A 53,759-nucleotide genomic window follows, 5' to 3' on the forward strand; every position below is an offset into this window, starting at 1 on the left:
TCCCGCATGCCGGCCCAGCCACGTCATGGCCGCCGACACCGCCCGCGCACTCTCCCCCGGACCCAGATCCCCATGCGCCAGCAAGGGGCTGGCGACGAACCGCCCGTCGGGCGTCTCGGCGTGCCGGTCCAGCCAGGTCAGCGCCAAGGACACGGCGCGCGCACCGTCCTCGGGCTCGAGGTCGCCGCGCGCCAGCAAGGGGCTGGCGACGAACCGCCCGTCGGGCGTGCCGGCGTGCCGGTTCAGCCAGGTCAGCGCCGCGGAGACGGCCCGCGCGCTCTCCGCGGGACCGAGGTCGCCGCGCGACAGCAGGGGGCGCAGGACGAAGCGCGCCTCGGGGCTGGTGGGGTGGTGGTCGAGCCAGCCCAGGCTCGCGGCTGCCGCGCGCAGGCTGTCCTGGGGTTCGAGGTCGCCGCGGCCCAGCAGCGGGCCCAGGACGAAGTGTCCTTCCGGGACCGCACCGTGGCGGGTGAGCCAGGTGAACGTGCTCGTGACGGCCTGCCGTATCGCCACGGGCGGCAGACCGGTGCGCAGCAGCAGGGGGCCGAGCACATAGCCGGCCTCGCGCCGCCGTTCGTAGCTCTTGAGCCAGGCCAGGGCGGTGGGGACGAGGAGCAGCACGCCGTCGTGCGGGAGGCGGCGCAGGCCGCGGTAGAGGAGGTGACGGGCATCGGTGCCGGTGCCGAAGTCGCCGAGCCAGGGATCGACGACCTGCTGCCAGCACTGCACGGCCGCGACGGACCACGGCGCACCCGAGCAGATGGCGCCCAGCGCGTAACTGCCGGTGCTCGGGTCGCGGCGCATGACCTGCCCGATGGTGTCCGCCTCGTCGGCGAACCAGCCCTCCAGCACCGGCACGACGGCGTTCGCGCGTCCCGCGAGGGACAGGTCGTTGACGAGTCGGCCGACGTTGACGGCGAAGCGGCCGACGGTGCGCGGACCGGTGAGGCAGCTGGCCAGCAGTTCGCGGGTCCGCGCCTCGTCCGGGTCCGTGTCGTTCTCGGGGAGCATGACGGACTCCATGAGCTGGTCGGCGACCACGTCGTGGGCGACCGAGAACTCCCGGTCGTCCTGCTCCAGCCAGCCCAGCGAGATGAGGGTGGCCACGACGTCCTCGGCCCGGGGCGCCGGCCCGTCCGCGTTCGCCAGGGCCGTGCGGGCGGTGGCCGTCACCTCGGGGAGGTCCTGGGGGCAGGCGGCGGCCGCCGCCGCTGCCGCCAGCAGTCCGTACGAGGCACGCGCGGGCGTGAAGTCGTCCGCGCGTGCCGCGACGGTCAGGCCGTCCTCGCTGAGCCGGCTCTCCAGCCAGGCGGACAGCTCTCCCCCGGACCGCAGGCCGGCGGCCTCGGGCAGCGAGATGCCGAGTTTCACGCGGCGTTCGATCTCGCGGGCCACGAGCAGGGCGATGACGGGACGGTGCCCGCAGATCGCCATCATGTGGTCCACGGTCAGTTCGGCAACGGCGGTCGGGGCGAGCTTGCGCAGGGCGTTCTCGGTGACCTGCCGCTGGAACGAGGCGTCCTGGCGCAGTTCCACCTCCTCGAACAGCTCGTGCAGCTGCGCCCGGTTGCTCTTCTGCAGCCAGCCGGGACGGACCGAGGCGAGCAGCGCCACGGTGATGCCGCGGCGGCGCGCCTCCGGGATCAGGCGGTGGCGGATCGCCGCCAGGTCCAGCTGGGACTCGTTGAGGCTCTGGTTGAGGTAGTCGACGACCACCAGGACGGCACCGGACTCCCCGAGGACCTGTTCGGCGACCTCGTCGGTGATGGCCTTGCTCTCGCCGGGCACGACGTGCAGGACGCGCCAGCCCGCGTCCAGCGCCCGCCGTCCGACCTCGATGCCGGTGCGGGTCTTGCCGGTGCCCGCGGCGCCGACCAGCAGCATCCCGCGCTCGGACGATTCCACCAGTCGTTCGAAGAGGTTGTCGGCATCGGCCGGGTGCTGGTCGCCGGGTGACACGTAGGGGAGCTGGTCGCTCGTCAGGTTCCTCTTGAAGTCGCCGAAGCCGTCGATGAGTTCGTGCTGCGAGAGCACGGACCGGAGCCGGCTGCCGGGCTCCTGGCCGGGCAGCGCCACCGGTTCCGCGTGCGGTCGTACTCCGGCGCGCAGCAGCAGCCGGCGGAACTGCGGGTCCTTCAGGGCCGGCGCGACGGGTTCCGCCTCCGCGCTGCCCGTGCCCGCGGCCGGCAGCCGGTGTGCCTGCACCCCGACCAGCAGGCCGGTGTCGTGCGCGAACAGCGCCGTGCCCGACACGCCCTGCCAGGGGTCCTGGCCGTCGGGGCCCTTGGCGGCGGGCGGGGCCGTGGTGATGGTCAGGTCCAGCAGCCGCGACTTCATGTTGGAGCCGAGTTGCACGAAGCCCTTCACCACTCGGCTGTCCCTGCGGCGCAGGTTCCGGAACCTGGCCGAGGCCGGTCGTTGGGCGAAGGCCGGGAAGCCGATTCCCGTGAAGGGCACGCTGCCCACGACGTCCGGCAGTTCCCCGAAGGCGACCGGCGCCACGCGGTCCGGGATCGCCGCGGCCTCCCCTTCCGCCGCGCCGTCGGCCGACGTGGTGGCGTCCAGGGACAGCAGCGCCAGGTCCTGCTCGGTGCCCCGCCACACCGGTGTCGCCGCCAGCTCCGTGTCGCCGCCGCCGAGCAGCACGGTGCAGGCGGGAGGTTCGCTCCCGCCCGCCAGCAGGTGAGCCACGGTCAGGACGAGCTTCGAGCTGATCCGGTAACCGGATCCGTACTGGACGGTGGGCCCGGTCCTGACGACGACTTCGGCCACACGGGTCTTGTCGAACGCGCTCATCCGGGGGTCAGTCCGCGGCGAACAGGTTCGAGACGTCGTCGCCCGTCAGGATCGGGTCTCCGGTGTCCGACTCGGCGCTCAGACTGAGCCGGACCACGTGGGTCTGTGCCGACTTCGCGCCCGCCTTGCCGCCGAGCGACACCACCCAGAACCGCACTCCGGCGTCGGCCTCGGCGGACTTCTCCACCGCGACGTTGACCTCCAGGTCGATGGAGTTGATGCGGAAGCGGACGTCCTGACCGTCGGCATCGATCCGGGCGCGGCCGATCTCGGAGCGCAGCGACTTGAGCAGATCGGCGAGTTCGATGTCCATGTGTCCCCCTGCGACGTCGGTGTCAGAACCGTACCCGCAAACGAAGTGGGAGGTGGCCTTTCCACCGGGGGCGGCCGCAGGGGGCGGCAGTCAGCGAGTGCCCGGTGGGGTCCCGGCGTCCTCCGGGTCCCCGGCGGTGATCGCGCCCACCGGGCAGGCGCGGGCCGCCTCCCGTACCAACGGGCTGCCGCCGCCGTCCTCCCGGCCGGGTCGCAGTGTGCTGTAGCCGTCGTCGTCCTGGGTGAAGACGTCGGGGGCGACCATGGCGCACTGGCCCGCGCCGATGCAGGTGTCCGTGTCGATGCCGATACGCATGTCCGCAGCCTCCTACCAGGCCACGGGGAGTGCCGGCATCCCCTGGATCGTGTCGCCGGGTTTGCAGGGGATCTCCTCGGCCGGGGCGGCCAGCCGGAGCGTGGGCAGCCGGTCGAAGAGGGTCTGCAGGGCGATCTCCAGTTCGGCCCGGGCCAGGTTCTGGCCGAGGCACTGGTGGATGCCGAAGCCGAAGGCGACGTGGTGGCGGGCCGGGCGGTGCCAGTCCAGGGCGTCCGGGTCGGGGTAGACGCTCTCGTCGCGGTTGATGACGGAGGTCGCGAAGACCACTCCGTCACCGGCCCGGATGGTCCGCCCGTCCACCTCGATGTCCTCGGTGGCCACCCGCAGCAGCCCGTCGGCGATCGACAGGACGCGCATCAGCTCCTCCACGGCGCCGGGCAGCAGCGCGGGGTCCGCACGCAGTTCGGCCAGCCGCCCGGGGTTGGTCAGGAGGGTGTAGGTGCCCAGCGAGATCATGTTGGCGGTGGTCTCGTGACCGGCGACCAGCAGGATCAACGCGAACGCGATCAGCTGTTCCCGGTCGACCGCGCCGTCGCCGGGCCCGCGCCGGACCAGGTCGTCCAGCAGGCCGTCGCCCGGTGCCGTCCGCTTGCGGTCGACCAGCTCCCCCAGGTAGGCCTCCAGTCGGTCGCGGGCGTCCTTGGCGTCGGCGGGCAGCGGGCCGCGCAGCAGCCGGCGGGACTGTTCCTCGAAGAAGTCGTGGTCTGCGTAGGGGACCCCGAGCAGGGCGCAGATCACCATCGAGGGCACGGGCAGCGCGAAGGCCGCCACCAGGTCGGCGGGCGGGCCCTGCGCGATCATCGCGTCGAGCCGTTCCTCGACGATCCGCCGGATGCGCGGGCGCAGCGCGGTGGCGCGTTTGAGGGTGAACTCCGGCAGCACCGTCCTGCGCTGGGCGCGGTGCTCGGGGTCGTCCACTCCGAGCAGGGCCGTCCTGCGCTCGCGTACCGCGGCCACGCGCGCCGAGGTGGCGGGGAAGCCGTCGCGAGTGCGGTCGGTCGACAGGCGCTGGTCGGCCAGCAGCCGGCGGGCGGCGGCGTGCCCGGTCACCAGCCAGGCGGGGCGGCCGTCGAAGAGGGTGATCCGGGCCAGCGGCCGGGCGGCCCGCAAGGGGTCGTAGCCGGCGGGCGGCTGGTAGGGGCAGGTCCGGTCCTGGGGGAAGGCGACGGGGTGTGCCGTGCCGGTGGTCGTCGTCGTGTCGGTGTCCGTCATGGAAGACCTCGCAGACGAAGTGTGCGTCGTGATCTTCATTAGATGCCTGGGGCATCTATGAGGCGACGCCAAGTTCGGCCAGATCGGTGGCACGAGCAGACTGGCCGGGTTTCACCGGTCGGGGCCCGCGGGGCCGCCTCCCGTCGGCCGGGTCCGCGTCCCGGGTGGCGCGATGGCGCTCCCCGGCGGCCCCGGCCGTGGCCCGCGGCTGGCCGAGCGGCACGGTGCGGTGGCCGGGGGCCGGACCCGTTCCGTCCGGTTTCCCGCCCGGCCCTGGGGTACGAGGGGCGGGATGCGGTAAGGATGGTCGTGCGCCGGTCGCGGGTGCCCCTCGCTCCGGCCGGCCCGACGACCCGACGAGTACGGATGGATGCACATGCCTCTTGACGGTGAGTACGAACCCAGCCCGGCGCAGTGGGTGCGCGAACAGGTCGAGCTGTACGAGAGCTCGGGCGGCACCGAAGGCACGACCCTGAGGGACACGGGTCTGCCGGTGATCGTGCTGACCACCCGGGGCGCGCGGAGCGGCAAACTGCGCAAGACACCGCTGATGCGCGTCGAACACGAGGGCCGCTACGCCGCGGTCGCCTCCCTCGGCGGGGCTCCCAAGCACCCGGTCTGGTACTTCAACGTGACCGCCGATCCCCGGGTGGAGCTCCAGGACGGCCCGGTGAAGCGGGACATGACGGCCCGTGAGGTCACCGGCGCGGAGAAGGCGGAGTGGTGGGAGCGCGCGGTCGCGGCGTTCCCGCCGTACGCCGACTACCAGAAGAAGACGGACCGGGAGATCCCCGTCTTCGTCCTGGAGCCGTCCGACGCCGGCTGAGCCGGACGTGCCGAAGTTTCCCGGACCGGCGCGCATGGACCGGCGGGTGCGGGGAACACGTCGGTCAGGCCCCGCCGCGTTCCCCCGTCGCGGCGGGGCTTTCCGCCGCCTTGCGCGCGGCCCGGTCGGTGACGTCGAGGAAGACCTGCCCGGCCTCGGGGACCGTGCGTGCGATCGACCTCTTGATCCGCACGGAGACCTCCTCCACCCGTTCGCTGTCCAGGCCCGGCACCAGGTCGACGCGGGCCGCCACCAGGGTCGAGTCGAGGCCGGTCTTCATGGTGAACAGCGCCTCGACACTGTCGATCTCCGGCTGGGCCCGCAGCAGCGCCCTGATCCGGCCGCTGGCCTCCGGGTCGGCGGCCTCGCCGATCAGCTGGTCGCGGGCCTCACGGCCCAGCCGGTAGGCCACGTAGACGAGCAGCGCTCCGATGGCGAGCGAGGCGCAGGCCTCCCACACCACCTGCCCGGTGACCATGTGCAGCGCCATGCCGGTCATGGCGAGGCAGACGCCGAGCACCGCGGTGCCGTCCTCGGCGACGACCGTGCGCAGCGCCGGGTCCCGCATCCCCTGGGCGAGCCCGCCCTGTCCCCGCACCTGGTGCAGGGCCCGCAGCAGGGAACCGCCCTCCGCGAGCAGGGCGACGCCGAGCACGATCAGTCCGGCCACGTAGCCGCTCAGCTTCTCGTCCGCGCCGGTGCGCAGGGCCTCGGCGCCCTGGAAGAAGGAGAAGCAGCCGCCCATGACGAAGATGCCGACGGCCGCGAGGAGGGACCAGAAGAACCGTTCCTTGCCGTAGCCGAAGGGGTGCCGCCGGTCGGCGGGCCGGCGGCTGCGGCGCAGGGCGGCGAGGAGGAAGATCTCGTTCATGCTGTCCGCGACCGAGTGGGCCGCCTCCGACAGCAGCGCTGGCGAACCCGCGACGAACCCGCCGACAGCCTTGGCCGCGGCGATCACCAGGTTGGCCGCCAGGGCCACGAGCACGGTGACGCGTGTCCTGCGGTCGGCCTTCCGGCCCGGCTTCTCTTCCCCGGCTGTCCCACTCACGAAGCCCCGACTGCCCCGGCCGGCCGGACTCACACCCCCGCCTTGCGGGTGGCCGCCAGTGCCGACGGGCGAAAACGGGGAACGCCTACACAGGGACACGCGGACAGCGGAAGGACAGGGTCATGAGCGGTGACGACGGGACGCCGGGCAACAGCGGCTACGGCAGGAAGGCGTTCAAACGGTCCCGGAGCCACTTCGCGGACCGGATCACGGCGGACGGCAGGGACGGCTGGCCGGTGGAGGCCGGCCGCTACCGGCTGGTGGTCAGCCGCGCCTGTCCGTGGGCGAGCCGTGCCCTGGTCTCCCGGCGGCTGCTCGGCCTGGAGGACGCGCTGTCCCTCGCGGTCGCCGACCCCGTCCAGGACGACCGCAGCTGGCGCTTCACGCTGGATCCGGACGGCCGCGACCCGGTCCTCGGCATCCGCTACCTCAGCGAGGCCTACGACCGGCGGGAGACCGGCTATCCGGGCGGGGTGAGCGTGCCCGCGGTCGTGGACGTGCCCAGCGGGGCGCTCGTCACCAACGACTACCAGCAGATCACCCTCGACCTCGCGACCGAGTGGACCTCGCTGCACCGGCCGGGCGCGCCGGACCTGTATCCGCGGGCCCGGCGCGAGGAGATCGACGAGGTGATGGCCGGGGTCTACGAGGACGTCAACAACGGCGTGTACCGGGCGGGCTTCGCCACCGGCCAGGAGGAGTACGAGGCCGCCTGCGCGGGTGTGTTCCGGCGCCTGGAGCAGCTGGTGCCGCGGCTGGAGCGGCAGCGCTATCTGGTCGGCGACACGATCACGGAGGCGGACATCCGGCTGTTCACCACCCTGGTCCGCTTCGACGCCGTCTACCACGGCCATTTCAAGTGCAACCGCTGGAAGCTGGCGGAGCACCCGGTGCTGTGGGCGTACGCCCGCGATCTGTACCAGACGCCGGGGTTCGGGGACACCGTCGACTTCGACCACATCAAGCGCCACTACTACCAGGTGCACACCGGCATCAACCCGACCGGCATCGTGCCCCTGGGCCCGGACCTGGCCGGCTGGCTCACCCCCCACCACCGGCAGGAACTGGGCGGACGTCCCTTCGGCGAGGGCACCCCGCCGGGGCCGGTCCGGGCCGACGAGGAGGTGCCGGCGCGGGGCAGGCCCTGACCCGCGCCGCCACCCGTACGACCATGCAGCGCACACCAGGCAAGGAGATCGCCATGGCGAAGAAAAAGAAGAAGCAGAAGCTCCCGCTCGCCTACAAGCCCGTCGGGTTCGCGCTCGGCTGGCTGGGCGGCACGCTCGCCGGGATGACGTTCCAGAAGACCTGGAAGGTCATCCGGCACGAGGACGACGCGCCCGACGCCCTGGACCCGGACCGCGGCTGGGGCGAGATCCTGCTGGCCGCCGCGATCCAGGGCGCCATCTTCGCCGCGGTGCGCAGCGCCGTGGACCGGACCGGCGCCAAGGCCATCCAGCGCTCGACCGGCACCTGGCCGGTCGCCGGGAAGAGCGGCCGGGACTGACCGCGGGCGGCGCCCGGGACCTGCCCTAGCCCTGCTTGGGCGCGGTCGGCGCGAGGGCGTGGCGGAGGGTGAAGGAGTGCCCGGCCGGGTCGGAGAAGCCCCGCTCCTCGTGTGCGCCGGCCGGGTCCTTCGCCTCCACCGGGCGTCCGCCGAGCCCGACGATCGCGCGCTCGGCCTCGTCCAGGTCCGCCACCACGAAGTCCAGGTGGACCTGGAGGGAGTTCTCCGGGCGCGGCCAGCTCGGCGGGGTGGCGTTCACGTCCCGCCGGAAGGCCATGCGGAAGCCGCCGGGGCCCTCGATCTCGATCCGGTTGGCGCTCACGTCGCTCTCCTCGGCGCCCAGCAGCCCCTTGTAGAACTCGGCGAGCCGCTCGGGTTCGGCGCAGTCGAGCACCACGACGCCCGCGTTGACCAGTGCCATGTCTCCTCCGAAGGATCCCGGGCGCCAGGCGTCGTGCCCCGCGCCCTCTCCCTTGCGGATATCCCGGCCCGGCCGAATCAGTCGGTGGGCAACCAGCGGCCGTCCCGCATGAGTTCGCGGCCCTCCAGCTCGTTGGCCTCGCGCCAGGCCTGGACGCGTCGCGGACGGACGCGGAAGTACAGGTAGGGCGTGGCGAGCCGACGCGGGTCGAAGCCGGTCTTGGCGGCGAACAGCTCGGCGTCCTGCTCGGGCAGGTCGGCGGGCTCCACGGTCTCGACGGTGCCCTCGACCATCACCACGTCCCGGGTGGGTCCGATGCCGATCCGCGCCCGGCCGCTCGCCGCGAGGTTCCGGCCGGTGGGGCTCGCCGCGGGTGTGGCGAACAGCAGGCACGAGCCGTTCCAGTGGAACGACAGGGGGACGAGGTAGGGCACCCCGGACGTGCCGTCGGCCGTGGCCACCCAGGCGTCCTCGTCGTGCTCCAGGCGGTGCAGGGTGTCGTGTCTGCGCTGTTCGGCGGTGCGGGCGGCGGGCGGGGTCATCGGCCTGCGGTCTCCTGACGTGACGTCACGGTCGGTCGGTCGGTGACGATGGTGCCACGGCGGGTCGCCCCGTCGCGCTCGCGTCCCTCCGCGCTGCCGGGTCGCGCCGGGAATGGCACGATCGTTTCGGAGGTTGCAGACCGTGCCATCCGTCCCCTCCCCGAGTTGCGAGGTCTTGATGAACACCATGCGCGCCATCAGCCAGGACGTCCTCGGCGGTCCCGAGGTCCTGAAGGAGATCCAGGCCGAGCGCCCCGAGCCGCGCCCCAACGAGGTGCTGGTCCGGGTGCGGGCGGCCGGGGTGAACCCGACCGACTGGAAGCACCGGGCGACCGGCGGCTTCCTCGGCGAGCCGCCCTTCGTCCTGGGCTGGGACGTGTCGGGCGTGGTGGAGTCGGCGGGGATCGGGGTCGCCGGGTTCGCACCCGGCGACGAGGTGTTCGGCATGCTGTCCTACCCCTTCGGGCACGGTTCCCACGCGGAGTACGTCACCGCCCCCGCGCGCACCTTCACGCACAAGCCGGCCGGGATCGACCACGTCCAGGCGGGCGCCCTGCCCCTGGTGTCGCTGACGGCGTGGCACGCGCTGGTGGAGCAGGCGGACGTGCGGCCGGGGCAGCGGGTGCTGATCCACGCGGCGGCTGGCGGTGTGGGCCATGTGGCGGTGCAGATCGCCAAGGCCCGCGGCGCCCATGTGATCGGCACCGCCAGCGCGGGCAAGCACGAGTTCCTGCGCTCGATCGGAGCGGACGAGACCGTGGACTACCGGGAGACGGACTTCGCCGAGGCCGTGAAGGACGTCGACGTCGTGCTGGACACGATCGGCGGCGACACCTCGCTGCGGTCCCTGCGCGTGCTGCGCCCGGGCGGGGTCGTGGTGTCGATCCTCCCGGTCGGCTCGGACGAGTTCTACGAGGAGGCCGACCGGCTGGGCGTGCGGGCGGTGCGGATGCTGGTCGACGCCGACCGGTCCGGCATGGAGGAGATCGCCCGGCTGGTCGAGTCGGGGAAGCTGCGGGCCACGATCGCCGAGACGTTCCCGCTGGCCGAGGCGGCGCGGGCGCACGCCCTCGGTGAGACCGGCCGCACCACGGGCAAGCTCGTGCTGGTGGTCGACTGATCGTTCGCCCACCCCGCTCCCCCGATCGGCGAGGTGCGTCGGCGCTGCTCTGAGGTGGCGCTGCTCTGAGATTTCGATGACATATGTCAATCGAACATGCTCAGATTCGCTCGATCGGGGTAACTTTCCTAGCGGAGTGGGTAGTTGAGCCCCCGAAAGCAGGCCGGAAAGGCCGCAACAGGCTGGAGGCAAGGTTCGTGCGGCAGGAACCCGCGTCGCCCACCCGGCACCTACGCGTGCACCACCACCGGGGGCACACGGTGCTGGAGTTCCGGGGCGAGATCGACATCGCCTCGGCGGCGGAGATCGCCCCGCACCTGGACCGGGAGACGGTGCGACCGGACGCCCGGGTCGTGCTCGACCTCGGCGGCATCGAGTTCTTCGACTGCTCCGGCCTGCGGCTGCTGTACCGGGCCCGCAGCCGGGTGCTGGACCGGGGCGGGCAGGTGCACCTGGTGTGCACCCACCCGCTGACCCTGCGCATGCTGCGGATCACCGGCCTGGCGCGGCTGCTGCCGCCGTGGCCGACCCTGGACGAGGCCCTCGGCGTCAGCCGGCCGGCCGGGCGTCGAACAGGGCGCTGACCGACTCGCCGTTGTGGATGCGGCGCACCGCCTCGGCCAGCGCCGGGGCGATGGACAGGATCCGCAGCTTGTCCGTGTGGTCGTCCACCGGCACCGGCACCGTGTTGGTGCACACGATCTCCAGCACGTCCGGCTGTTCGCTGAGCCGGCCGAGCGCCCCGGCCGCGAACAGCCCGTGCGTACAGGCCAGGCGGATGGTGCGCGGGCCCGCCTCCCGGAGCCGGTCGAGCAGTTCCAGCACCGTGCTGCCCTTGGCGATCTCGTCGTCCAGCACGATGACGTCCCGCCCCGCCACGTCGCCGATCACCGCGCTGATGCTGACCCGGTCGTCGGCGTACCGCTGCTTCGCGCCCGCCGCGACCTGGGCGCCGAGCATCCGGGCGAACGCCGCGGCCTCCTTGGCGTTGCCCAGGTCCGGCGAGACGACGGTCGCCCGGGACAGGTCGTACTGCCGGAAGTGGGCGGCCAGCTCCCGCAGTGCGTGCAGGTGGTCGACCGGGACCGAGAAGAAGCCGTGCACCTGGGGCGAGTGCAGGGTCATGGCCAGGACCCGGCTCGCGCCCGCCGCCACCAGCAGGTCGGCCACCAGGCGACCGCCGAGCGAGATGCGCGGGGCGTCCTTCTTGTCGGAGCGGGCGTAGGAGTAGTGCGGCATGACCACGGTGATCCGGCCGGCCGACGCCCCGCGGGCCGCGTCGCACATCAGGAGCAGCTCGACGAGGTGCTCCTGGACGGGCTTGACCAGCGGCTGGACGAGGAACACGTCCCGCTCCCGGCAGTTGGCCATCAGCTGCACTTCCAGGCAGTCGTTGGCGAACCGGCTGACCCGGGTGGGGCTGAGCGGCACACCCAGCTGGGCGCACACCTCCTCGGCCAGGTCGGGGTGGGCGCTACCGCTGAACACGGCGATGTCTCGCACGGACCGCTCCTCGGGTGATCCTGTCCGGCCGGGATCCTCAGCTTACGGAAATCCTGTTGCGCCGCTCCCGGGGCCCCGGGCCATCATGGCGCCGTCCGTGCTCCCCGCTCCCCCTCAGGTCAGGAACCCGCACATGCGCCGACTCCTCGGAACCCCCCAGCGCCCCTTCCGGCCCACGGCTTTCGAGGACTCCTCCACGCATGCGCACCCTGAACATCGGCATCCTGGCCCACGTCGACGCGGGTAAGACCAGTCTCACCGAACGGCTCCTGTTCGACCACGGCGCCATCGGCCGGCTCGGCAGCGTCGACGCCGGCGACACCCGTACCGACGACGGCGGCATCGAGCGCCGCCGCGGCATCACCATCCGCTCCGCCGTCGCCGCCTTCACCGTCGGCGACACACAGGTCAACCTGATCGACACCCCGGGGCACTCCGACTTCGTCGCGGAGGTCGAGCGCGCCCTGGAGGTGCTCGACGGCGCGGTACTGCTGCTGTCCGCCGTCGAGGGCGTGCAGGCACGCACCCGCGTCCTGATGCGCACCCTGCGGCGGCTGCGGCTGCCCACGCTCGTGTTCGTCAACAAGATCGACCGGGCCGGTGCGCGCACCGACGGCCTGCTCGACGACGTCCGGCGCCTGCTGACCCCGCACGTCGCGCCGCTGACCGCGGTGACGGACGCCGGTACCCCGCGTGCCCGGGTCACCCGCCGCCCGCCCGACGGACGGACGGCGGAGGCGCTCGCCGAGGTCGACCCGGACGTACTGGCCGCGCTGGTCGACGGTCCCGAGCCGACCGGGGCCGAGTTGGCCGCCGCCCTTGCCGCACGTACCGCCGACGGCTCGTTCCACCCGCTGTACCACGGCTCCGCGCTCGGCGGCCAGGGCGTCGCGGAGCTGGTCGAGGGGCTGACCCGCCTGGTCCCGGCCGCCGCGCCGGACACGTCCGGCGGCACGGAACCGCGCGGCACGGTCTTCGCCGTGCGCCCGGGGCCCGCCGGTGAGCGCACGGCGTACCTCAGGCTGTACGACGGCGAGGTGCGCCCGCGCCGGCGGCTCACCTTCCTGCGGCGCGAGTCCGACGGGCGGACCACCGAGGTCTGCGGCCGGGTGACCCGCCTCGACGTGGTCGGCGGCGACGCCACGCTCACCGCCGGGAACATCGCCGCGCTCACCGTCCCCGGGGGCCTGCGCGTCGGCGACCGGCTCGGCGGACTGTCCGAGCGCGCACCGCAGTTCGCGCCGCCGACCCTGCAGACCCTGGTCCGGGCGGTGCGCCCGGAGCAGGCGGCGCCGCTGCGCTCGGCCCTGCTGGCGCTGGCCGACCAGGACCCGCTGCTGCACGCCCGCCCGGCGGCGTCCGGCGCCACCGCGCTGCTCCTGTACGGCGAGGTCCAGATGGAGGTGCTGGCGGCGACGCTGGCCGAGGACTTCGGCATCGAGGCGGAGTTCGAGCCGGGCCGCGTCCGGTTCCTGGAGCGTCCGAGCGGTACCGGTGAGGCGGCAGAGGAGATGCCGTGGCTCGACCACACCCGCTACTGGGCGACGATCGGCCTGCGCGTCGAGCCGGGTCCGCGCGGCTCGGGCGGGCACTTCACCCACGAGACGGAACTCGGCGCGCTGCCCCGCGCCTTCCACCAGGCCGTCGAGGAGACCGTGCACGCCACGCTGCTGTCCGGGCTCACCGGGGCGGCGGTCACCGACTACCGGGTCACGCTGATCCGCTCCGGCTTCAGCTCGCCGGTCAGTACGGCCGCCGACTTCCGGGGGCTGACGCCGATCGTGCTGCGCCGTGCCCTCGCCCGGGCGGGCACCGTGCTGTACGAGCCGTACCTGGCCTTCGAGGCGGAGGTCCCGGCGGACGCGCTGGCCGCCGTGACGGCCCTGCTGGCCTCGCTGGGCGCGGACTTCACCGGTACGACCGGCGGCGACCCGGCCTGGACGGTCACCGGCGAGCTGCCGGCCCGCCGGGTGCGGGAGGCCGAGCTGCGGCTGCCGGGGCTGACCCGCGGGGAGGCGGTGTGGTCGTCGCACCCCGCCGCGGACCGTCCGCTGAGGCCCCGAAACGGCGGGTCTGGCAAGGGAGTTGACGGGCATCCGGGTGAGTAGGAAGGAGGGCCGTCGCCATGACAACTCCCGTCAGGAAGCCCACGACCCCCGTCGACAGGCCCGCGCGGCGCATGCCCGGCTGGGCGAAGGCGCTGACCGCGCTGGTGCTGGTGCTCGTCGTGCTGTTCGCGGGGCTGCGGCTGAGTGTCGTACCGGGCCTGAAGGACCTGTTCGGGTCCGACACCCAGGACCGTTCGGGCCCGGCGCTGCTGAAGTCCGTCCAGGACATCAGCCGGTACGACGCCGCGTCGGGCAACTTCCAGGTCGTCGTCGACCTGGAGAAGGACGCCAGGTTCCTGCCCGACGCGATCCGCGGCACCCGCACCCTGTACGTCGGGGCGGGAACCGTCGACGCCTTCGTCGACCTCGGGAAGGTGGGCGAGGACGACGTGACGGTCGACGAGGGGCGCACCTCGGCCACGCTGCGGCTGCCGCACGCGGCGCTGGGCGAGCCGGCGCTCGACCCCGACCGTTCCTACGCGGTCTCCAAGCAGCGCGGGCTGCTCGACCGGCTCGGCGACCTGTTCTCGGACAACCCGAACGGTGAGCAGGCCGTGCAGAAGCTCGCCGCCCGGCACATCGGCGACGCGGCGAAGGACAGCGAGCTGCAGGCGCGGGCCGAGAGCAACACCACCGCCATGCTCCGGGGGCTGCTGACCTCCCTCGGCTTCGACGAGGTGCGGGTGACGTACGGGACCTGAGGTCCGGCCGCGGACACCGCCGCGCTCACCCGGAGAGGATCCCGGGCAGGGCCAGCGCCCCGAGCACGGCGGTGCCCAGCAGCAGCCAGGCCACGTAGTCGCCGATGTGCCCGGACTGCAGCCGCCGCAGGGGCAGCGTCCGGTCCGGGACGGCCAGCAGCCCGGGCCGGGCGACGGCGACGGAGGCCAGGGCCACGGCCAGCGCGGTCGACTGGAGTCCCAGGCCGACGCCCACGGGCGTCCAGTGCACCGAGGTGTGCACCAGCCCGGCGGTGGTGGCCTCGCTCATGGCACGGGCCACCGCGTTGCCGAAGGCGGGGACCGCACCGGCGGCGAGGGCACCGGCGAGCAGCAGCGCGGGGACCGCCGTCATGGTGTCGGGCACCCGGCTGAGCCGCTGCCGGGTCTCGGGCTCCTCCCCCGAGCCGGTCGTCTCGTAGGCGTCGGCGCCGCTCGCACCGCCCGCGTCCTCGGGCGTCGGACCGAGGCCCAGGAACACCCGGGCCGCGACCCGCAGCACGGCGGCCGCGGTCACGGCACTCGCCAGCACGTAGAGCGCGGTGAGCGGTCCGCCCACCGCCTCCTCGGCGACGGACTTGCCGAGCGCGGTGCCGAACGGCGGCAGTCCCGCCAGGCCCAGCGCACCGGCGACGACCATCACGCCGACGCTTCGCAGCGGGCGGGCGCGGCCGTGCAGGACGTGTTCGTCGACGCTGCCGTACCGGTCGAGGAGGATGCCGACGCAGGCGAACAGCGCGGCCTTCACCCCGGCGTGCCCGACGACGTACAGGGCGACCCCGTCGTCGCCCTCGGGCGTGAGGGTGCCGATGCCGAGCAGGAACAGGCCGGTGTGCGCGATCGTCGAGTACGCCAGCAGCCGCTTGATGTGCCGCTGGTGCCAGCACATGACCGCGCCGAGCGCCGCGGTCAGCGCGCCCAGCACCGTCAGCACCCGCGCCAGGTCGGCGGCGGGCAGTCCGCCCGGGCCGGAGAAGACGGTGTCGTAGACGCGCCAGACGCCGAAGACGCCCAGCTCGACCATGACGCCGGAGAGGAGCATGCACACCGGGGTGGGGGCGACCGCGTGCGCGTCCGGCAGCCAGAACTGGAAGGGGACGGCGGCCGCCTTGACCAGCAGCCCGGTCAGGACCAGGACGAAACCGGCCAGCACCAGCGCGTCGGGCGGGCCGTGGGCGTCCAGCGCGCCGCCGATCTCCGTCAGGGCCAGCTCGCCGGTGCGGGCGTAGAGCAGGGCGATGCCCATGAGCAGGGCGTACGCGCCCAGGGAGTTGACGACGGCGAAGGCCAGCGCGCCCTGGACGGCCCTGGCCTCCTCGACCCGGTGGCCGGTCAGGGCGTAGGCGACCACGCTCATCAGCTCGAACCAGACGAACGCGTTGAACAGGTCGCCCGCGGTCGCGAAGCCGCACATGCCGGCCTGGAAGACCAGCACGAGCGCCGGGAACGCCCCGGCGTGGCCGTGCGGCGGCTCGTCGAAGGAGCGCCACGCGTAGGCGAGGGCGGCCAGGGTCAGCACGGACACCAGCGCGGCCATGCCGAGCCCGGGGCCGTCGCCGGTCAAGGCGATGCCGACGCTGTGGCCGGCCACGGGCTCCCAGCCGCCCACCCACTCGGTCAGCGGCGGGGAGGAGTGCGTCAGCAGCAGGACCGCGAGCGCCGCGGTGCCGGCCGCGACGGCGCAGGCCGTGCTCTGCGCGACGAAGCGGGGCACGAGCCTGCCCCCGGCGGCGAGCAGGGCGGCGCCGAGCAGCGGGACGGCGACGAGGAGGGGCAGCAGGTGGTGCATCAGCCGCGCAGCTCGCTCAGCTCGTCGGGGTCGACCGTGCCGTGCCGCTTGGCGACCTGCACCACCAGGGCCAGCAGGAGCGCGGTGACGGTGGCGCCGACGACGACGTCGGTGAGGGCCAGCGCCTGGACCACGGGGTCGACCACCGGCCGGGAGCCGGGTGCGAGGTCGGAGAAGACCGGCGCGGTGGCGCCGTCGCGGTAGCCGACGGCCAGCAGCAGGACGTAGGTGGCGGCCTGGCACACGGACAGGCAGCCCACCGCGTGGATGAGGTTGCGGCTGGTGGCCAGGCCGTAGCAGCCGGCCAGGAACACCCAGGCGGCGACCAGGTAGGGCAGTACGTGGGTCAGGGCGGTCATGGCGCTCTCACTTCCCGCGCTGTCGGGGGTCGTCGTGGTACTCGCCGTCGTCGTGCTCGCCCTCGTCCACGATCTCCACGGCCTGGTCCAGGAACCCGGCGAGCAGCACGACCACCGCGCAGGCGACCTCCATGCCGATCGCGGCGTTGAGCAGCGGGACGGTGCCGGCGGAGGCGAGGGTGTTGAAGGTGCCGTACGGGAGCAGCGTGTTGGCGAGGAAGGCGGAGCCCGCGAGCAGGGCGGCGAGGCCGGTGACGAGGTAGGCGGACGCGGCGAGCGCGTCGCCCGCCTCGTAGGGGGCGATGGGCCGCACGCGTTCGAGGGCGCGGTAGTCGGCGCCGAGGTAGAGCAGGTGCAGGGCGGTGGCGGCGACGACGCCGCCCTGGAAGCCGCCGCCGGGGCTGACCTGGCCGTGGGCGACGACGTACAGGCCGGTCAGCAGGGCGACGGGCAGGACGAGCAGGGCGTAGCGGCGCACGGGCCGGGAGACGGCGGCGGGTTCGGGGCGGGCCCGGTGCTCGTCGCGGGTCTGGCGCAGCAGGACCACGCTGCCGAGGACCGCGGCGAACAGGATGCTCATCTCGCCGAGCGTGTCGAAGGCCCGCTGGTCGAAGGTGACGGAGGCGACGGTGTTGGCGGTGTGCCGGCTCAGGGACGCCTCGACGGCCTGGTCGCCGTAGGGGTGCCGGTCGCCGCCGAACCGGGGCAGGTCCAGGCAGGCGGCCACCAGGAGCGCGGCGAGACCGGCGCCACCCGTCGCCACCAGCCACAGCCTCATGCGCGGGCTCACGGTCCGCTCCCTCCGCCGCGCCGCCCGTCGGACCCGCCGCCTCCGCCCGCCGCACGCTGCCCGCGCCGGCGCACCTTGCGGACCGTCAGCAGCAGCAGGAGCGGGGTCAGCGCGGAGCCCACCGCCAGCTGCGACAGGGCGACGTCGGGTGCCTGGAGCACGGTGAACAGCACGGCGAGGACGACGCCGAGGACGGCCAGGACGAGGGACTGGCGCACGGGGTCGCGCACCGCCACCGCCGCCGTGGCGGACCCGGCGACCAGCAGCAGCGCGGTGACGATCAGGGCCTCAGTCACGACGGGCCTCCTGCATCCCGCCCGCCAGCGCCCGGGAGGCGACCAGGTTGCCGCCGACCAGCAGTGCCCCGACGACCAGCACCTTGACCAGGGCCCGGCCCGGGCCGGTGGCAAGGCTCACCGCCAGCACGACGGCCGCACCGAGGGCGGCGGCCGTCAGGGTCGGGCCGCGGGCGTGCGGCGGGTCGTCGGCCAGTTCGTCGGCGAGCAGCCGGGCGAAGACGAGGGTGCCCACCGGTCCGAGGACGGCGAGCACCAGCGCGAGGTCGACGTAGGCGGGGCGTGCGTAGCCCTGGGCGAGCAGCAGGAGTGCGGGGCAGGCCAGTGCGGTGGACAGGTTCTGGGCGGCGGCGCGGCGGCGCAGGGGGCCGGTCACCACGCCCCACAGCGTGGCTCCGACACCGGCGGCGAGGACGACGACGGCGGCGAGGATCCAGCCGTTCACCGGCCGGTCACCGCCCGCCGCGCGCCCCGTGCCACGAGCGCCACCACGACCGAGGCGCCCGCGCCCACCGCCGCTTCGAGCAGGTCGACGGTGTTGACGAGAACCAGCCAGAGCGCGGCGAGCGGAACCCACCAGGCGGCCACCTCGGCCGCGGCGAGGAGTGTCCTACGGCTTGGCACACGCCACCTCCACCGGCCGGCCCGGGCCCGCCAGGTCCCGGATGCCCTTTGTGCCGCTCTTGTTGCCGTTGTTCCTGCTTCGCCGCCATCCAAGCACCGCGCGGGGAGCGGCCGACGGCGGCGCGCGGCGGCTCCCCCGGCCGGAGTGCCCCGGCCGGGGGAGGGATAACCGGGCGGCCCGCGCCGGGGGCGGCGCGGTGCGCCGGGCATCCTCGGCGGATCGGCGGGTAACCGCCCTACCACGCGGGGAAGTTGACGACTGGAGGACCGACATGACTCGTGCCGCCTCACGGCCGCGTTCGTGGTCGCGCCCCGGCGCCGCCAAGGCGCGCGACGACGACCGTCCCGAACGGCACACGCTCGCCCTGCCGTTGCGGCTGCTGGCGACGGCGTGCGCATTCGTCTTCATGGTGGCGTTCGCGGTGGTGCTGGCCCGGCTGACCCTGCAGCCCTCCCCCGCGTCCGAGGCCCTGACCCACACCAATCTGCACCCCGGCCGCTCGCTGCGGGCCTATCTGGACCAGCCCGCCCTGCGCGACGCAGTCAAGCAGATCGGCGGCAACATCCTGCTCGGCGTGCCGTTCGGCGTCCTGGTCCCGGTCGTCGCCCCGCGCGCCCGCGGGGTGCTGCGCGTGCTGCTGCTGACGGCCGTGGTGATGCTGCTGGTGGAGTCCGCCCAGGGCGTCCTGGTCACCGGGCGCGCCTTCGACGTCGACGACGTCATCCTCAACACCGCCGGGGCGCTGATCGGTTACCTGCTCCTCGGCCGGCGGATGAGCCGCACGGTGCACGCGCGCGGGGGGCGAGGCGGGGGACGCACCTGAGGGCGGGCCGTCCGGTCCGTACCAAGGTATTGACCCGTCCTTATCTCACTACTTGAATAAAGAGGCGACATCCCAACCCCCCACCTCGGTCGGCGCCTTCGCGCAAGGCGCCGTACGGAAGGGAGAGCCGTGGCCCGCCCACGCCTGCTCCGCAGCTGCCTCCTCGCCGCCGCCCTGTCCGCCGGGCTGGCCGCCTCCCTCGTGACCGGCCCCGCCCAGGCCGGCCCGGAAACCTCCCGGACCTCCGGCGCCGCATCCTCCGCGGCCGCCGCCGTGGCGTTCTCGGACACCTTCGACGGCCCGGCCGGCGCGGCCGTCGACTCCTCGAAGTGGCAGATCGAGACCGGCGACAACGTCAACAACCACGAACGGCAGTACTACACCTCGGGCAACAAGAACGCCGCGCTGGACGGACAGGGCCACCTGGTCATCACCGCCCGCAAGGAGAACCCGGCCAACTACCAGTGCTGGTACGGCACCTGCCAGTACACCTCGGCCCGGCTCAACACCTCCGGGAAGTTCACCGCGCAGTACGGTCACGTCGAGGCACGGATGAAGGTGCCGCGCGGGCAGGGCATGTGGCCCGCGTTCTGGATGCTGGGCACCCCGGTGAACTGGCCGGACTCCGGCGAGATCGACATCATGGAGAACGTCGGCTTCGAGCCCTCCACCGTGCACGGCACCATCCACGGCCCCGGCTACTCCGGCGCGGGCGGCATCGGCGCCGGCTACACCCTGCCGGGCGGGCAGGCCTTCGCGGACGCCTTCCACACCTTCGCCGTCGACTGGGCGCCCGACTCGATCACCTGGTCGGTGGACGGCACCGTCTACCAGCGGCGCACCCCGGCCGACCTGGGCGGGAAGCAGTGGGTGTTCAACCGGCCGTACTTCCTGATCCTGAACCTGGCGGTCGGCGGCTACTGGCCGGGCGACCCGGACGGCTCCACGGTCTTCCCGCAGACCCTCGTCGTCGACCACGTCTCGGTGACGACCGGCGACTCCGCGGCCGGCGGCGCGATCCGGGGCCTGGCCGGCAAGTGCGTGGACGTCGCCGCGGCGAACAGCGCCAACGGCACCCCCGTCCAGCTCTACGACTGCAACGGCACCGCGGCCCAGCAGTGGACGGTGGGCTCCGACGGCACGGTCCGGGCGCTCGGCAAGTGCCTGGACGTCGACGCCGGCGGCACGGCGGACGGCACCGTCGTCCAGCTGTGGGACTGCAACGGCAGCGCCGCCCAGCAGTGGGTCGTCACCGCCGCGCGCGACATCGTCAATCCGCAGGCCGACAAGTGCCTCGACGTCACCGGCAACGACTCGGCCAACGGCACCCGGCTGCAGATCTGGACCTGCACGGGCGGCGCCAACCAGAAGTGGACGGTCGGCTGAGCCGCCGGGCGGGGGCGGCGGCTGCGCCTAGCGCGGCATCCAGGTGAACTTGTCCCCGCCCACCCAGCGCACGACGTCCGGGTCGTCCAGGTCGTGGACCGTGATGCCGAACGCGGCGGCGGCCTCCAGCACGTCGGTGACGGACTTGGCCTCACCGACCACCTGGCCGTCGATCTCCACGATCCGGAACGGGGGCGGGCCCGGCTGCACCCCGAACACGAGGATCCGCGGACTGCCGATGTGCGGGCTGTCGATCTCGGTCATGCCTAGAGGGTAGGCCGCAACGCGCGGGAGCGAGGACCCGGCCGGGACCCGGCCGCCCGTGGTGCGTCTCCCGCCGCTCTGGGGAACCCTGGACATGCGGGTGGACGACGGCCGCGGCCGGACCAGGAGGTGGCGATGGACCCCGTCGAGGCGCTGGAGCGGATCGCCTTCCTGCTGGAGCGGAGCCAGGCGCCAACGTACCGGGTCCGCGCCTTCCGCACCGCGGCGGGGGTGCTCGGCGGGCTGTCGGCCGCCGAGCTGCGCGAGCGGGCGGGGTCGCTGGAGTCGCTCAAGGGGGTCGGTCCCAAGACGGCGCAGGTGGCACGGGAGGCGCTGGACGGCCAGGTGCCCGGCTACCTCGCGAAGCTGGAGAGCGAGGCGGACACCCCGCTCGCCCGGGGCGGTGAAGCGCTGCGGGAACAGCTGCGCGGCGACTGCCATCTGCACTCGGACTGGTCGGACGGCGGCAGTCCGATCGAGGAGATGGGCCGTACGGCGGCGGCCCTCGGGCACGAGTGGGCGGCCCTGACCGACCACTCCCCGCGTCTGACGGTGGCCCGCGGCCTCTCCCCCGCGCGGCTGCGCGAGCAGTTGGACGTGGTGGCGGAGCTGAACGCGACCTGGGCGCCGTTCCGGCTGCTGACCGGCATCGAGTGCGACATCCTCGACGACGGCTCGCTCGACCAGGAGCCGGAGCTGCTGGACCGGCTCGACGTGGTGGTCGTGTCGGTGCACTCCAAGCTGCGGATGGACGCCCGCTCGATGACCCGCCGGATGGTGACCGCCGTCCGCGATCCGCACGCGGACGTGCTCGGACACTGCACCGGGCGGCTGCTGTCCGGGCGGGGGCGGCCGGAGTCGCAGTTCGACGCGGACGAGGTCTTCGCCGCCTGCGCCGAGGCCGGCACGGCCGTGGAGATCAACAGCCGCCCGGAGCGGCTCGACCCGCCGCGGCGGCTGCTGCGCCGGGCGGTGGCGGCCGGTGTGCTGTTCTCCGTCGACACGGACGCGCACGCGCCGGGTCAGCTGGACTGGCAGATCCACGGGTGCGCGCGGGCCGAGGAGTGCGGGGTGCCCCCGGAGCGCGTGGTCACCACCTGGTCGCTGGACGAGCTGCTGGCCTGGACGCGCGAGGGCCGTACACCGTCCGGAGTGACGAGCCGCTGACGTGGTACCCGCCCGCCGATCCACAGTCCGCGGACCACGGACCACGGACCACGAGCCACGGATCACGGGCCACGGACGACAGACCACGGAAGGGACAGTGCATGGAACGGGCGGCCGTGTTCGACGTCGACGGCACCCTCGTCGACACCAATCACCTGCACGTGACGACCTGGTGGGAGGCGTTCCGGCAGGCGGGGCACCGGGTGCCGATGCATGCCGTCCACCGGGCCGTGGGCCTCGCCTCCGGCGATCTCGTCGCACGGCTGCTGGGCGAGGACCGGGACAAGGACCGCGACGCGGAGCTGAGCGCCGCCCACAAGGCACTGTACGGGCAGTACTTCGACCGGCTGCCGGCGCTGCCGGGCGCCGGGGAACTGCTGCGCCGGCTGGCCGGCGACGGCTGGAAGGTGCTGCTGGCCACCTCGGCGGGCGGGGCGGAGCTGGGCGCGCTGCGGCGGGCCATCGACGCGGACGACGCGATCGCCGCCACCGCGAGCGCCGACGACGTGGCCGCGGGCAAACCGGCGCCGGAGCCGGTCGAGCACGCGCTGGACCTGGCGGGGGTGCCGGCCGAGCGGGCCGTCTTCGTCGGCGACACGGTGTGGGACATGCGCGCGGGCAGCCGGGCCGGGGTGCGCTGCGTGGGCGTGCTGTGCGGCGGTCTGCCCCGCGCCGACCTGGAGGAGGCGGGCGCGGAGGCGGTCTACGCCGACCCGGCCCACCTGCTGGCCTCGCTGCGCGGGAGCCCGCTGGCATGAGTCACCGGACGCGACCTCGCCCGCCCCGGCGGGCACCCGGCACCGTATGAGCGCTGTGACACACACCCTCCGGGAGGCACTGAGGGGTCGGCGACCCGTGGCCGCGGTGTGGTGGGAGGTGTGCGCCGTCGGGCGGGCCGTCCGGGCGGCCTGGCGGGGGCCGGGGCGGGAACGCGACCTCGTCGTGCAGTCGCTGAAGGCCGCGGGCGCGGCGCTGATCGCCTGGACCGTGGCGGGCGTGTGGCTGGACGATCCGATGGCGTTGATGGCGCCCTGGGTGGCGCTGGTCCTCGTGCAGGCCACCGTCTACAGCTCGGTGCGGCAGGCCGGGCAGCAGTTCGCGGCGATCTGCGTCGGCGCGCTGGGGGCGTCGGCGGCACAGGCGCTCACGGAGGACAACACGGGGGCGCTGGTGCTGTCCCTGCCGGTGCTGATGCTGGCGGCGAACTGGTCCCGCTTCGGCCGGCAGGGCATCTACGCGGCCACCACCGCGGTGTTCGTCCTGGCCTCCGGTACGACGGTGTCGGCCGCCGCGGTCGGTCACCGGGTGGGCCAGGCGGCGCTCGGGGCGGTCATCGGCGTGGCGGTCAACGCCCTGGTGCTGCCGCCGATCCATCTGCGGGACGTACGGGAGAACCTCGCGGCGCTGGCCCGGGAGTCGGGCGACCTCCTGCACTCCGTCGCCGCCGACCTGCGGGAGACCCAGTGGGACGCGCAGAGCGCGGCCGACTGGACCCGGCAGGCCGGGTGGCTGGAGCGGCGGCTGGACGCGCTGTACTCCGCCCGGTCGTGGAGCCGGGAGAGCCTGCGCCTGACCTCGGGGCCGCTGCGCCGGCTGCACCGCGGGCCCGCGGTGGTGCCCCCGGAGGACGAGGACCGGCGGTGGAGCCGGGTCACCGGGAACCTCACCGCGCTGACCCGGACCCTGGCGGTGGCGGCCGACGAGCAGCGGACGCCCGCACCGCCCGAGGGGCCGGTCCTCGACCTGTACGCGCGCCTGCTGCGGCTGATCGGCGACGCCTGCCACGCCGAGGCCGGCCGGCTGGTGGGTGACCGGGCCGAGGCCGCTCCTGGGGCGGCCACCGAGGCGACGATGGAGGAACTCCACCGGCGGCTGCAGGAGGGGCTGCGGGAGCACGCCGGACAGGGTGCCGCGCGGACCGCGGTGCTCGGCACCCTGCTGCTCCAGGCGGAGAACCTGTGGGCCGAGGTCGTACCCGAGCCCCGCGAGTCCAGCGACTCCAGCGAGTCCGCCGAGTCCTTCGAGCAGTGACGCAGATCACCCCAAACCACGACAGACGGTGGAACACCGGCCGGTCGTTCGCCGTTGAACAGACCGTGGGTACGGACGGGACAGTGTCCCCGGGCCTCACCTATCGCCCACAGGGACGATCGTTCGGCTGAAGCCCTGTGGAGCCCTTCGCCGAGAGGCGACCGCCGTCCGTATCCACCTCGTACCGCCCCGATCGTGATTCCCCCGTCGCGGTCGGGGCTTCTCCTTGCGTGCTCTTCCCGGGCGCTGGGTACCCGGTGCTCTCCGCACGGGCGAACGGCCGAGAGGAGCACACGGTGAGCAGCGCAACGGGCAGCAGGATCGTGGTCACGGGTGCCACGGGCAACGTGGGCACCAGCGTGGTGCGGCTCCTGACCCAGGATCCGGAGGTGGGGTCCGTGCTGGGGCTGGCCCGGCGGATCCCCGGCTGGTCGCCCGCGAAGACCGAGTGGGCGGCGGTCGACCTGGCCTCCGAGCAGTCCGACCTGACCGGTCACTTCGCCGGGGCCGACGCCGTCGTCCATCTGGCCTGGGCCTTCCAGCCGACGCACGACCCGGCGACGACCTGGCGCACGAACGTGCTCGGCTCCATCCGGGTCTTCGAGGCGGTGGCCGCGGCCGGGGTGCCGGCGCTGGTGCACGCCTCGTCGGTCGGCGCGTACTCGCCAGGGCCGAAGAACCACGCGGTGGACGAGTCCTGGCCCACGCACGGCTGGCCGGACGCCGCGTACTGCCGGGAGAAGGCCTATCTGGAACGGACGCTGGACACCTTCGAACGCGACCACCCGGGGATCCGGGTGGTGCGGATGCGGCCGGCCTTCCTCTTCAAGCGGGAGTCGGCCAGCGAGCAGCGCCGGATCTTCGGCGGCCGGTTCCTGCCGGGTCCGGCGGCACGTCCTGAGCTGCTGCCGTTCCTGCCCGACGTCCCCGGTCTGCGGGTGCAGGCCCTGCACACGGACGACGCCGCCCACGCCTACCGGCTGGCGGTGCGTTCGCAGGACGCCCGGGGCGCCTTCAACCTCGCGGCCGAACCGCCGGTCGACGCCGAGCTGCTGGGCGAGCTGATCGGGGTGCGTCCGGTCCGGCTGCCGCGCACCGCGGCCCGCTCGGCGGTCGCCGCCGCGTGGGGGATGCGGCTGCTGCCGGCCTCACCGCATCTGTTCGACGCGGTGCTGCGGCTGCCGCTCATGGACTGCACCCGGGCACGGGTGGAGCTGGGCTGGCGCGCGACGCGCACGGCCACGGAGGTGCTGGAGGAGTTCCTGCGCGGACTGCGGCAGGGGGCCGGGGCGGACACCGAGCCGATGCGCGGGCGCAAGGTGGGCTGAGCCGCGCGGACCGGGCCTCATCAGCGGGCCTCAGCCGCCTCAGCCGCCTCAGCCGGAGGACTCGTCGGGCACCGGGTGCTCGGGGTGCACGGCACCCGAGTGCGGCGCGCCCTGCCGGCCCGTGCCGGCCTCGTCGGTGTCGGGCACGTCGGTCACCGGCCCGGTCTCCGCGTCACCGGCGGTCTCCGCGTCCTCCTCGGCTCCTTCGTCGTCCCGGCCCTGCCGGTGCTCGCGCTGCTCGCGGGTGGGCGAGGCGGCCTCCCACGGGTCGTCGTGGTCGCCGGCCTGCTGGTCCGGCATGTCGCGCGGCACGGGGGCGTCGTTCTCCCCCGGCCCTTCGTGGCGGTGGTCGGACACGGGGCGCTCCTTCGTCCGAGTCGTCCGGCGGTCTTCGGAGCGGTGCCGGGTACCTCCGCGGCGCCCGGCGAAACCTTGGTGCGGCCGACACCTCAGTGCGGCGCCCGCTCCTCCAGCGCCGTGCGCCAGGCGGGGACCGGGTACTGAGGAGCCGGCTCGGGGCGCCTGCCGCCGCGTGCGAAGAAGTCGGCCAGGGGCAGGATCGCGGCGCCGACCGTGACGGCGTCCGGACCGAGCCGCCCCAGGTCGACGGTCACCTTCCGGGCGGGGTGGCGCAGCGCGTACGACACCGCGTGGCGGCGTACGGCGGGCAGGAAGCGGGTGCCCAGCTGGAGGCCGGCCCAGCCGCCGATGAGGATGCGCTCGGGCTGGAAGAGGTTGATCAGGTCGGACAGGCCGGCGCCCAGGTACTCGGCGGTCTCCTCCAGGACGGCCAGCGCGACCGGGTCGGCCGCCCCGCCCTCGGCCGGGTAGGCGGCGGCGAGCATCGCCGTGAGGGCGGTCTCCTCGTCGGTGCCCTCCGGCACCCGGCCGTCCTCCTCCCGCCAGCGGGCCAGCAGCGACTCGGCACCCGCGTACGCCTCCAGGCAGCCGAGCGCTCCGCAGCGGCAGCGGCGGCCCCGGACCCGGACCGTCAGGTGCCCCCACTCGACCGCCCGGCCCTGCTCGGCCTCGGGGGTGACGAGGCTGGCGCCGACCCCGGAGCCGAAGAGGACCACGACCGCGTTGCGGGCGCCGCGTCCGGCGCCGAACCACATCTCGGCCTGGCCGAGGGTCTTGGCGCCGTTGTCGATGAGGTAGGGGACGGTGTCGGGCAGCGGGGAGCCGGCCCGCAGCAGGGCCTCCAGCGGGACCGAGTCCCAGCCGATGGTCTGGCCGTGCACCACGGCCCCGCGGTCGGCGGTGTGCTCCACGATGCCGGGGACGCCGATCCCGGCCCCGAGCAGCCGCTCGGGCGGCAGCCCGGCCGCGGCCAGCACCTCGGCGACGCCCTCGCGGATGTGTCCGACGATGACGTCGACGTCGTAGCGCTGCGGGGCCAGCGGGCGTTCGGCGCGGGCGAGTTCGGTGAGCGTGAGGTCGAACAGCTCGACCCGCACCCGGGTCTCGCCGACGTCCACGCCGATCATGTGGCCGCTGGCGGGGGCCACGCGCAGCAGGGTGCGGGGGCGGCCGCCGTCGGAGTCGACGCTGCCGGCCTCCTCCACCAGTCCGTCGGCGACCAGGTCGGCGACCACGTTGCTGACCGAGCCGGAGCTGAGTCCGGTCGCCGGGCCCAGCTCGAAGCGGCTGAGCGGTCCGTCGAAGTAGAGCCGTTGCAGTACGGCCGTACGGTTGGCCCTCCTGAGGTCGCGCACCGTGCGTCCGTTCCGCCCCGCCATGTGGTTCCTCCCGTACTGTGCCCGGTCTGCAAGATACCTCCGCGGTACGAGCGTACGCGACTTCCCTTGATACTTAATTCATGCTATGAACTCGCCTCCCCGAAATCCGGTGGCGGCCGGCCTCGAAGGCTATCTACGCTAGGCGAAAACCTAGAGCCCCTAGGTTGACCCGTTGAACCCAGAATCCTTCGATCAAGGGGAGGCTTCCCATGCGAGCACTCGACGAGCAGGACGTCCGCGGCTCCTTCATCAACTGCTCGAAGGGCGAGGCCAAACGGCTGGCCGTCCCCCGCGACCTGGCCGAGCGCCCCTGGGGCGACCTCGACTTCCTCGGCTGGCGGGATCCCGGGGCGCCCGACCGCAGCTACCTGGTCGCCGACCTCGACGGGCGGCTCACCGGTGTGGCGCTGCGCTTCCAGCCGGCCAGGAGCGGCTATTTCCAGCGCAGCATGTGCGCGCTGTGCCTGACCACCCACCCCCGGGGCGGCGTGTCGCTGATGACGGCGCGCAAGGCCGGAGCGGCCGGCCGCGAGGGCAACTCGGTCGGCCTGTACATGTGCACCGACCTGGCCTGTTCCCTGTATCTGCGGGGCAAGAAGGTGTCCGAGAGCGGCGCCCGCTTCGAGGAGAGCCTCACCCTGGAGGAGCAGGTCGCCCGGACGCTGGGCAATCTGTCCGCGTTCGTGGCCAAGGTGACCGGCTGACCCGTCCGGCGGCGCCCGGCGCGTGAGAGGGGCCCGGCCGCCCGCGTCCGGTTACCGTCCTGATCGGACACGTTCGAGGCGCCTGCGGAAGGGAACAGCCCGAGGATGCGGGATGTGCTTGAGGCCGCGAGGACGGCTCTGCGGCGGGTGAAGTGGCTGCGCGACCCCATGGTCGTGCAGGCCCTGCGCTCGGCCGCCGCGGCTTCGATCGCCTATGTCATCGCGGTCCGGCTGACCCCCGACAAGTCGGCGGCCCCGCTGACCGCCCCCCTGACCGCGCTGCTGGTCGTCCAGGTCACCCTGTACGCCACGCTGAAGATGAGCTTCCGCCGGGTGAACGCGGTGGTCGCCGGTGTCCTGGTCGCCATCGCCTTCAGCCAGCTGGTCGGGCTGAGCTGGTGGAGCCTGGGCCTGATCATCCTGGCGGCGCTCGGGGTCGGGCACCTGGTGCGCGCCGAGGAGTTCACCGCCGAGGTGGCGATCAGCGCGATGCTGGTGCTCGGCGTGACCTCGCACGGGAGCCTGGCCTGGGCCCGGGTGGTGGAGACGCTGATCGGAGCGATCGTCGGGCTCGTCTTCAACCTGGTCCTCGCGCCACCGGTGTGGGTGGAACAGGCCGGGGAGTCGGTCGTGGGGCTGGCCCGGCAGGTGCGTCAACTGATGCTGCGCATGGGCGAGGAGGCGGCCGGCAGCACGCCGTTCCACGAGGCGGCGGCCCGGCTGCACGAGGCCCGCCGGCTCGACCACGACATCGGCGAGGTGGACGAGGACCTGCGGCAGGCCGAGGACAGCCTGCGGTTCAACCCCCGGGTGCGGGAGGGGCTGCTGCACCGGGTGGTGCTGCGCACCGGGCTGGACACCCTGGAGATCTGCACGGTGGTGATGCGGGTCCTCGCGCGCAGCCTCACCGACCTCGCCAAGGAGCGGGAGCCGGAGCCCCTGTTCGCGCCGGAGACGGGTGCCGCGGTCCAGCAGTTGCTGTCCGAGATCGCCGACGCCGTGGTGAGCTTCTCGGTGCTGGTCACCAGCAATGCGAGTGAGAACGCCGAGTCCGCGGAGGAGCGCCTGTCCGCGGAGCTGCGGCAGGCCGCGGCGACCCGGGACCGACTGGCCGACCTGCTGCTCGAAGAGGTCCGGCGCGACGAGCGGCAGTGGGAGCTGCGGGGCGCGGTGCTGGCCGAGGTCAACCGCATCATCGACGAGATGGACACCGAGCACCGCTCCCGCCGGCTCCTGGAGGAGCTGGACCGGCACACCCGCGAGCAGCGCGAGCGCATGCCGCGGCTGACCCGGCTGCGGGACCGGGTGCGGGGCGTGCTGCGCGGGCGGAACCGCGGCACCGCCGCGCGGCGTTCCCCTTGAAGGACGGCGAACGGCGCGCGGCCGACGACGGCGCGCGAACGGCGATGGAGGGGGCGTTCGGATGAGCGACACCAGCGTGCGGATCGACGGGAACCGGCTGACGCTGCCGGGCGGGGCGACGGTCCGCTTCATACGGACCCTGCGGCTGCCGGAGACGGGCACCCATCCGCTGCCGCCCGGACTCGGCGAGTTCCCGGTCCGCCGGGTCTCCGACTACGCCGACCGGGTGCCCGAGGCGTGGCGGGCGCGCGGCGGCGTGATGCTGCCGGTGTACCTGCGGGAGGCCATGTGGCTGAGTTTCGCGGGCACGCGGGAGCCCGCCGCGCTCCAGGTGGGGGCGGGCAAGGTGTGCGCGGTCTCCGGCAGGCCCTGGAGCGACCGGCTGTCCCGGGATCCGCAGAACTACCTGGTCCTGCCCCGCCAGCCCTGGCTGGACGGCATCAACTCCGGGACCGGCACGGTCCGTCAGTTCGTGGCGGTGCCGCTCGGCATGGGGGCGACGGTCGAGGGCCAGGTCACCGGCGAGGAGGTCTGGGGCGGCGTCCAGCTCCAGGCGTTCACCCTCGAGGACACCGAGCTGACCCGCTGGCGCGAGGAGGAGCGGCGCCGCCAGGAGTCGGCCCGAGCCCGTGTCGGCGGGGCCGCGGCGCCCGCGTCGGCCCCGGCCGCCCCGGGAGCGGCGCCGGGCTACGGCGGTGCGCCCCGGCCGCGGTCGGCGCCCGCGATGGGGCTCGGCGTCGGCGGTTCCATGCGCCAGGAGGTGTACCGCGACCAGCGGCCGCTGTCGGACTGGGCCGAACGGCCCGCGGGCCGGGTCTTCGTGCACCTGGTGACCCCGCCCGAGTGGCACCGCATCACCGGCGAGGCGCCGCCGCCGTCGCCGGTGGACCGGGCCGCCTACACCCGGGCCGGTCTGCCCTGGTACGACTACTACGACCAGGACGCCCACGATCTCGCGCCCACCGGACCGCTCCAGGACGTCAAGCCGGTCGGGGACTGGATCGGCGACGACCACGAGCCCTGGCAGCCGCCCGCGCCCCACCAGGTCCACCCGCTGGGGGACGCACCGGGCAAGCCGGTGCAGGACGGGGACTGGTAGGGGCGCGACCGCCTCACCCCGGGGAGCCGTTCACCTCACCCGTCGCCGTCCGTGCGCTGCCGCTGCAGGGCCCGGGGGCAGGAAGCCCTGCCCGCCTGGGCCAGCAGCACGTGCACCCGCTCGGTGAGCTGCGCGATCTCGTCGGCGGGTGCGTGGAACGGCAGGCGTACGTCGCCGTGGTCACGGACCCGTTCGATGCGCAGGGTCAGTCCGTGCCGGTCGACGGCGAGCGGCCGCACCCGGACCGCTCCGTGCAGGCTCTCCGGGTCGACGAGCCGGGTCAGCCGCTGCACGGCGTCGCCGTGGCAGTCGGCGAGGTGCGTCAGCAGCCGCGCCTCGGCCAGGGCCAGCGGGTCGGGCGCGGCCGCGGTGAACTCGTCGACGTCGACCACGACGGCGCCCGAGGGCCGGCGCAGCACCACCCGGGTGGGCCGGAAGGCCAAGTGCCCGTCCGCCACGGCGAACCAGCCGGCGAGCCAGAGCCGGGCCCTGATCCGGCCCCGCACCGGGACGGGCGCCACGTCGGCGAACTCCAGCACCGCGGACGGCTCTCCGCGGGGCGCGCACACCGCCGCCGCGAGCAGGGCGCTGTCCTCGGGCACGTGCAGGAGCACCCGGCCGTCGTCGGTCACGCTGTGCGCGCCGACGAACTCCTCCCGGCCGCCCTCCGCGGTCACCGCGCAGGACCAGGCGGCGGCGAGTACCGAGCGGGCCTGCTCCGCCGCGGCCGGCGCGGCCGTCCAGGCGTGGCTGTCACCCATCCCAACCTCCGTTCGGCAATTCATTAGGTAAGGCTCACCTAACCTATCGGAGATCGGGGAGTGCGCCAACCACGACACCGGTCCGGTCCGGCCCGGGACGCGATCCGGCGCCGCGGCCTCAGGGCGCGATGGCTCCCAGCAGCGCCCGGGCGCACAGGTCCCGCACCTGCTCGCGGGCGGGCTCCGGATCCCGCAGCCACTCCAGGCAGACCGCGGTGGTGAAGGCCAGCCAGCCGCGCACCGCGAGGCGTACGTCGCCGCGCTCCTCGAAGGCCGGGCCGAACTCCGGGTCGGCGGCCAGGGCGGCGAGGATCTGCCGTTCCTGGGCGGCGAGCGCCTGCTGGTAGACGCGGCGCACCGCGCGGTCACCGGCCGCGTCGGCGCGGTGGAAGGCGCGGTAGCCGTGCGCGTGGGCCCGCACGTACTCCAGGTAGGCGTCGAGGCCCGCGGCGAGCTGTTCGCGGACCGGGACGCCGGGCACGGCCGCCGTCATCCGCAGCATGCGCGCGCTCTCGCGCTCGACGACCGCCGCGAAGAAGTCCCGTTTGTTCGGGAAGTAGTGGTAGAGGAGCCCGCGGGAGACCCCGGCGATCTCGGCGACCTGCTCGATCCAGACCTCGTCGTACGGGCTCTCCGAGAACAGTCGCGCGCCCACCGAGAGCAGCTGCTCCCGGCGCTCGCCCGTGCTGAGCCGGCGGCGGGTGCGTTCGCCCTGGTTCGCGACCATGCCCGCACCTTACTTGACGCCGGTTCAACAACGGTACGAGACTGGGGCGCGTTATTGAACCCATGTACAACACGCCCGCCTCGGCACGTGCAACACGCCGCTGCGTCAAGGGAGATCGCGTCATGGCCCAGACAGCGAGGGAACCGGCCCGGGACGGACTGCCGAAGGGCTTCCGCAGCGCCGAGCTGGGCTGGCCCGAACTGCACCGCATCCCGCACCCGCCGTACCGGCTGCCCCTGCTCGGTGACGTGGTGGGCGCGAGCCGGCGCACCCCGATGCAGGACTCGCTGCGCTACGCGCGGAAGCTGGGGCCGATATTCCGGCGGCGGGCCTTCGGCAAGGAGTTCGTGTTCGTGTGGGGCGCCTCCCTCGCCGCCGACCTGGCGGACGAGACGCGGTTCGCCAAGCACGTGGGCCTGGGCGTGGCCAATCTGCGGCCGGTGGCCGGGGACGGACTGTTCACGGCGTACAACCACGAGCCCAACTGGCAGCTCGCGCACGACGTGCTGGCGCCCGGGTTCAGCCGTGAGGCCATGGCCGGGTACCACGTGATGATGCTGGACGTGGCCGCGCGGCTGACCGACCACTGGGACCTGGCCGAGGCGTCGGGCCGGACGGTGGACGTGCCCGGCGACATGACCAAGCTGACGCTGGAGACCATCGCGCGCACCGGATTCGGCCACGACTTCGGCTCCTTCGAACACGCCCGTCTCCATCCCTTCGTCACCGCCATGGTGGGCACCCTCGGTTACGCGCAGCGCCTCAACACCGTGCCCGCCCCGCTCGCCCCGTGGCTGTTGCGCGACGCGAGCCGCCGCAACGCCGCCGACATCGCGTACCTGAACCGCACCGTCGACGACCTCGTGCGCGCACGCCGGGCGGCCGGAAGCGGGGACGGCGACCTGCTCGACCGGATGTTGCAGACGGCCCACCCGGAGACCGGTGAGCGGCTGTCGCCGGAGAACGTCCGCCGCCAGGTCATCACCTTCCTCGTCGCCGGACACGAGACCACCTCGGGCGCGCTCTCCTTCGCCCTGCACTACCTGGCGCGCCACCCCGAGGTCGCGGACCGGGCCCGCGCCGAGGTGGACCGGGTGTGGGGCGACACCAAGGCGCCGGGCTACGAGCAGGTGGCCAGGCTGCGCTACGTGCGCCGGGTGCTCGACGAGTCGCTGCGGCTGTGGCCGACCGCGCCGGGCTTCGCGCGGGAGGCGCGCGAGGACACGGTGCTGGGCGGCAGGTATCCGATGCGGCGCGGGGCCTGGGCACTGGTGCTCACGGGCATGCTGCACCGCGATCCCGAGGTGTGGGGCCCGGACGCCGAGCGGTTCGACCCGGACCGCTTCGAGGCGAAGGCCGTGCGGTCGCGCGCCCCGCACACGTTCAAGCCGTTCGGCACCGGGGCGCGGGCGTGCATCGGGCGGCAGTTCGCGCTGCACGAGGCGACGCTGGTCCTGGGGCTGCTGCTGCGCCGCTACGAACTGCGGCCCGAGCCCGGCTACCAACTCCGGGTGACCGAGCGGCTGACGCTGATGCCGGAGGGGCTGCGCCTGCACCTGAAGCGGCGGAGCGCAGCCGCGCCGGGGCGCGCTCCCCGCAGCGACGCCGCCGGGGCGGCCGAGGACTCGGGGCAGGCCGCGGGCGCCGGGCAGGCCGCGGGCGCCGCCGTCTCAGCGTCCCGCTGTCCAGTGCACCGGGCGGCTGACTGAGTCCGGCAGCCCGGTGCCGGGGCCGCCCCTGGCCGCGTTGACCTGCGGCTGGGTCAGGAAGAAGGCACCCGTCAGATCCGCGTCGGTCAGGTCGGCGTCGCGCAGGTCCGCGCCGATCAGGTCGGCGCCCCGCAGGTCCGCGCCGGTGAGGTCGGCGGCGATGAGGTAGGCCCCGCGCAGGTCGGCCCCGGCGAGGTCGGCGCCCCTGAGGCGGGCGCCCATCAGGTCGGCGTTGCGGCGGTTCTTCCCGCGGCCGCGGGTGCCGGCCCGGACCAGCTCGCTGGTGCGCAGCAGGAGCACGTTGACCCGCTGCCGGTGCGCGGCCACGTCGAGGTCGGCCAGCTCCTGCGGGGACCCCCCGGCGAGGCGTTCGGTGTCGGCGAGGGCGTCGCGCAGCTCGGCGTGGACCGGGCGGGCGGCGGGCAGGGTGAGCGCCTCGGTCAGATACCGGAGCAGCTCGTGCAGTTGGCGGACGACCGGGAAGACGTCGAACATGCGGCGGGTCCGCTCCGGCGGGCCGGTGCGCCAGTCACGGCCGCCGAAGGTGACCTGCGAGACCCGCTGCCCGGCGCCGAAGCAGTCGTAGACCGTGCAGCCGGTGTATCCGCGCTCCCGCAGCGTCGCGTGGATGCCGCAGCGGTGGTCGGTGCCGAGGTTGGCGCAGGGCGTGCCGGCGGCCTTGTCGGTCGGGAAGTCCGCCGAGCGGGCGAACGGCAGGGCCACGCAGCACAGGCCGAAGCAGCTCGCGCAGTCGCCGCGCAGTTCCGCCGGGGCCGGGGCGTCCGTCCGGTCCGCGGTGTGTTCTCGCATGTCGTCGAGGATACGGGCCGCCGCCGCGCGGCTCGGCGGGCGGCCCCGCGCGGCCGGTCAGGTCTCCAGCGCGGACACGTCCAGCCGGGCCAGCCGCTCCGGGTCGGCCAGCACGTACAGGCCCGTGATGAGGCCGTCGGCGACGGTGATGTAGGTGACCGAGACCGGGCGGCCCTCGGACATGGCGACGGTGCCGACCGCGTCGTTGACCAGGACGACCCGGGCGAGCGGGGCGAGGTGGCGGAAGTGGAACGCCCCGGTGGCGACCGTCCGGGCGCCGCGCGCCACCTTGGACGCCCCCGCGCCCCGGGCGAGCGCACCGGCGTCGGCCCGCAGCACGACGTCCGGGTGGAGTAGGGACACCAGTGCCTCGAAGTCACCGGCGCGGCTCGCGGCCAGGAACGCCTCCACCGCCCGGCGCTGCCGGCCGAGGTCCGGTTCGGCGGCGGGGGTGGCGTCGCGCACCCGGCGCCGGGCCCGGCTGGCGAGCTGTCGGGTCGCGGCCGGGGTGCGCTCGACGATCGGCGCGATGTCGTCGAAGGGCACGGCGAACATGTCGTGCAGGACGAACGCCAGCCGCTCGGCCGGTTCCAGGGCCCCCAGCACCACCAGCAGGGCGATGCCCACCGAGTCGGTGTGCAGGGCCTCCGCCTCCGGGTCGGCCCGGGGCAGGGTGCGCACCACGGGGTCCGGCACGAAGGTGTCGAAGCCCTCGGTCATGGGCTCCTCGCGCCGCGCGGTGCGGGAGCGCAGCAGGTCCAGGCAGATCCGGCCGGTCACCGTGGTGAGCCAGGCGCCGAGGTTGTCGATGCCGTCCCCGCCGGAGCGGTCGAGCCGCAGCCAGGCCTCCTGCACGGCGTCCTCCGCCTCGGCCAGTGAACCGAGCATGCGGTAGGCCACCGCCTCCAGCTGCCCGCGGTGCTCCTCGAACCGCTCCGCCAGCCGCTCCTGCACCCGCGCGTCCCGAACACCCTGCATGTCCTGCATGTCCTGATCCCCCCGCTCGTCCCGCTCCCCCGCCATCTCGCTACCGCCCGAAGACTTCGAAGGTCACCGCCGGCTTTCCGCCGAACCGCTCCCCGGCCGCCCGGGCGAAGCCGGTGAGGAATCCGCGCACGTACGTCTCCGGGTCCTCCTCGGTCAGCACCTCGATGTACGTGCGGTGTTCGAGCAGCGAGCGCACCGCGCGCTCCAGGCCCGGGGTGGCGTCCACCGCGTGGGTGGGCGAGGAGGAACCGGCGACCGCGACCCAGCGCACGCCGTTCCAGGGTTCGAGGCCCTGCTCGGTCAGCTCCGGGAAGATCCACCGGTTGCCCGCGTCGGCCGCCGCGTCGAGCGTGGCGCGGCCGACGGCGACGTGGTCCGGGGTGTTCCAGGCGACGCCGCCCCAGGTGTCCCGGTGGTTGAGGGTGATGACCAGCTCGGGCCGGTGCCTGCGGATGGCGGCGGCGATGTCCCGGCGCAGCGCCGGCCCGTACTCGATCACGCCGTCCCGGTGGTCGAGGAACTCCACCTCGCTCACCCCGACGACGGCCGCGCTCGCCCGCTGCTCCCGCTCGCGCAGCGGGCCGCACTCGGCGGGCGCCAGGGTGTCGATGCCCGCCTCGCCCCGGGTGGCGAGCACGTAGGCGACCTCACGGCCCTCGTCGGTCCAGGCGGCGATCGCCGCCGAGCAGCCGTACTCCAGGTCGTCCGGGTGGGCGACGACGGCAAGGGCGCGCCGCCAGTCGCCGGGCATGGGCTCCAGTTGCGTGATCGTCGGCTCCGTCATGCCCGCACACTAACCCGGGCCGCCGGCATCCCACCGGGAATTCGGCGCGGACCGCTCAGGCCTCGTCGCGGGCCAGCGCGAGCAGCCGGTCCAGGACGCGGGGGCCGCCGGCCCGTACGCCGTCGTGCTCGAACTCGTCGGTGACCCAGGTGCGCAGGCCCCGGATCGCGCGGGCGGTCGTCAGCGCGTGGGCGGTGTCGACGTACATGTCGTCGTGGTAGACGGCCGCGGCGGCCGGCACCTCGTTGACGGCGAGGCGGGCGGGGTCGTACAGCGGTGTCCAGTCGGTGCGGGCCGCGAGCAGGTCGGCGGTCTCGCGCAGCGGGCGCAGCGCCGGGTCGCAGTCGAACATCCAGGGGTGGATCGACTCGCCGGTGAACAGCAGCGGTTCGTCGCCCGCGAGGGCCTTGGCGGCGTCGAAGCGCGGGAACTCGGCGCGGACGCGCTCGGCGGACCAGGCGGTGGGCCGGGCGTCCTGGCCGTAGATGACCTCGTGGATGAGGGCGTACAGCGGGTTGGCCGCGAAGGACAGCAGGCCCTGCGCCTGTTCCTGGAAGGCGTCGGAGAGTTCGTGTCCGTTCGGGGTGCGGACGAAGGCGTCCTCCAGCAGGAAGTGCAGCCGGTGGCTGCCCTCGCTGCCGCCCAGCATGATGCCGAGGGACTGGAAGGCCTCCACGGTGAGGCGGTAGCCGTTCGGCAGGACCACGTCGTGGGTCAGCAGGTGGTCGGCGATGCGGCGGGCGCGCTCGACGTCCTGCGGGTAGCGGGCGTAGTGCGCGACGACCTTGCGCTCGATGCGCGGGTAGGCGGCCCGGTAGACGTCGTCCGCGTGGGCGTCGAGGGAGGGCAGACCGCCGGTGATCAGGGCGGCGCTGAGGCCCTCGGGGGCCAGCGACAGGTAGGCGACGGTGCAGAAGCCGCCGAAGCTCTGGCCGAGGACGGTCCAGGGGGCGCCGCCGGTGACCTGGGGGCGGATGGCCTCGCAGTCGCGGACGATGGCGTCGGCGCGGAAGTGGGTGAGGTAGTCGGCCTGCTCGGCGGGGCCGCCGCGCAGCGGCAGCGTCTGGCGGTTGGCCGGGGTGGAGGCGCCGGTACCGCGCTGGTCCAGGAGCAGCACGCGGTACTCCTTCAGGGCCCGGCCGAGCCAGGCGGGACGGCCGATGAAACGGTTCGCCCCGAAGCCGGGTCCGCCCTGGAGGTAGACCAGCCAGGGCAGGTCCTGGTCGGCCTTGTCGCTCGCGACGGCCTCGCGGGCGTACAGCTCGATCGTCTCCCCGGTGGGGTCGGCGTGGTCGAGGGGCACGGTGAAACGGCGGTCGGTGAGGACGACGCCTGGCTGGCGGTAGCTGACGCTCAAGGGGTCTCCCGGGGCGGACGGACGTGACGGTCGATTCTTTCGGCCGTGTCCCAGTTCAGCACACCGTCCTGCGGCCACCGACCCCCGGGATCATGACATCGTGCTGAACGGCCGGTCAGCGGGCGGCGAGGCTGGAGCGCCGCACCACCAGTTCCGGCTGGAGGACGACCCGCCGGTGCGGGTGGGCGCGGTCAGTGTTTTCCAGCTCGGTCTCCTCCAGGAGCAGTTCGGCGGCCATGGCGCCCATGGTGACGGCGGGCTGGCGCACGGAGGTGAGCGGGACGGCCGCGGCGGCGGCGAACTCGATGTCGTCGTAGCCCACGATCGCGAGGTCGTCGGGGACGCCGACCCCGGCGGCGTACATGGCCTGCAGCACGCCGAGGGCGAGCAGGTCGTTGGCGCAGAAGACGGCGGTCGGCCGCTCGGCGAGGCCCAGCAGGCGGGCGCCGGCGTCGCGGCCCGCGGCGACGTCGAGGCGCTCGGTGGGCAGTTCGCGCAGCGCCTCGGGGCCGAGCCCGGCCTCGGCGAGCGCGGCGAGGGCGCCGGTGCGGCGGTCGCGGACCTGGTTGAGGCCGGGCGGGCCGCTGACGTAGGCGATGGAGCGGTGTCCGGCGTAGACGAGGTGGCGCACGGCCAGCTCGCCGCCCGCGACGTCGTCGACGGAGACCGAGCACTCGGTGGTGCCCTCGGCGACCCGGTCGACCAGCACGAAGGGGATGTTGTGGCGCCGGAAGCCCTCGATGTTGCGGCCGGTGGCGTCGGCGGGGGTGAGCAGGACGCCCCGGACCCGCTGCTCGGCGAAGAGCGAGAGGTACTCGGCCTCCTCGGCCGGGTTCTGCGCGCTGTTGCAGACCATCACGCCGAGCCCGGCCTCCCGGGCGGCCCGCTCGGCACCGCGGGCGACGTCGACGAAGAAGGGGTTGCCCATGTCCAGGACGAGGAGCCCCATGATGCGGCTGCGGCCGGCGCGCAGCTGGCGCGCGGACTCGCTGCGGACGTAGCCCAGCCGGTCGATCGCGGACAGCACCCGCGCGCGGGTCTCGGTCGCGACGGTGTCGGGGCGGTTGATGACGTTGGAGACCGTGCCCACGGAAACTCCGGCGGCGCGGGCGACGTCCTTGATACCCACGGAATGGGCCATCGGGCAGGGACCTCCGAGGTCGGGCTGGGGGTGGGGGCGGCCGCGGGACCTTCACACAGTACCCGGGCCGCCCTGGTACGGCCTGCGTCAGGCGAGGTGGAACACCTCGGTGAGGGGTTTCATCGCCTCGTCGGGGCGGTCCCCGTCGAGGGACTCGAACAGCGGGCCCATCTCCGCCTGCCAGCGGGCGTTGACCTCGGTGGCCTCCATGCCCGCCCGGGCGGCGGCGAAGTCCTCGGTCTCCAGGTAGCCGACGAGCAGGCCGTCGTCGCGCAGGAAGAGCGAGTAGTTGTGCCAGCCGGTGGCGGAGAGCGCCTCGCACATCTGAGGCCACACGGCGGCGTGGCGTTCGCGGTACTCCGCGACGCGGTCCTTTCGGACCTTGAGCAGGAAACAGACGCGCTGCATGGACTGCCGCTCCCGTACGTTCGGTGACTAGAAGTCGAACTGGTCGACGTTGTCGGCGGTGAACACGGTCGGCTTGCCGAGGTCGATCACACCGTCCTTGCCGATGGTGTACTCGCCCATGGCGCCGGCCTTGAAGGTCTCGCCCTCCTTGCCGGTGATCTGCCCGGAGGCGAGGGCGACGGCGGTGCGCGCGGCCAGTTCGCCGAGCTTGGCCGGGTCCCACAGCTCGAACGCCTCGACGGTGCCGTTCTTGACGTACTTGCGCATGTCGTTGGGGGTGCCGAGGCCGGTCAGCTTGACCTTGCCCTTGTACTTGGAGCCGGACAGGTACTGGGCGGCGGCCTTGATGCCGACGGTGGTCGGGGAGATGATCCCCTTCAGGTTCGGGTGCTCCTGGAGCAGGCCCTGGGTCTGCTGGAAGGACTTCTGGGCGTCGTCGTCGCCGTAGGCGACCTTGACCAGCTTGATGTCCTTGTACTTCGGGTCCTTCAGCTCGTCCTTCATGATCTCGATCCAGGCGTTCTGGTTCGTCGCGGTCTGCGCGGCGGACAGGATCGCGATCTCGCCCTTGTTGCCGATCTGCTCGGCCAGCTGCTGCACCTGGGTGCGGCCGATGTCGTCGGCGGAGGCCTGGGAGATGAAGGCGTTGCGGCACTCGGGGTTGGTGTCCGAGTCGTAGGTGACGACCTTGATGTCGTTCTTCATCGCCTGCTTGAGCGCGGTGCACAGGGCGCCGGGGTCCTGCGCGGAGACGGCGATGGCGTCGACCTGCTGCTGGGTGAGGGTGTTGACGTAGGAGACCTGGCCGGCGGTGTCGGTGCCGCTGGAGGTGCCGACCTCCTTGTAGCTGGAGCCCAGCTCCTTCAGGGCCTTCTCGCCGCCCTTGTCGGCGACGGTGAAGTAGGGGTTGTTGACCTGCTTGGGCAGGAAGCCGACGGTCAGTCCCTTCTTCGTCTCGGCGTTCGGGTCGGCCTTGCCCGCCGTGGCGGCCTTGGCGCCCTCGTCCTTGACGTCCTCCTTCGTGGTGCCGCCGCAGGCGGTGGCCGCCAGGGCGAGGGAGGTGACCGCGGCCAGGGCCGCGCAGGTACGGCGGATCGACGACTTGCGCATGGTGGGTTCCTTACGAGGGTGGACGGAGCCGGTGACGGGGTCAGGAGGTGGGGGCGGGTGCCTTGGACGGGGGTGTCGGCGCCGCCCTGCGTCCGGCCCTCGCGAGGGACATCTGCCGGGCGAGCCGGGGGCCGAGCACGGAGAGCACGAGCAGGACGCCGGTGACGACGATCTGCGACTGGGCGGAGACGTCCTTGAGGCTCATCACGTTCTGCAGCGCGCCGAGCAGGAACACGCCCGCGACCGCCCCGCCGAGGGTGCCCTTGCCGCCGTCGAAGTCGATGCCGCCCAGCAGCACGGCGGCGACGACGGAGAGTTCCAGGCCGGTGGCGTTGTCGTAGCGGGCGCTGGCGTAGTGCAGGGCCCAGAAGACGCCGGTGAGGGCCGACATCAGGCCGGTCAGCGTGAACAGGATCAGCTTCTGCCGCTTGACCCGGATGCCGGCGAAGCGCGCGGCCTCCTCGCTGGCCCCGATGGCGAACAGCGAGCGGCCGAACGGCATGGCGTGCAGGGCCACCACGGCGACGGCCAGCAGCACCAGGAACGGCAGGAAGGCGTACGGGACGAAGGTGCCGTCGATGCGTCCGGCCGCGAAGTCCAGGTACTGCGAGGGGAAGTCGGTCACCGCGTCGGAGCCGAGCACGATCTGCGCGATGCCCCGGTAAGCGGCCATGGTGCCGATGGTGACGGCGAGGGAGGGCAGCCCGAGCCGGGTCACCAGCAGGCCGTTGACCAGGCCGCAGACCACGCCGAGCAGCAGGCAGATCGGGATGATCGTCTCGATGGTCATGCCCTGGTTCCACAGGGCGCCCATCACCGCGCCGGACAGGCCCGCGGTGGAGGCGACGGACAGGTCGATCTCGCCGGAGACGACCAGCAGGGTCATCGGCAGGGCGATGAGCGCGATCGGCAGGGTGTTGCCGATCAGGAAGGACAGGTTCAGGGCGTTGCCGAAGCCGTCGACGAAGCCGAAGGAGAGCAGCAGGACGACCACGAGGAGGGCGCCGACGACGGTGTCCCAGCGGATGGCGCGCGTGAGAGAACTGTCAGCCATGGCGGGCGTTCCTCTTCTTCAGGGCGTTGGCCACGCGCAGCGCGACGATCCGGTCGACGGCGATGGCGAGGATGAGCAGGATGCCGTTGATGGCCAGCACCCACACGGAGCTGACGCCGAGGGCGGGCAGCACGCTGTTGATGGAGGTCAGCAGCAGTGCGCCGAGTGCGGCGCCGTAGACGCTGCCGGAGCCGCCGGTGAAGACGACGCCGCCGACGACCACGGCGCTGACGACGGTCAGTTCGTAGCCGTTGCCGGTGCCTGAGTCGACGTTGCCGAAGCGGGCTAGGTACAGGGCACCGGCGAGTCCGGCGAGGGCGCCGCAGAAGGTGTAGGCGGCGAGGATCCGCTTGCGGACGGGGATGCCGGCCAGCCGGGCGGCCTCGGGGTTGGAGCCGAGCGCGTACAGCTCGCGGCCGCTGCCGAAGTGCTTGAGGTAGTACGCCGTGGCGACGAGCACCGCCAGGGCGATCATGGCCAGCCAGGGCACGGCGGAGATGCCGCCGGAGCCGAAGTCGACGAATCCGCCGGGCAGGTCGGCCGCGGTGATCTGCCGGGAGCCGACCCAGATGGAGTCGATGCCGCGGATGATGTAGAGGGTGCCCAGGGTGACGACCAGGGCGGGCACCTGGCCGAGGCTGACCAGCAGGCCGTTGAGGAGGCCGAAGCCGACGCCCATGAGCACCGCGAGCAGCACCGCCACGACGGGGTTGCCGCCGCCCTGGAGGTAGGTGCCGGCGGCGAAGGCGCTGATGCCGAGGGTGGAGCCGACGGACAGGTCGACGTTGCGGGTGATGACCACCAGGGACTGCCCGGTGGCGACCAGGACCAGGATGGTCGCGTTCAGCAGCAGGTCCTTGATGCCCTGTTCGGACAGGAACTCGCTGTTGCCGGCCTGGGTGAGGGCGATCATCACCAGGAAGACCAGCAGGATGGCCAGTTCGCGCATCTTGAAGATGCGGTCCACCAGCCGGGTGGCACCGGCCCCCGGCACCTCGGCCGGGGGGGCCTTCTCGGGTGCGGTGACCGTCATGCGGCGGCCCTCCCCGTGGCTGCGGCCATCACGGTCTCCTCGGTGGCGTCGGTGCGGGGTATCTCTGCGGTCAGGCGTCCCTCGTGCATCACCAGGACGCGGTCGGCCATGCCGAGGACCTCGGGCAGGTCGGAGGAGATCATCAGGACGGCCACGCCGTCGGCGGCGAGCTGCGAGAGGAGCCGGTGCACCTCGGCCTTGGTGCCGACGTCGATGCCGCGGGTGGGTTCGTCGACGATCAGCACCTTGGGGCCGGTGGCCAGCCACTTGGCGAGGACGACCTTCTGCTGGTTGCCGCCCGAGAGGGTGGCGACGGTGTCGGCGATGCGGGCGTACTTGACCTGGAGCTTGACGGCCCAGTCGAGGGAGCGGCTGCGTTCGGCGCCGCGGTCCATGAGCCCGCCCTTCACGGTCGTGCGCAGGCCGGTGAGGCCGATGTTGCGTTCGATGGACATGTCCATCACCAGGCCCTGGGCACGGCGGTCCTCGGGCACGAGGGCGAGACCGGCGGCCATCGCGGTGGAGGGGGCGCCGTTGACGAGCGGCTTGCCGTCCACCTCGACCTCCCCGGCGTCCCAGCGGTCGACGCCGAAGACGGCGCGGGCGACCTCGGTGCGTCCGGCGCCGACCAGTCCGGCCAGCGCGACGATCTCACCGCGCCGCACCTCGAAGGAGACGTCGGTGAAGACGCCCTCGCGGGTCAGCCTGCGCACGCTGAGGGCCGTCTCGCCGGGGGTGACTTCCTGCTTGGGGTACAGCTCGTCGAGGTCGCGGCCGACCATGCGGCGCACCAGGTCGTCCTCGGTCATGCCCTCCAGGGGCTCGCTGGCGATCCAGGCGCCGTCGCGCAGGGTGGTGACCCGCTTGCAGATGCGGAAGATCTCCTCCAGGCGGTGGGAGATGAACAGCACCGCGGCGCCCTGGTCGCGCAGGGTGCGCACCACGCCGAAGAGCCGGGCCACCTCGCTGCCGGTGAGGGCGGCGGTCGGCTCGTCCATGATCAGGACACGGGCGTCGAAGGAGAGCGCCTTGGCGATCTCGACGATCTGCTGGTCCGCGATGGACAGGCCGCGCGCGGGCCGGTCGGGGTCGAGTTCGACGCCGAGGCGCAGCATCAGTTCGGCGGTGGCGGCGCGGGTGGCCTTGTGGTCGATGCGGCCGAGGGCGCGCCGCGGCCGGCGGCCCATGAAGATGTTCTCGGCGATCGACAGATCGGGGAAGAGGGTGGGCTCCTGGTAGATCACGGCGATGCCGGCGTCGCGGGCGTCGCCGGGGCCGTGGAAGACGACCGGCGCGCCGTCGAGCAGCACCTGGCCGGCGTCCGGCCGGTGCACTCCGGCCAGCGTTTTGATGAGGGTCGACTTCCCGGCGCCGTTCTCGCCGGCGAGGGCGTGCACCTCGCCGGGGAACAGCTCCAGGGAGACGTCCCTGAGCGCACGGACCGCGCCGAAGGACTTGGAGACGTCCCTGAGCGCCAGAACCGGGGCCGTACCCGTGTCGGACGGGTGGGTCATTGGGGGCTCCTCGACGACGCCGGCGGGACGGCCCTCACGGCGTCGTGAAAGGTTTCAACTAGGTTGCCGGGGACGTTAGGCAGCGAGGGTATGTCACGTCAATGGTTCCGGGTCGAAAAACTTTCGATAGCCGAAGGTCACGACGGAGTCACGAACAGCCGGACTGGCCGGAAGGGTTGACACCCCTCCTGGCGGCTCATAGCTTCACGTTCTGAATCGTTTCATAGATGGCCGTGCTCACCGCAGGCCACGACCCGATGCCACAGGAGCCCCGAAGTGACCGAGCTCGCCGCGGTGAAGGCCGCGCTCAAGACCCAGGCCGTCGAGACGCCGTCGTGGGCGTACGGCAACTCGGGCACCCGCTTCAAGGTGTTCGCCCAGGCCGGTGTCCCGCGCGACCCGTTCGAGAAACTGGACGACGCGGCGAAGGTGCACGAGTTCACCGGCGTGGCCCCGACGGTGGCCCTGCACATCCCGTGGGACCGGGTCGACGACTACGCCGCGCTGGCCGCGCACGCCGAGAAGCGGGGTGTACGGATCGGCGCGATCAATTCCAACACCTTCCAGGACGACGCCTACAAGCTGGGCAGCGTCTGCCACCCGGACCCGGCGGTGCGCCGCAAGGCCGTCGACCACCTGCTGGAGTGCGTCGACATCATGGACGCCACCGGGTCGCACGACCTGAAGCTGTGGTTCGCCGACGGCACCAACTACCCCGGCCAGGACGACGTCCGCTCCCGTCAGGACCGGCTGGCCGAGGGCCTGGCCGAGGTGTACGAGCGGCTCGGCGAGGGGCAGCGGATGCTCCTGGAGTACAAGCTCTTCGAGCCGGCGTTCTACACGACGGACGTGCCGGACTGGGGCACGGCGTACGCGCACTGCCTGAAGCTGGGTGAGAAGGCGCAGGTCGTGGTCGACACGGGGCACCACGCGCCGGGCACGAACATCGAGTTCATCGTGGCGACGCTGCTGCGGGAGGGGAAGCTCGGCGGGTTCGACTTCAACTCGCGTTTCTACGCCGACGACGACCTGATGGTGGGCGCCGCCGACCCGTTCCAGCTGTTCCGCATCATGTACGAGGTGGTGCGCGGGGACGGGTTCACCTCCGACGTCGCGTTCATGCTCGACCAGTGCCACAACATCGAGGCGAAGATCCCGGCCATCATCCGGTCGGTGATGAACGTGCAGGAGGCGACGGCGAAGGCGCTGCTGGTCGACGGTCCGGCACTGGCCGCTGCGCAGGCCGCGGGGGACGTGCTGGAGGCCAACGCGGTGTTGATGGACGCGTACAACACGGATGTGCGGCCGCTTCTTCGGGAGGTGCGGGAGGAAATGGGCCTGGAGCCCGAACCCCTCAAGGCGTATCGCTCCTGCGGGTGGGCGGAGAAGGTTGTCGCCGAGCGGGTCGGTGGGCAGCAGGCCGGGTGGGGGGCGTAGGCGTCTGCCGGGTTTCCGTTGTTCGCGGGCTGCGGGTCGTTCGTGGTTGATCGCGCAGTTCCCCGCGCCCCTGAAGGGGCGCACTTCCTCCCCTCCGATCGAAAAGGCACCGTCATGACATCTCACCCTGAAGCCGCCGCCCTCCTCGCCCGTTCGCATCGGCTCGGTGCCGATCCGCGCAACACCAACTACGCCGGTGGCAACGCCTCCGCCAAGGGCACCGGAACCGACCCCGTCACCGGGGGGGAGGTGGAGCTGATGTGGGTCAAGGGGTCCGGCGGGGACCTCGGGACGCTCACCGAGGCGGGGCTCGCCGTGCTGCGGCTGGACCGGATGCGGGCGCTCAAGGGCGTCTACCCGGGCGTCGAGCGCGAGGACGAGATGGTCGCCGCGTTCGACTACTGCCTGCACGGCAAGGGCGGCGCCGCGCCCTCGATCGACACGGCGATGCACGGGCTGGTCGAGGCCGCCCACGTGGACCATCTGCACCCGGACTCCGGGATCGCGCTGGCCTGCGCGGCGGACGGCGAGAAGCTGACCGCCGAGTGCTTCGGCGACACCGTGGTGTGGGTGCCGTGGCGGCGGCCCGGTTTCCAGCTCGGGCTGGACATCGCGGCCGTGAAGGAGGCCAACCCGCAGGCGATCGGCTGTGTGCTCGGCGGGCACGGCATCACCGCGTGGGGCGACACCTCCGAGGAGTGCGAGCGCAACTCGCTGCACATCATCCGCACCGCCGAGGCCTTCCTGGCCGGGCGCGGCAAGGCCGAGCCGTTCGGCCCGGTGATCGAGGGGTATGCGGCGCTGCCCGAGGCCGACCGGCGGGAGCGGGCGGCCGCACTGGCGCCGTACGTGCGCGGTCTGGCCTCCCAGGACCGGCCGCAGGTCGGGCACTTCACCGACGCGGACGTGGTCCTCGACTTCCTCGCGCGGGCCGAGCACCCCCGGCTCGCCGCGCTCGGCACCTCCTGCCCGGACCACTTCCTGCGCACGAAGGTGCGTCCGCTGGTCCTCGACGTGGCGCCCTCTGCGCCGCTGGACGAGGCCGTCGCCCGGCTCAAGGAGCTGCACGCGGCCTACCGCGAGGAGTACGCCGCCTACTACGAGCGGCACGCCGAGCCCGGCTCCCCCGCCATGCGCGGCGCCGACCCGGCGATCGTGCTGGTGCCGGGTGTGGGCATGTTCAGCTTCGGCAAGGACAAGCAGACCGCCCGGGTGGCCGGCGAGTTCTACGTCAACGCGATCAACGTGATGCGCGGGGCGGAGGCGGTGTCGACGTACGCGCCGATCGAGGAGTCGGAGAAGTTCCGGATCGAGTACTGGGCGCTGGAGGAGGCCAAGCTCCGGCGGATGCCGAAGCCGAAGCCGCTGGCCACCCGGGTCGCCCTGGTCACGGGTGCGGGCAGCGGGATCGGGAAGGCGATCGCGCGCCGGCTGGTCAACGAGGGCGCCTGTGTGGTCGTGGCCGACCTGAACGCCGAGAACGCGGCCGCGGTCGCCGCGGAGCTGGGCGGGGACGACAAGGCCGTCGCCGTGACCGTCGACGTCACCTCCGAGGAACAGATCGCCGGGGCGTTCGAGGCGGCCGTGCTCGCCTTCGGCGGGGTGGACCTGGTGGTCAACAACGCGGGCATCTCCATTTCCAAGCCGCTGCTGGAGACCTCCGCGAAGGACTGGGACCTCCAGCACGACATCATGGCCCGCGGCTCCTTCCTCGTCTCGCGCGAGGCCGCCCGGGTGATGACCGCGCAGGAACTGGGCGGCGACATCGTGTACATCGCCTCGAAGAACGCCGTGTTCGCCGGCCCCAACAACATCGCCTACTCCGCCACCAAGGCCGACCAGGCCCACCAGGTGCGCCTCCTCGCCGCCGAGCTGGGCGAGCACGGCATCCGGGTCAACGGCGTCAACCCGGACGGTGTGGTGCGCGGTTCCGGCATCTTCGCGGGCGGCTGGGGTGCCCAGCGCGCGGCGGTGTACGGGGTGCCGGAGGAGAAGCTGGGCGAGTTCTACGCGCAGCGGACGCTGCTCAAGCGGGAGGTGCTGCCCGAGCACGTCGCGAACGCCGTGTTCGCGCTGACCGGCGGCGACCTGACCCACACCACCGGCCTGCACGTCCCGGTCGACGCCGGCGTCGCTGCCGCGTTCCTGCGGTGAGCGGCGCCGTCGACGCCAAGGCGTACGCCGCGGTCGACCTCGGCGCGTCCAGCGGGCGCGTCATGGTCGGCCGCGTGGGCGCCGACCGGCTGGACCTGACCGAGGCGCACCGCTTCCCCAACCGGCCGGTCCGTACGCCCGACGGACTGCGCTGGGACGTCCTCGCGCTGTACGCCGGTGTGCTGGACGGGCTGCGGGCGGCGGGTCCGGTGGACTCGGTCGGCGTGGACAGCTGGGCCGTCGACCACGGCCTGCTGGACGCGGACGGGGCGCTGCTCGGCAACCCCGTGCACTACCGCGACGCCCGCACCGAGGGGGTCGCGGAGCGGGTGTGGGCCACGCTGCCCGCCGCGGAGCTGTACGCGGCCACGGGGTTGCAGTACGCGCCCTTCAACACCCTGTACCAGCTGCTCGCCGCCCGGGGCACGGCCCAGTTCGCGGCGGCCCGGCGGCTGTTGCTGATCCCGGACCTGCTGACGTACTGGCTGACCGGGGAGCAGGGCACGGAGCTGACCAACGCCTCCACCACCCAGCTGATCGACCCCCGCACCCGGGACTGGTCGCGGGAGGTGGCGGACCGGCTGGGGATCGACCTCGGCCTGTTCGCGCCGCTGCGCCGGCCCGGGGACGCGGCGGGGCTGCTGCGCCCCGAGGTGCTGGAGGAGACGGGGCTGGCCGGACCGGTACCGGTGACGGCGGTCGGTTCGCACGACACCGCCTCCGCGGTGGCCGCCGTACCGGCCTCGGACGAGCGGTTCGCCTACATCTGCACCGGCACCTGGTCGCTGGCCGGCCTCGAACTGCCCGCCCCGGTGCTGACGGAGGAGAGCCGGGCCGCCAACTTCACCAATGAACTCGGCCTGGACGGCACCGTCCGCTACCTGCGCAACATCATGGGTCTGTGGCTGCTCCAGGAGTGCGTACGGGCCTGGGGCGAGCCGGATCTGGGTGAGTTGCTGCGCGCGGCGGCGCGGGTACCGGCGCTGCGGTCGGTGGTGGACGCGGGTGACGCGGCGTTCCTGGCGCCGGGGCGGATGCCGGAGCGGATCGCCGAGGCGTGCCGCGCCTCGGGGCAGCCGGTGCCCCGGACACCCGCCGAGGTGACCCGGTGCATCCTGGACTCGCTGGCGCTGGCCCACCGCGCGGCCGTCGAGGAGGCGCAGCGGCTCGCCGGGCATCCGGTCGACGTCGTGCACGTGGTCGGCGGCGGCACCCGCAACGCGCTGCTGTGCCAGCTGACCGCCGACGCCTGCGGGCTGCCGGTGGTGGCGGGGCCGACGGAGGCCGCCGCGCTCGGCAACGTCCTGGTGCAGGCCCGCGCCCACGGCCTGGTCGGCGACCTCGCCGGGATGCGCCGGCTGGTGGCCCGTACCCAGCCGCCGGCCCGGTACGAACCGCGCGGCGGCACGGCCCGCTGGCGGGCGGCCGGGGCCCGACTCGCCGACCGCTGAACCGGGTCTCCCGCGTGCCCGGTCGGCCGACTAGCCTGCATCCATCATTCATCCGATGATCGAAACGAGGAGCCGCGATGCGTGTCGCCCTGTTTCTGACCTGCGTCAACGACACGCTCTATCCGGACACCGGCCGTGCCGTGGTGCGGCTGCTCACCAGACTCGGCGTCGAGGTCGACTTCCCGATGGCCCAGACGTGTTGCGGGCAGGCGCACTACAACACCGGGTACCGGCACGAGGCCGAGCCGCTGGCCCGGCACTTCGCCGAGGTGTTCGCGGACTACGACGCGATCGTGACGCCCTCGGGCTCCTGCGGCGCGATGGTGCGGGAGCTGTACCCGCGGATGGGTGAGCGGGCCCGGGCGGAGGGACGCGGGGACACGCTCGCGGCCGTGCTGGCGCCGGTGGTGCCGAAGACGTACGAGCTGACGGAGTTCCTCGTCGACGTGCTCGGGGTGACCGACGTGGGGGCGTACTACCCGCACACGGTGACCTACCACCCGACCTGCCACGGCCTGCGGAGCCTGGGCCTGGGCGACCGGCCGCGGCGGCTGCTGGCGGCGGTGAAGGGGCTGGAGCTGGTGGAGCTGCCGGGCGCCGAGGAGTGCTGCGGGTTCGGCGGCACCTTCGCCGTGAAGAACTCGGACGTGTCGGCGGCGATGGGCGCGGACAAGGTGCGCAACGCCGAGTCGACCGGCGCGGACGTGCTGTGCGCGGCCGACAACTCCTGTCTGATGCACATCGGCGGCACCATGACGCGGCTGCGCACGGGCATGCGTCCGGTGCACATCGCGGAGATCCTGGCGAGCACCGAGGAGGCGGTGGCGGTATGAGCGGGACGTTCGTCGGAATGCCGGCCTTTCCGCGGGCGGCGCGGGAGGCGGTGGGCAACACGACGCTGCGCGGCAATCTGCGCCACGCCACCCACACCATCCGGGACAAGCGGGCCCGCGCGGTCGCCGAACTGGACGACTGGGCGGCGCTGCGCGAGGCCGGGAAGCAGATCAAGGACCACACCCTGCGCCATCTGGACCGGTACCTGGTGCAGGTGGAGGAGGCGGTCACCGCGGCCGGCGGGACGGTGCACTGGGCCGCCGACGCCGACGAGGCCAACGACATCGTCGCCCGCCTGGTCGAGGAGACCGGCGAGTCGGAGGTCGTCAAGGTCAAGTCGATGGCGACACAGGAGATCGGCCTCAACGAGGCGCTCCAGGCCCGGGGCATCCACGCCTACGAGACCGATCTCGCCGAGTTGATCGTGCAGTTGGGCAAGGACCGGCCCTCGCACATCCTGGTGCCCGCCATCCACCGCAACCGCGGCGAGATCCGCGACATCTTCCGCTCCGAGATGGGCGAGTGGGGCCGTCCCGCGCCCGAGAACCTGACGGACACGCCCGCCGAACTCGCGGAGGCGGCCCGGCTGCACCTGCGGGAGAAGTTCCTGCGGGCGAAGGTCGGCATCTCCGGCGCCAACTTCGTGGTCGCCGAGACCGGCACGCTGGTGGTCGTGGAGTCGGAGGGCAACGGGCGGATGTGCCTGACCCTGCCGGAGACACTGATCTCGGTCGTCGGCATCGAGAAGATCGTGCCGCGGTGGCAGGACCTGGAGGTGTTCCTGCAGACCCTCCCCCGCTCCTCGACGGCCGAGCGCATGAACCCGTACACGTCCATGTGGACCGGCACCACCGACGAGGACGGCCCGCGCACCTTCCACCTGGTCCTGCTGGACAACGGCCGCACCGACACCCTCGCCGACGAGGTCGGCCGCCAGGCGCTGCGCTGCATCCGCTGCTCGGCCTGCCTGAACGTGTGCCCGGTGTACGAGCGGGCGGGCGGGCACGCCTACGGCTCCGTGTACCCGGGCCCGATCGGCGCGATCCTCAGCCCGCAACTGCGGGGCACCGGCAGCGAGATCGACGCCTCGCTGCCGTACGCGTCCTCGCTGTGCGGCGCCTGTTACGAGGTGTGCCCGGTCGCCATCGACATCCCCGAGGTGCTGGTGCACCTGCGGGAGCGGGTGGTGCAGGGCGGGCCGGCCGTCCGCGGCGGCAACCGGGTGGTGCTGAGGCCCGCCAAGGGGCATGCCGCCGAGCGGGCGGCGATGCGGGCGGCGCAGTGGGCGTTCACGCGTCCGGGCGCGCTGCGGACCGGGCAGCGGCTGGCCTCGCGCACCCGCCGTCTGCATCCGCGCACGCTGCCCGGTCCCGGCCGGGCGTGGAGCGGCACCCGGGACCTGCCGGCGGTGCCCGCGGAGCCGTTCCGGGACTGGTGGCAGCGCACGCACGGCGGGAAGGGCGGAGCGAAGTGAGCAGCAGGGAACGCATCCTGGGCCGGGTGCGGCGGGCGCTTGCGGACGTGCCGGCCGACGCGCGGCCCTACGAGGAGGCTGTCGCGCGGGAGTATCTGCGCGAGCACGGGCAGCGGTCCGTCGGGGAGACGGTGGACCTGCTCGCCGAGAACCTGGCGGACTACCGGGCGATCGTGCACCGCACGGACGAGGAGGAACTGCCGCTGCTCATCATGCGGCTGCTCGCCCAGCGCGGCCCACAGTACGTCCTGGTGCCGCCGAGCCTGCCGCCCGAGTGGATGTCGGCCGCCGATCCGACGCGGGTGCACGACCGGGCGGTGAGCACGCCGCACGAGCTGGACCGGGTGGAGAGCGTCGTGACCGGCTGCGCCGTGGCCGTCGCCGAGACCGGCACGATCGTCCTGGACGGCTCCCCCGACCAGGGGCGGCGGCGCATCACCCTGATCCCGGACCACCACATCTGCGTCGTGCGGGTGCCCGACCAGGTCGTGTCCTCGGTGCCCGAGGCGCTCGAACGCCTCGACCCGGCCCGCCCGTTGACGTGGATCTCCGGTCCGTCCGCGACCAGTGACATCGAGTTGGACCGCGTCGAGGGGGTGCACGGCCCGCGCACCCTGGAGGTGGTGCTGCTGAGCGGCTCGTAGCGCTGCCGGGGTGTCGCTGAATACACCCCCCGATACGGGCTCTGCACCCAGTGTGGTCGGGCCCCGCGCTCCGTAGCGTCTTCCACGAGGCACCGCACAGGGCGTGCCACACGGAAGGTGATCACGATGTTTCGCTCCGGCACACGAGGCAATCACGACCCGGGCCCCGCCTCGGAGGCGCTCCGGCTCGTCAAGGTCACCCGGACGTACGGTGCGGCAGGGAACGCCGTGACCGCCCTGGACGGGGTGACGCTGAGCCTGGGACGCGGCACGTTCACCGCGGTGATGGGGCCGTCCGGTTCCGGCAAGTCCACGCTGCTGCAGTGCGCGGCGGGTCTCGACCGGCCGGACAGCGGCATCGTCTGCGTGGACGGCAAGGAGCTGACGGGTGGCGGTGAGGCGGAACTGACCAAGTTCCGGCGCGGCCGGGTCGGGTTCGTCTTCCAGCAGTACAACCTGCTGGAGACGTTGACCGTCGCCCAGAACACGGTGCTGCCCCTCAAGCTGGCCGGGCGGCGGGTCGACCGGAAGAGGGCGCGGGAGGTCCTGGCGTCGGTCGGTCTAGGGGACCGGCTCGGCCACCGCCCCGCCCAGCTCTCCGGCGGCCAGTGCCAGCGGGTGGCGATCGCGCGGGCGCTGGTCACCGAACCACGGGTGATCTTCGCGGACGAGCCGACGGGCGCCCTGGACACGCGCAGTGCCCGGCAGGTGCTGCTGCTACTCCGGGAAGCGGTGCGGGTGCACGGGCGGACCGTGGTGATGGTGACGCACGACCCGGTCGCGGCCTCGTACGCCGACTCGGTGGTCTTCCTCGCCGACGGCCGACTGGCGGGGCGCATGGACGCACCGACCCCGGACGCGGTCGCGGAGCGCCTCGCGCACCTGGGCGACGACGTGCCGGCGGGGGTGTGAGCGATGTTCGTACTGGCTCTCCGGTCGATCCGGCGCCGTCCCGGGCGGTTCCTGGCGACGCTGCTGTCCGCCTTCCTGGGGGCGGCGGTCATCATGACGTTCAACTCGATGCACGACACGGCCGCGCAGGACGGCGTCGACCCGGTGAGTTCCGAGACGCTGGGCACGGCGGCGGGGGTCGTCGGCGGCTACGGGAGTCTGCTGGTGTTCTTCGCGGTGGCCTCGACGCTGACGGTCAACGTGCGTCAGCGCACCGCCGAGCTGGAGCTGCTGCGCTGCTCGGGGGCGACCCCGGCACAGATCAAGCGGATGGTCGTGGGTGAGGCGGTGGCCGTGGCGCTGGCGGGCGCGGCGCTGGCGATCGGCCCGGCGATGCTCGGCGGACGGGTGCTGCTGGACCTGTTCCAGGACAGCGGCCAGGTGGCGCGGTCGGTGGAGTACGCCTTCGGCCCCGTCGCGCTGGGGAGCGGTGTGGCCCTCACCCTGCTGGCGTCCGCGGGCGCCGCGTTCCTGGCCGTACGGCGGCTGAGCCGGGGCCGCCGGGAGCGGGCCGGGGCGAAGCGGTTCCTGGCCTGTGCGGCGCTGGTCACCGGGGCCGCGGGGACCTGCTCCACCTTCCTGTTCTCCGCGACGGACGAGGCGCTGATGGCGGCGCCGGCCAACGGGACCATCCTGCTGTCCGCCGGTTTCGCGCTGCTGTCGCCGCGGCTGTTGAAGGGCGTACTGAACCGGCTGCCGCTGAGCGGTGCCAGCGGCTGGCTGGCCGTGCGCAACCTGCGCGAGCGCACGGCCCATCTGGCCGGGATCCTCGTGTCGCTGATCATGTTCACCGCCGTGTCGACGGCGACGGTCACGATGCAGGCGGTGGAGAGCGACGCGGTGAAGGCCTCCGGGCTGGTCAAGTCGGTCGACGCCAAGAACCTGGAGACGCTGAACCTCACGGTGGTCGGCATCATCGCGGTGTTCGTCTGCGTGATGCTGGTCAACTCGCTGTACGCGGCGACGACGTACCGTGCGCGGGAGTTCGGCCAGCAGCGGCTGGCCGGGGCGACGCCGCGGCAGGTGATGGGCGTGGTGGCCGCCGAGGGCGTGATCCTCACGGTCACGGGGGTGTTCTTCGGCACGGTGGCCGCGCTGGCCGGTGTGGTGCCGTTCACGGTGGTGCGCACCGACGCGGTGCTGCCGGACCAGTTCCTCGGGGTGTGGCTCGCGATGGTCTCGGTCGCGGCGGCGGTGACGCTGGGG

General features: G+C 73.5%; 53 protein-coding genes and 1 pseudogene. 25 read left to right on the forward strand and 29 right to left on the reverse strand.

Annotated features, from left to right (window positions below):
• From K7854_RS30330 to K7854_RS30345, 4 genes and pseudogenes are all read right to left on the reverse strand, one after another.
• A pseudogene (locus tag K7854_RS30330) lies at positions 1–2,796 on the reverse strand (trypsin-like peptidase domain-containing protein); the annotation flags it as partial.
• A 7-nt stretch (positions 2,797–2,803) separates the two neighbouring features.
• The gene (locus K7854_RS30335; RefSeq protein ID WP_226029745.1) at positions 2,804–3,109 is read right to left on the reverse strand and encodes a trypco2 family protein; all 306 of its coding nucleotides are present in this window, start codon (positions 3,107–3,109) and stop codon (positions 2,804–2,806) included.
• A gap of 90 nt (positions 3,110–3,199) precedes the next feature.
• Positions 3,200–3,424 carry a ferredoxin gene (locus K7854_RS30340; RefSeq protein WP_226029746.1) on the reverse strand — a complete coding sequence of 75 codons (225 nt, stop codon included), beginning with the start codon at positions 3,422–3,424 and terminating at the stop codon, positions 3,200–3,202.
• A gap of 12 nt (positions 3,425–3,436) precedes the next feature.
• Complete coding sequence (locus tag K7854_RS30345) at positions 3,437–4,657, reverse strand: cytochrome P450 (protein ID WP_226029747.1); 1,221 nt, start codon at positions 4,655–4,657, stop codon at positions 3,437–3,439.
• Positions 4,658–5,033: 376 nt separating this feature from the next.
• On the opposite strand from K7854_RS30345, the gene K7854_RS30350 reads away from it, so the two are divergent.
• On the forward strand, positions 5,034–5,483 hold the full coding sequence (locus K7854_RS30350) for a nitroreductase family deazaflavin-dependent oxidoreductase (protein ID WP_226029748.1): 450 nt from the start codon (positions 5,034–5,036) through the stop codon (positions 5,481–5,483).
• A 64-nt stretch (positions 5,484–5,547) separates the two neighbouring features.
• Here K7854_RS30350 and K7854_RS30355 read toward each other — a convergent pair whose 3' ends face one another.
• Entirely contained in the window at positions 5,548–6,531 is a 984-nt protein-coding gene (locus K7854_RS30355) for a cation diffusion facilitator family transporter (protein WP_226029749.1), read from the reverse strand.
• Positions 6,532–6,653: 122 nt separating this feature from the next.
• Here K7854_RS30355 and K7854_RS30360 point away from each other — a divergent pair, with 122 nt between their 5' ends.
• Together K7854_RS30360 and K7854_RS30365 are read left to right on the forward strand one after the other, a co-directional pair.
• Positions 6,654–7,679, forward strand: a complete 1,026-nt coding sequence (locus K7854_RS30360; protein ID WP_226029750.1) for a glutathione S-transferase family protein — start codon at positions 6,654–6,656, stop codon at positions 7,677–7,679.
• A 53-nt stretch (positions 7,680–7,732) separates the two neighbouring features.
• On the forward strand, positions 7,733–8,038 hold the full coding sequence (locus K7854_RS30365) for a DUF4235 domain-containing protein (RefSeq protein WP_226029795.1): 306 nt from the start codon (positions 7,733–7,735) through the stop codon (positions 8,036–8,038).
• 25 nt (positions 8,039–8,063) lie between these two features.
• Here K7854_RS30365 and K7854_RS30370 read toward each other — a convergent pair whose 3' ends face one another.
• Both K7854_RS30370 and K7854_RS30375 read right to left on the reverse strand, forming a co-directional pair.
• A complete protein-coding gene (locus K7854_RS30370) occupies positions 8,064–8,459 on the reverse strand; it encodes a VOC family protein (RefSeq protein WP_226029751.1) in 396 nt (131 codons plus the stop codon).
• A 77-nt stretch (positions 8,460–8,536) separates the two neighbouring features.
• Complete coding sequence (locus K7854_RS30375; protein ID WP_226029752.1) at positions 8,537–9,001, reverse strand: pyridoxamine 5'-phosphate oxidase family protein; 465 nt, start codon at positions 8,999–9,001, stop codon at positions 8,537–8,539.
• A 178-nt stretch (positions 9,002–9,179) separates the two neighbouring features.
• Between K7854_RS30375 and K7854_RS30380 the strand changes: the two genes are divergently transcribed.
• The gene (locus K7854_RS30380) at positions 9,180–10,121 is read left to right on the forward strand and encodes an NADP-dependent oxidoreductase (RefSeq protein WP_226029753.1); all 942 of its coding nucleotides are present in this window, start codon (positions 9,180–9,182) and stop codon (positions 10,119–10,121) included.
• 197 nt (positions 10,122–10,318) lie between these two features.
• Positions 10,319–10,705 (forward strand): anti-sigma factor antagonist, encoded by a 387-nt coding sequence (locus K7854_RS30385; RefSeq protein WP_226029754.1) that lies wholly within the window; start codon positions 10,319–10,321, stop codon positions 10,703–10,705.
• On the opposite strand, the gene K7854_RS30390 is transcribed toward K7854_RS30385, so the two are convergent.
• The gene (locus K7854_RS30390) at positions 10,671–11,624 is read right to left on the reverse strand and encodes a ribose-phosphate diphosphokinase (RefSeq protein WP_087804963.1); all 954 of its coding nucleotides are present in this window, start codon (positions 11,622–11,624) and stop codon (positions 10,671–10,673) included. The two genes, K7854_RS30385 and K7854_RS30390, sit on opposite strands and share 35 nt — an antisense overlap.
• A 200-nt stretch (positions 11,625–11,824) precedes the next feature.
• Here K7854_RS30390 and otr(A) point away from each other — a divergent pair, with 200 nt between their 5' ends.
• Both otr(A) and K7854_RS30400 read left to right on the forward strand, forming a co-directional pair.
• On the forward strand, positions 11,825–13,732 hold the full coding sequence (otr(A), locus tag K7854_RS30395; RefSeq protein ID WP_226029755.1) for a tetracycline resistance ribosomal protection protein Otr(A): 1,908 nt from the start codon (positions 11,825–11,827) through the stop codon (positions 13,730–13,732).
• A 17-nt stretch (positions 13,733–13,749) separates the two neighbouring features.
• The gene (locus K7854_RS30400; RefSeq protein ID WP_226029756.1) at positions 13,750–14,433 is read left to right on the forward strand and encodes a DUF4230 domain-containing protein; all 684 of its coding nucleotides are present in this window, start codon (positions 13,750–13,752) and stop codon (positions 14,431–14,433) included.
• Between the two features lie 25 nt (positions 14,434–14,458).
• Here the strand turns inward: K7854_RS30400 and K7854_RS30405 are convergent, their stop codons facing one another.
• From K7854_RS30405 to K7854_RS30430, 6 genes are read right to left on the reverse strand one after another with little or no spacing between them, the layout of a single operon-like run.
• Complete coding sequence (locus tag K7854_RS30405) at positions 14,459–16,240, reverse strand: complex I subunit 5 family protein (RefSeq protein ID WP_226029757.1); 1,782 nt, start codon at positions 16,238–16,240, stop codon at positions 14,459–14,461.
• A complete protein-coding gene (locus K7854_RS30410) occupies positions 16,240–16,599 on the reverse strand; it encodes a sodium:proton antiporter (RefSeq protein WP_226029758.1) in 360 nt (119 codons plus the stop codon). Before K7854_RS30410 ends, K7854_RS30405 begins: the two co-directional genes overlap by 1 nt.
• A 7-nt stretch (positions 16,600–16,606) precedes the next feature.
• Positions 16,607–17,389, reverse strand: coding sequence for an MnhB domain-containing protein (locus tag K7854_RS30415; protein ID WP_226029759.1), 783 nt, complete (start codon positions 17,387–17,389; stop codon positions 16,607–16,609).
• The gene (locus K7854_RS30420) at positions 17,386–17,685 is read right to left on the reverse strand and encodes a hydrogenase subunit MbhD domain-containing protein (RefSeq protein WP_226029760.1); all 300 of its coding nucleotides are present in this window, start codon (positions 17,683–17,685) and stop codon (positions 17,386–17,388) included. The genes K7854_RS30415 and K7854_RS30420 overlap by 4 nt, the downstream gene beginning before the upstream one ends.
• Positions 17,678–18,130, reverse strand: coding sequence for an MrpF/PhaF family protein (locus K7854_RS30425; protein ID WP_226029761.1), 453 nt, complete (start codon positions 18,128–18,130; stop codon positions 17,678–17,680). Before K7854_RS30425 ends, K7854_RS30420 begins: the two co-directional genes overlap by 8 nt.
• Positions 18,127–18,309, reverse strand: a complete 183-nt coding sequence (locus K7854_RS30430; protein WP_226029762.1) for a hypothetical protein — start codon at positions 18,307–18,309, stop codon at positions 18,127–18,129. Before K7854_RS30430 ends, K7854_RS30425 begins: the two co-directional genes overlap by 4 nt.
• A 272-nt stretch (positions 18,310–18,581) precedes the next feature.
• Here K7854_RS30430 and K7854_RS30435 point away from each other — a divergent pair, with 272 nt between their 5' ends.
• Both K7854_RS30435 and K7854_RS30440 read left to right on the forward strand, forming a co-directional pair.
• The gene (locus tag K7854_RS30435) at positions 18,582–19,133 is read left to right on the forward strand and encodes a VanZ family protein (RefSeq protein ID WP_226029763.1); all 552 of its coding nucleotides are present in this window, start codon (positions 18,582–18,584) and stop codon (positions 19,131–19,133) included.
• 129 nt (positions 19,134–19,262) lie between these two features.
• Complete coding sequence (locus K7854_RS30440; RefSeq protein WP_226029764.1) at positions 19,263–20,519, forward strand: glycoside hydrolase family 16 protein; 1,257 nt, start codon at positions 19,263–19,265, stop codon at positions 20,517–20,519.
• 27 nt (positions 20,520–20,546) lie between these two features.
• On the opposite strand, the gene K7854_RS30445 is transcribed toward K7854_RS30440, so the two are convergent.
• A complete protein-coding gene (locus tag K7854_RS30445; protein ID WP_226029765.1) occupies positions 20,547–20,783 on the reverse strand; it encodes a hypothetical protein in 237 nt (78 codons plus the stop codon).
• A 135-nt stretch (positions 20,784–20,918) separates the two neighbouring features.
• Here K7854_RS30445 and K7854_RS30450 point away from each other — a divergent pair, with 135 nt between their 5' ends.
• The 4 genes from K7854_RS30450 to K7854_RS30465 all read left to right on the forward strand — a co-directional run bounded on the left by K7854_RS30450 (position 20,919) and on the right by K7854_RS30465 (position 25,309).
• Positions 20,919–21,950, forward strand: a complete 1,032-nt coding sequence (locus K7854_RS30450) for a PHP domain-containing protein (RefSeq protein WP_226029766.1) — start codon at positions 20,919–20,921, stop codon at positions 21,948–21,950.
• Positions 21,951–22,051: 101 nt separating this feature from the next.
• Positions 22,052–22,708 carry an HAD family hydrolase gene (locus K7854_RS30455; protein ID WP_226029767.1) on the forward strand — a complete coding sequence of 219 codons (657 nt, stop codon included), beginning with the start codon at positions 22,052–22,054 and terminating at the stop codon, positions 22,706–22,708.
• A 46-nt stretch (positions 22,709–22,754) separates the two neighbouring features.
• Positions 22,755–23,981 carry an FUSC family protein gene (locus tag K7854_RS30460; RefSeq protein ID WP_226029768.1) on the forward strand — a complete coding sequence of 409 codons (1,227 nt, stop codon included), beginning with the start codon at positions 22,755–22,757 and terminating at the stop codon, positions 23,979–23,981.
• Positions 23,982–24,277: 296 nt separating this feature from the next.
• Positions 24,278–25,309 (forward strand): SDR family oxidoreductase, encoded by a 1,032-nt coding sequence (locus K7854_RS30465; protein WP_226029769.1) that lies wholly within the window; start codon positions 24,278–24,280, stop codon positions 25,307–25,309.
• A 48-nt stretch (positions 25,310–25,357) separates the two neighbouring features.
• On the opposite strand, the gene K7854_RS30470 is transcribed toward K7854_RS30465, so the two are convergent.
• Together K7854_RS30470 and K7854_RS30475 are read right to left on the reverse strand one after the other, a co-directional pair.
• Complete coding sequence (locus K7854_RS30470) at positions 25,358–25,666, reverse strand: hypothetical protein (RefSeq protein WP_226029770.1); 309 nt, start codon at positions 25,664–25,666, stop codon at positions 25,358–25,360.
• A 92-nt stretch (positions 25,667–25,758) separates the two neighbouring features.
• Positions 25,759–27,048, reverse strand: coding sequence for an ROK family transcriptional regulator (locus K7854_RS30475; protein ID WP_226029771.1), 1,290 nt, complete (start codon positions 27,046–27,048; stop codon positions 25,759–25,761).
• 209 nt (positions 27,049–27,257) lie between these two features.
• On the opposite strand from K7854_RS30475, the gene K7854_RS30480 reads away from it, so the two are divergent.
• The 3 genes from K7854_RS30480 (at position 27,258) to K7854_RS30490 (ending at position 30,213) form a co-directional block, all read left to right on the forward strand.
• Positions 27,258–27,752: an FBP domain-containing protein gene (locus K7854_RS30480; RefSeq protein WP_226029772.1), complete on the forward strand. Its 495-nt coding sequence runs from the start codon at positions 27,258–27,260 to the stop codon at positions 27,750–27,752.
• A gap of 105 nt (positions 27,753–27,857) precedes the next feature.
• Entirely contained in the window at positions 27,858–29,114 is a 1,257-nt protein-coding gene (locus tag K7854_RS30485) for an FUSC family protein (RefSeq protein ID WP_226029773.1), read from the forward strand.
• A 61-nt stretch (positions 29,115–29,175) separates the two neighbouring features.
• The gene (locus tag K7854_RS30490; protein ID WP_226029774.1) at positions 29,176–30,213 is read left to right on the forward strand and encodes a hypothetical protein; all 1,038 of its coding nucleotides are present in this window, start codon (positions 29,176–29,178) and stop codon (positions 30,211–30,213) included.
• A 35-nt stretch (positions 30,214–30,248) separates the two neighbouring features.
• Here K7854_RS30490 and K7854_RS30495 read toward each other — a convergent pair whose 3' ends face one another.
• Together K7854_RS30495 and K7854_RS30500 are read right to left on the reverse strand one after the other, a co-directional pair.
• Positions 30,249–30,974, reverse strand: a complete 726-nt coding sequence (locus K7854_RS30495; protein ID WP_226029775.1) for a DUF2470 domain-containing protein — start codon at positions 30,972–30,974, stop codon at positions 30,249–30,251.
• A 118-nt stretch (positions 30,975–31,092) separates the two neighbouring features.
• A complete protein-coding gene (locus K7854_RS30500; RefSeq protein WP_226029776.1) occupies positions 31,093–31,701 on the reverse strand; it encodes a TetR/AcrR family transcriptional regulator in 609 nt (202 codons plus the stop codon).
• Positions 31,702–31,823: 122 nt separating this feature from the next.
• Between K7854_RS30500 and K7854_RS30505 the strand changes: the two genes are divergently transcribed.
• On the forward strand, positions 31,824–33,410 hold the full coding sequence (locus K7854_RS30505; RefSeq protein WP_226029777.1) for a cytochrome P450: 1,587 nt from the start codon (positions 31,824–31,826) through the stop codon (positions 33,408–33,410).
• Here the strand turns inward: K7854_RS30505 and K7854_RS30510 are convergent.
• The 10 genes from K7854_RS30510 to K7854_RS30555 all read right to left on the reverse strand — a co-directional run bounded on the left by K7854_RS30510 (position 33,372) and on the right by K7854_RS30555 (position 43,608).
• Positions 33,372–34,220: a pentapeptide repeat-containing protein gene (locus K7854_RS30510; protein WP_226029778.1), complete on the reverse strand. Its 849-nt coding sequence runs from the start codon at positions 34,218–34,220 to the stop codon at positions 33,372–33,374. The genes K7854_RS30505 and K7854_RS30510 overlap by 39 nt on opposite strands.
• Positions 34,221–34,277: 57 nt before the next feature.
• Complete coding sequence (locus tag K7854_RS30515) at positions 34,278–35,207, reverse strand: sigma-70 family RNA polymerase sigma factor (RefSeq protein ID WP_226029779.1); 930 nt, start codon at positions 35,205–35,207, stop codon at positions 34,278–34,280.
• A gap of 40 nt (positions 35,208–35,247) precedes the next feature.
• Positions 35,248–35,991 (reverse strand): PIG-L deacetylase family protein, encoded by a 744-nt coding sequence (locus K7854_RS30520; RefSeq protein WP_226029780.1) that lies wholly within the window; start codon positions 35,989–35,991, stop codon positions 35,248–35,250.
• A gap of 55 nt (positions 35,992–36,046) precedes the next feature.
• Complete coding sequence (locus K7854_RS30525; RefSeq protein WP_226029781.1) at positions 36,047–37,348, reverse strand: alpha/beta fold hydrolase; 1,302 nt, start codon at positions 37,346–37,348, stop codon at positions 36,047–36,049.
• 115 nt (positions 37,349–37,463) lie between these two features.
• On the reverse strand, positions 37,464–38,489 hold the full coding sequence (locus tag K7854_RS30530) for a LacI family DNA-binding transcriptional regulator (protein ID WP_226029782.1): 1,026 nt from the start codon (positions 38,487–38,489) through the stop codon (positions 37,464–37,466).
• 87 nt (positions 38,490–38,576) lie between these two features.
• Entirely contained in the window at positions 38,577–38,897 is a 321-nt protein-coding gene (locus K7854_RS30535) for an L-rhamnose mutarotase (RefSeq protein WP_226029783.1), read from the reverse strand.
• 27 nt (positions 38,898–38,924) lie between these two features.
• The gene (rhaS, locus tag K7854_RS30540; protein ID WP_226029784.1) at positions 38,925–40,007 is read right to left on the reverse strand and encodes a rhamnose ABC transporter substrate-binding protein; all 1,083 of its coding nucleotides are present in this window, start codon (positions 40,005–40,007) and stop codon (positions 38,925–38,927) included.
• 40 nt (positions 40,008–40,047) lie between these two features.
• Entirely contained in the window at positions 40,048–41,061 is a 1,014-nt protein-coding gene (locus K7854_RS30545; RefSeq protein ID WP_226029785.1) for an ABC transporter permease, read from the reverse strand.
• Entirely contained in the window at positions 41,054–42,094 is a 1,041-nt protein-coding gene (locus K7854_RS30550) for an ABC transporter permease (protein WP_226029786.1), read from the reverse strand. Before K7854_RS30550 ends, K7854_RS30545 begins: the two co-directional genes overlap by 8 nt.
• On the reverse strand, positions 42,091–43,608 hold the full coding sequence (locus K7854_RS30555; RefSeq protein ID WP_226029787.1) for a sugar ABC transporter ATP-binding protein: 1,518 nt from the start codon (positions 43,606–43,608) through the stop codon (positions 42,091–42,093). The genes K7854_RS30550 and K7854_RS30555 overlap by 4 nt, the downstream gene beginning before the upstream one ends.
• A gap of 276 nt (positions 43,609–43,884) precedes the next feature.
• On the opposite strand from K7854_RS30555, the gene rhaI reads away from it, so the two are divergent.
• The 8 genes from rhaI to K7854_RS30595 all read left to right on the forward strand — a co-directional run.
• Positions 43,885–45,045 carry an L-rhamnose isomerase gene (rhaI, locus tag K7854_RS30560; RefSeq protein ID WP_226029788.1) on the forward strand — a complete coding sequence of 387 codons (1,161 nt, stop codon included), beginning with the start codon at positions 43,885–43,887 and terminating at the stop codon, positions 45,043–45,045.
• Between the two features lie 114 nt (positions 45,046–45,159).
• Positions 45,160–47,199 (forward strand): bifunctional aldolase/short-chain dehydrogenase, encoded by a 2,040-nt coding sequence (locus K7854_RS30565; RefSeq protein ID WP_226029789.1) that lies wholly within the window; start codon positions 45,160–45,162, stop codon positions 47,197–47,199.
• Positions 47,200–47,261: 62 nt separating this feature from the next.
• Positions 47,262–48,650, forward strand: coding sequence for a rhamnulokinase (locus K7854_RS30570; protein WP_226029796.1), 1,389 nt, complete (start codon positions 47,262–47,264; stop codon positions 48,648–48,650).
• 77 nt (positions 48,651–48,727) lie between these two features.
• Positions 48,728–49,483, forward strand: coding sequence for a (Fe-S)-binding protein (locus K7854_RS30575; protein ID WP_226029790.1), 756 nt, complete (start codon positions 48,728–48,730; stop codon positions 49,481–49,483).
• Positions 49,480–50,958 carry a LutB/LldF family L-lactate oxidation iron-sulfur protein gene (locus K7854_RS30580; protein WP_226029791.1) on the forward strand — a complete coding sequence of 493 codons (1,479 nt, stop codon included), beginning with the start codon at positions 49,480–49,482 and terminating at the stop codon, positions 50,956–50,958. Before K7854_RS30575 ends, K7854_RS30580 begins: the two co-directional genes overlap by 4 nt.
• The gene (locus tag K7854_RS30585; RefSeq protein ID WP_226029792.1) at positions 50,955–51,602 is read left to right on the forward strand and encodes a LutC/YkgG family protein; all 648 of its coding nucleotides are present in this window, start codon (positions 50,955–50,957) and stop codon (positions 51,600–51,602) included. The genes K7854_RS30580 and K7854_RS30585 overlap by 4 nt, the downstream gene beginning before the upstream one ends.
• 126 nt (positions 51,603–51,728) lie before the next feature.
• Entirely contained in the window at positions 51,729–52,514 is a 786-nt protein-coding gene (locus tag K7854_RS30590; RefSeq protein WP_226029793.1) for an ABC transporter ATP-binding protein, read from the forward strand.
• A 3-nt stretch (positions 52,515–52,517) separates the two neighbouring features.
• Positions 52,518–53,759 (forward strand): FtsX-like permease family protein (locus K7854_RS30595; RefSeq protein ID WP_226029794.1); only part of this gene is annotated, 1,242 nt, incomplete at its 3' end.

The organism is Streptomyces hyderabadensis (assembly GCF_020404845.1).
Taxonomy (GTDB): Bacteria; Actinomycetota; Actinomycetes; order Streptomycetales; family Streptomycetaceae; genus Streptomyces; species Streptomyces hyderabadensis.

Bases quoted from the DNA above. Each gene is read 5' to 3' on its own strand.
- K7854_RS30335 (WP_226029745.1), bottom strand. From the start codon at position 3,109: ATGGACATCGAACTCGCCGATCTGCTCAAGTCGCTGCGCTCCGAGATC.
- K7854_RS30340 (WP_226029746.1), bottom strand. From the start codon at position 3,424: ATGCGTATCGGCATCGACACGGACACCTGCATCGGCGCGGGCCAGTGC.
- K7854_RS30345 (WP_226029747.1), bottom strand. From the start codon at position 4,657: ATGACGGACACCGACACGACGACGACCACCGGCACGGCACACCCCGTC.
- K7854_RS30350 (WP_226029748.1), top strand. From the start codon at position 5,034: ATGCCTCTTGACGGTGAGTACGAACCCAGCCCGGCGCAGTGGGTGCGC.
- K7854_RS30360 (WP_226029750.1), top strand. From the start codon at position 6,654: ATGAGCGGTGACGACGGGACGCCGGGCAACAGCGGCTACGGCAGGAAG.
- K7854_RS30365 (WP_226029795.1), top strand. From the start codon at position 7,733: ATGGCGAAGAAAAAGAAGAAGCAGAAGCTCCCGCTCGCCTACAAGCCC.
- K7854_RS30370 (WP_226029751.1), bottom strand. From the start codon at position 8,459: ATGGCACTGGTCAACGCGGGCGTCGTGGTGCTCGACTGCGCCGAACCC.
- K7854_RS30375 (WP_226029752.1), bottom strand. From the start codon at position 9,001: ATGACCCCGCCCGCCGCCCGCACCGCCGAACAGCGCAGACACGACACC.
- K7854_RS30380 (WP_226029753.1), top strand. From the start codon at position 9,180: ATGAACACCATGCGCGCCATCAGCCAGGACGTCCTCGGCGGTCCCGAG.
- K7854_RS30400 (WP_226029756.1), top strand. From the start codon at position 13,750: ATGACAACTCCCGTCAGGAAGCCCACGACCCCCGTCGACAGGCCCGCG.
- K7854_RS30405 (WP_226029757.1), bottom strand. From the start codon at position 16,240: ATGCACCACCTGCTGCCCCTCCTCGTCGCCGTCCCGCTGCTCGGCGCC.
- K7854_RS30410 (WP_226029758.1), bottom strand. From the start codon at position 16,599: ATGACCGCCCTGACCCACGTACTGCCCTACCTGGTCGCCGCCTGGGTG.
- K7854_RS30435 (WP_226029763.1), top strand. From the start codon at position 18,582: ATGACTCGTGCCGCCTCACGGCCGCGTTCGTGGTCGCGCCCCGGCGCC.
- K7854_RS30445 (WP_226029765.1), bottom strand. From the start codon at position 20,783: ATGACCGAGATCGACAGCCCGCACATCGGCAGTCCGCGGATCCTCGTG.
- K7854_RS30450 (WP_226029766.1), top strand. From the start codon at position 20,919: ATGGACCCCGTCGAGGCGCTGGAGCGGATCGCCTTCCTGCTGGAGCGG.
- K7854_RS30455 (WP_226029767.1), top strand. From the start codon at position 22,052: ATGGAACGGGCGGCCGTGTTCGACGTCGACGGCACCCTCGTCGACACC.
- K7854_RS30460 (WP_226029768.1), top strand. From the start codon at position 22,755: ATGAGCGCTGTGACACACACCCTCCGGGAGGCACTGAGGGGTCGGCGA.
- K7854_RS30475 (WP_226029771.1), bottom strand. From the start codon at position 27,048: ATGGCGGGGCGGAACGGACGCACGGTGCGCGACCTCAGGAGGGCCAAC.
- K7854_RS30480 (WP_226029772.1), top strand. From the start codon at position 27,258: ATGCGAGCACTCGACGAGCAGGACGTCCGCGGCTCCTTCATCAACTGC.
- K7854_RS30485 (WP_226029773.1), top strand. From the start codon at position 27,858: ATGCGGGATGTGCTTGAGGCCGCGAGGACGGCTCTGCGGCGGGTGAAG.
- K7854_RS30490 (WP_226029774.1), top strand. From the start codon at position 29,176: ATGAGCGACACCAGCGTGCGGATCGACGGGAACCGGCTGACGCTGCCG.
- K7854_RS30495 (WP_226029775.1), bottom strand. From the start codon at position 30,974: ATGGGTGACAGCCACGCCTGGACGGCCGCGCCGGCCGCGGCGGAGCAG.
- K7854_RS30500 (WP_226029776.1), bottom strand. From the start codon at position 31,701: ATGGTCGCGAACCAGGGCGAACGCACCCGCCGCCGGCTCAGCACGGGC.
- K7854_RS30505 (WP_226029777.1), top strand. From the start codon at position 31,824: ATGGCCCAGACAGCGAGGGAACCGGCCCGGGACGGACTGCCGAAGGGC.
- K7854_RS30510 (WP_226029778.1), bottom strand. From the start codon at position 34,220: ATGCGAGAACACACCGCGGACCGGACGGACGCCCCGGCCCCGGCGGAA.
- K7854_RS30515 (WP_226029779.1), bottom strand. From the start codon at position 35,207: ATGCAGGACATGCAGGGTGTTCGGGACGCGCGGGTGCAGGAGCGGCTG.
- K7854_RS30520 (WP_226029780.1), bottom strand. From the start codon at position 35,991: ATGACGGAGCCGACGATCACGCAACTGGAGCCCATGCCCGGCGACTGG.
- K7854_RS30530 (WP_226029782.1), bottom strand. From the start codon at position 38,489: ATGGCCCATTCCGTGGGTATCAAGGACGTCGCCCGCGCCGCCGGAGTT.
- K7854_RS30535 (WP_226029783.1), bottom strand. From the start codon at position 38,897: ATGCAGCGCGTCTGTTTCCTGCTCAAGGTCCGAAAGGACCGCGTCGCG.
- rhaS (WP_226029784.1), bottom strand. From the start codon at position 40,007: ATGCGCAAGTCGTCGATCCGCCGTACCTGCGCGGCCCTGGCCGCGGTC.
- K7854_RS30545 (WP_226029785.1), bottom strand. From the start codon at position 41,061: ATGGCTGACAGTTCTCTCACGCGCGCCATCCGCTGGGACACCGTCGTC.
- K7854_RS30550 (WP_226029786.1), bottom strand. From the start codon at position 42,094: ATGACGGTCACCGCACCCGAGAAGGCCCCCCCGGCCGAGGTGCCGGGG.
- K7854_RS30555 (WP_226029787.1), bottom strand. From the start codon at position 43,608: ATGACCCACCCGTCCGACACGGGTACGGCCCCGGTTCTGGCGCTCAGG.
- K7854_RS30565 (WP_226029789.1), top strand. From the start codon at position 45,160: ATGACATCTCACCCTGAAGCCGCCGCCCTCCTCGCCCGTTCGCATCGG.
- K7854_RS30570 (WP_226029796.1), top strand. From the start codon at position 47,262: ATGGTCGGCCGCGTGGGCGCCGACCGGCTGGACCTGACCGAGGCGCAC.
- K7854_RS30575 (WP_226029790.1), top strand. From the start codon at position 48,728: ATGCGTGTCGCCCTGTTTCTGACCTGCGTCAACGACACGCTCTATCCG.
- K7854_RS30580 (WP_226029791.1), top strand. From the start codon at position 49,480: ATGAGCGGGACGTTCGTCGGAATGCCGGCCTTTCCGCGGGCGGCGCGG.
- K7854_RS30590 (WP_226029793.1), top strand. From the start codon at position 51,729: ATGTTTCGCTCCGGCACACGAGGCAATCACGACCCGGGCCCCGCCTCG.